The organism is Nocardia sp. NPDC003482, from assembly GCF_053588115.1.
On sequence record NZ_JBSFPI010000025.1, the window covers coordinates 57,672 to 110,649 of the forward strand.

At 71.3% G+C, this 52,978-nt stretch carries 24 protein-coding genes and 1 pseudogene (1 of these 25 running past the window's edge); 17 read left to right on the top strand and 8 right to left on the bottom strand.

What is annotated here, in order from left to right; all coding sequences use genetic code 11:
• From ACWDSJ_RS31385 to ACWDSJ_RS31420, 8 genes are all read left to right on the top strand, one after another.
• A protein-coding gene (locus ACWDSJ_RS31385; RefSeq protein WP_450036195.1) for an acyl-CoA dehydrogenase crosses the window boundary here: on the top strand, positions 1-573 show its end. The gene continues 1,257 nt to the left of window position 1, outside the view; 573 of the gene's 1,830 nt are visible here — the last part of the coding sequence; the start codon falls outside the window, past its left edge; its stop codon occupies positions 571-573.
• A 294-nt stretch (positions 574-867) separates the two neighbouring features.
• The gene (locus ACWDSJ_RS31390; RefSeq protein WP_387361357.1) at positions 868-2,226 is read left to right on the top strand and encodes a TrpB-like pyridoxal phosphate-dependent enzyme; all 1,359 of its coding nucleotides are present in this window, start codon (positions 868-870) and stop codon (positions 2,224-2,226) included.
• Positions 2,223-3,830 carry an aldehyde dehydrogenase family protein gene (locus ACWDSJ_RS31395; RefSeq protein ID WP_450036198.1) on the top strand — a complete coding sequence of 536 codons (1,608 nt, stop codon included), beginning with the start codon at positions 2,223-2,225 and terminating at the stop codon, positions 3,828-3,830. Before ACWDSJ_RS31390 ends, ACWDSJ_RS31395 begins: the two co-directional genes overlap by 4 nt.
• A 4-nt stretch (positions 3,831-3,834) precedes the next feature.
• Positions 3,835-5,277, top strand: coding sequence for an NAD(P)/FAD-dependent oxidoreductase (locus ACWDSJ_RS31400; RefSeq protein ID WP_450036200.1), 1,443 nt, complete (start codon positions 3,835-3,837; stop codon positions 5,275-5,277).
• Between the two features lie 26 nt (positions 5,278-5,303).
• A complete protein-coding gene (locus ACWDSJ_RS31405; protein WP_387361363.1) occupies positions 5,304-6,734 on the top strand; it encodes a flavin monoamine oxidase family protein in 1,431 nt (476 codons plus the stop codon).
• Positions 6,715-8,442 carry an AMP-binding protein gene (locus tag ACWDSJ_RS31410; protein ID WP_450036202.1) on the top strand — a complete coding sequence of 576 codons (1,728 nt, stop codon included), beginning with the start codon at positions 6,715-6,717 and terminating at the stop codon, positions 8,440-8,442. The genes ACWDSJ_RS31405 and ACWDSJ_RS31410 overlap by 20 nt, the downstream gene beginning before the upstream one ends.
• A gap of 15 nt (positions 8,443-8,457) precedes the next feature.
• Positions 8,458-8,928, top strand: a complete 471-nt coding sequence (locus ACWDSJ_RS31415; RefSeq protein WP_450036204.1) for a nitroreductase/quinone reductase family protein — start codon at positions 8,458-8,460, stop codon at positions 8,926-8,928.
• Between the two features lie 15 nt (positions 8,929-8,943).
• Complete coding sequence (locus ACWDSJ_RS31420; RefSeq protein ID WP_450036206.1) at positions 8,944-9,843, top strand: alpha/beta hydrolase family protein; 900 nt, start codon at positions 8,944-8,946, stop codon at positions 9,841-9,843.
• On the opposite strand, the gene ACWDSJ_RS31425 is transcribed toward ACWDSJ_RS31420, so the two are convergent.
• A complete protein-coding gene (locus ACWDSJ_RS31425) occupies positions 9,755-10,687 on the bottom strand; it encodes an alpha/beta hydrolase (RefSeq protein WP_450036207.1) in 933 nt (310 codons plus the stop codon). The two genes, ACWDSJ_RS31420 and ACWDSJ_RS31425, sit on opposite strands and share 89 nt — an antisense overlap.
• Before the next feature lie 141 nt (positions 10,688-10,828).
• Between ACWDSJ_RS31425 and ACWDSJ_RS31430 the strand changes: the two genes are divergently transcribed.
• On the top strand, positions 10,829-11,614 hold the full coding sequence (locus tag ACWDSJ_RS31430) for a nuclear transport factor 2 family protein (protein ID WP_450036208.1): 786 nt from the start codon (positions 10,829-10,831) through the stop codon (positions 11,612-11,614).
• Between the two features lie 116 nt (positions 11,615-11,730).
• Positions 11,731-13,425 carry an Eco57I restriction-modification methylase domain-containing protein gene (locus tag ACWDSJ_RS31435; RefSeq protein ID WP_450036210.1) on the top strand — a complete coding sequence of 565 codons (1,695 nt, stop codon included), beginning with the start codon at positions 11,731-11,733 and terminating at the stop codon, positions 13,423-13,425.
• Here the strand turns inward: ACWDSJ_RS31435 and ACWDSJ_RS31440 are convergent.
• From ACWDSJ_RS31440 to ACWDSJ_RS31455, 4 genes are all read right to left on the bottom strand, one after another.
• A complete protein-coding gene (locus ACWDSJ_RS31440; protein WP_387361376.1) occupies positions 13,415-14,041 on the bottom strand; it encodes a TetR/AcrR family transcriptional regulator in 627 nt (208 codons plus the stop codon). The two genes, ACWDSJ_RS31435 and ACWDSJ_RS31440, sit on opposite strands and share 11 nt — an antisense overlap.
• Before the next feature lie 78 nt (positions 14,042-14,119).
• Positions 14,120-14,299, bottom strand: coding sequence for a hypothetical protein (locus ACWDSJ_RS31445; protein ID WP_387361378.1), 180 nt, complete (start codon positions 14,297-14,299; stop codon positions 14,120-14,122).
• 129 nt (positions 14,300-14,428) lie between these two features.
• Positions 14,429-14,944: a gamma carbonic anhydrase family protein gene (locus ACWDSJ_RS31450; protein WP_450036213.1), complete on the bottom strand. Its 516-nt coding sequence runs from the start codon at positions 14,942-14,944 to the stop codon at positions 14,429-14,431.
• Between the two features lie 10 nt (positions 14,945-14,954).
• Positions 14,955-15,905, bottom strand: coding sequence for a GlxA family transcriptional regulator (locus ACWDSJ_RS31455; RefSeq protein WP_450036214.1), 951 nt, complete (start codon positions 15,903-15,905; stop codon positions 14,955-14,957).
• Between the two features lie 71 nt (positions 15,906-15,976).
• On the opposite strand from ACWDSJ_RS31455, the gene ACWDSJ_RS31460 reads away from it, so the two are divergent.
• The 4 genes from ACWDSJ_RS31460 to ACWDSJ_RS31475 all read left to right on the top strand — a co-directional run bounded on the left by ACWDSJ_RS31460 (position 15,977) and on the right by ACWDSJ_RS31475 (position 47,233).
• The gene (locus ACWDSJ_RS31460) at positions 15,977-16,744 is read left to right on the top strand and encodes an MBL fold metallo-hydrolase (RefSeq protein ID WP_450036216.1); all 768 of its coding nucleotides are present in this window, start codon (positions 15,977-15,979) and stop codon (positions 16,742-16,744) included.
• Positions 16,745-17,144: 400 nt separating this feature from the next.
• The gene (locus ACWDSJ_RS31465) at positions 17,145-18,824 is read left to right on the top strand and encodes a fatty acyl-AMP ligase (protein ID WP_450036217.1); all 1,680 of its coding nucleotides are present in this window, start codon (positions 17,145-17,147) and stop codon (positions 18,822-18,824) included.
• The gene (locus tag ACWDSJ_RS31470; RefSeq protein ID WP_450036219.1) at positions 18,821-20,107 is read left to right on the top strand and encodes a MupA/Atu3671 family FMN-dependent luciferase-like monooxygenase; all 1,287 of its coding nucleotides are present in this window, start codon (positions 18,821-18,823) and stop codon (positions 20,105-20,107) included. Before ACWDSJ_RS31465 ends, ACWDSJ_RS31470 begins: the two co-directional genes overlap by 4 nt.
• A 21-nt stretch (positions 20,108-20,128) precedes the next feature.
• The gene (locus ACWDSJ_RS31475) at positions 20,129-47,233 is read left to right on the top strand and encodes a non-ribosomal peptide synthase/polyketide synthase (protein WP_450036220.1); all 27,105 of its coding nucleotides are present in this window, start codon (positions 20,129-20,131) and stop codon (positions 47,231-47,233) included.
• Positions 47,234-47,286: 53 nt separating this feature from the next.
• On the opposite strand, the gene sigJ is transcribed toward ACWDSJ_RS31475, so the two are convergent.
• Positions 47,287-48,213: an RNA polymerase sigma factor SigJ gene (sigJ, locus tag ACWDSJ_RS31480; RefSeq protein WP_450036221.1), complete on the bottom strand. Its 927-nt coding sequence runs from the start codon at positions 48,211-48,213 to the stop codon at positions 47,287-47,289.
• A gap of 258 nt (positions 48,214-48,471) precedes the next feature.
• Between sigJ and ACWDSJ_RS31485 the strand changes: the two genes are divergently transcribed.
• Positions 48,472-49,413: a cobalamin biosynthesis protein gene (locus tag ACWDSJ_RS31485; protein ID WP_450036223.1), complete on the top strand. Its 942-nt coding sequence runs from the start codon at positions 48,472-48,474 to the stop codon at positions 49,411-49,413.
• Positions 49,414-49,506: 93 nt separating this feature from the next.
• Here the strand turns inward: ACWDSJ_RS31485 and ACWDSJ_RS31490 are convergent, their stop codons facing one another.
• Both ACWDSJ_RS31490 and ACWDSJ_RS31495 read right to left on the bottom strand, forming a co-directional pair.
• Positions 49,507-50,370 carry an SURF1 family cytochrome oxidase biogenesis protein gene (locus tag ACWDSJ_RS31490; protein ID WP_450036231.1) on the bottom strand — a complete coding sequence of 288 codons (864 nt, stop codon included), beginning with the start codon at positions 50,368-50,370 and terminating at the stop codon, positions 49,507-49,509.
• A gap of 5 nt (positions 50,371-50,375) precedes the next feature.
• The gene (locus tag ACWDSJ_RS31495; RefSeq protein ID WP_450036224.1) at positions 50,376-50,855 is read right to left on the bottom strand and encodes a low molecular weight protein-tyrosine-phosphatase; all 480 of its coding nucleotides are present in this window, start codon (positions 50,853-50,855) and stop codon (positions 50,376-50,378) included.
• Positions 50,856-51,004: 149 nt separating this feature from the next.
• Here ACWDSJ_RS31495 and ACWDSJ_RS31500 point away from each other — a divergent pair.
• Together ACWDSJ_RS31500 and cobC are read left to right on the top strand one after the other, a co-directional pair.
• Positions 51,005-51,158 (top strand): annotated as a pseudogene (locus tag ACWDSJ_RS31500) (oxidoreductase); the annotation flags it as partial.
• Positions 51,159-51,620: 462 nt separating this feature from the next.
• Positions 51,621-52,658 (top strand): Rv2231c family pyridoxal phosphate-dependent protein CobC, encoded by a 1,038-nt coding sequence (cobC, locus tag ACWDSJ_RS31505; protein ID WP_450036226.1) that lies wholly within the window; start codon positions 51,621-51,623, stop codon positions 52,656-52,658.
• Positions 52,659-52,978 lie beyond the last annotated feature (320 nt).

Sequence of the window (52,978 nt, forward strand, 5' to 3'; positions counted from 1 at the left end):
TTGCAGACCCTGGGCGGTTCGGGGTTCCTGCAGGATTACCCGATCGAGCAGTACATCCGGGATTCGAAGATCGACTCGTTGTACGAGGGCACGACCGCGATCCAGGCGCAGGACTTCTTCTTCCGCAAGATCGCGCGTGATCGTGGTGTGGCGTTGGGTCATGTGGCGGGGCAGATCCAGACGTTCATCGACTCCGAGGCGGGCAACGGCCGGTTGAAGGGGGAGCGCAAGCTGCTGGCGACCGCGCTCGAGGATGTGCAGGCGATGGCGGCGACGCTGACCGGGCATCTGATGGGCGCGCAGGAGAATCCGGCCGAGTTGTACAAGGTCGGTCTGGGTTCGGTGCGGTTCCTGCTGGCCGTGGGTGATCTGCTGATCGGCTGGCAGCTGCTGCGGCAGGCCGAGGTCGCCCTGGCGGCGCTGGACGGGGGTTCGACTGAGCCGTTCTATCAGGGCAAGGTCGCCACCGCGCAGTTCTTCGCCCGCAATGTACTGCCCCTGCTGAGCGCGACGCGGACGGTGCTGTCCGCGCTCGACAACGACGTCATGACGCTCGACGACGCGGCCCTCTGAGCCGATTTACTTTGTGCCCGAAACCAACTCGTCCTTCCGCCGCCGGCGGATGGTACCTCGCGCCGACGAAGGAGGTGGCGAAAAACGTACACCGTGCGGTCTCGCACGGTCTTGGGTGGAACGTAGGACCTTGATAGGGTGAGTCGGATCGCCGAGATTCCACTTACGCCGCAACACTTTCCGTCGTACCCAGTTGTCGCGCACCACGTCCGCGCGCCCATGCCGGTCGCGCGCCGGAGCGCCTATTGCACTCGTGTGCCATGTTCACAGTTCGCATTTCCCAGAGGGGGACACATGAACTTCTCCGCACCCTCCGACCGCGTCGATCTGCCCATCGATCGCATTCCGGAACGGTGGTACAACGTGATTCCGGATCTGCCGCGGCTGCCGGAGCGCTACATCGACAACTCCACCGGACAGCCCGTGACCAACGAGTACCTCGAGCGGTTGCTGGTGAAAGCCCTTGCGGCGCAGGAAACCTCGATGGAACGGTGGATCACCATTCCGGAGCCGGTGCGCGACGCCTACAAGCTGTGGCGGCCCACCCCGCTGATCCGGGCCCGCGCCCTGGAGCGGGAACTCGACACCCCCGCGCAGATCTGGTTCAAGTACGAGGCGACGTCGCCGACCGGTAGCCACAAGCTGAATTCGGCTCTGGCGCAGGCGTATTACGCCAAGCGCGACGGCCATACCAAGCTGGTCACCGACACCGGCGCGGGTCAGTGGGGCAGCGCGCTGGCGTTGGCCTGCCGTTTGATGGGCCTGGATCTGCTCGTCTACATGGTGCGCGCGAGCTACCACCAGAAGCCCTACCGCCGCCATCTCATCGAGACCTACGGCGCCGAGGTCCGCCCCAGCCCCAGCGACACCACGGAATTCGGCCGCAACCTGCTGGCCGAGTACCCGAACCACCCCGGCAGCGAGGCCACCGCGGTCAGCGAGGCGCTCGAGACGGTCTACTCCGACGAGGGCGCGCGCTTCGCGGTCGGCGCGTTCGCGAACTTCTGCCTGATGCACCACACGGTCATCGGCCTGGAGCTGCGCGAACAACTGGAGATCATCGGCCGCAAGCCCGACTACCTCATCGCGTCGGTCGGCTGCGGATCGAACCTGGGCGGCTTCGCGTTCCCGTTCCTCACCGACAAGATGAACGGCGACGACCTCACCATCCTGGCCGCCGAGCCGGACGCCTGCGCGCCGCTGACCAAGGGCGAGTTCCGGCTGGACTTCGCCGACGCGTCGGGTAAGGGCCCGGGTGTGCACACCTACACCCTCGGCCACGACTTCGTGCCGCCGCCGATCCACGCCGGTGGCCTGCGCTACCACGGCTGCGCGCCGCTGGTCGGCCTCATCCGCAACGCCGGGCTGCTCGACGCGGTCGCCTACCCGCAGACCCAGATCTTCGACGCCGCAACGACTTTCGCCCGCTTGCAGGGTTATGTCCCGGCGCCGGAGAGCGCACACGCCATCCGCGCGGCGATCGATGTCGCGCTGGAGTGCAAGCGCACCGGGCGGGAGGCCACCATCGTGTTCAACTACAGCGGGCACGGCCTGCTCGATCTCGAGGCGTACGGCCGCTACCACGCGGGCCTGCTGCGCGATGTCGAGGAAGAGGACTTCATCGCCCCGCAGCTCGAGGAGCTGAAGGCATGAGGACCTACCCGCTCTACATCGACGGCAAGGACGTCGACGGGGACGGCTGGACCTACGTGGTCAAGGCGTCGGCCCTGCTGCGCGACGTCACCGCCGCCTTCAACCTCAAGCGTGGCCTGGAACTGGGTCAGGTCAAGCCCGAGGACGCCACCGAGGACGTGGTCGGGCGCTGCGCGACCAGCTCCGACGAGCACCACCGCCGGGCGCTCGAGGCCGCCCGGCGGGCCGCGCGCGACCTGCGGGCGTTCCCGCTGGACAAGCGCAAGGCGATCGTCAACGAGTTCAACAAGACGCTGGCCGAGCGGTCCGGCGAGATGACGGAAATCCTGATCGCCGAGGGACATCCGCGCAAACTCGCCCAGTGGGAGATCAGCGGCATGTTGCGCGGCTGCGACGACGCCACCATCGACTGGTACGTCGAGCAGCTGCACCAGACCTTCGAGGTGGACGGCCGCAAGGTCGAGCTGATCCGCAAGCCCGACGGGGTGGTGTGCGTGAACCCGCCGCAGAACGCGGCCGGTTCCAACGGCACCCTCGGCCTGCTGGCGATTCTCACCGGCAACGCCATCGTGGTGAAGGCGCCGCGCTCGACCCCGTTGAGCGTCATGTTCGTCTACCGCGAGCTGCTGGCCCCGATCCTCGAAAAGCACGGCGCCCCACCGGGAACGCTGAACCTGATCAGCGCCGGGACCGAGCCGCTGCTGCGCAGCTGGATGGCCAGCCCCTTGGTCGACGACGTGTTCTTCTTCGGCGACAGCGCCGTGGGCCTGAAGATCGGCGAGGAGTGCCTGCGCAACGGCAAGAAGGCGATCCTCGAACTGTCCGGCAACGACGGGCTGATCGTCTGGGACGACGCGGATCTCGACGCGGCGGCCCGGGCGCTCGAGGAGAGCTTCTTCGGGTCCAGCCAGATCTGCATGGTGCCGAAGTACGCGATCGTGCATCCGGCCGTCGCCGACAAGTTCATCGACATCTTCACCGAGCGGGTCCGCGCGCTGAAGGTCGGCTACCCCGAGGATCCGGACGTGCTGCTGAGTCCGGTGCTCAAGACCGACCGCTTCTTCGACTACCTGTCCGAGGCGCGCGGCCAGGGCGCCGAATTGCTGTGCGGCGGTGAGCGAGTCGACGTCGAGGGCAAACCCTCGGCGATGGGCATGTTCATCCAGCCCACGGTGCTGCGGGTCGACGGCCTCGAGACGGCGCGCGAACTGTCGGCGGTGCGCGAGGAGACGTTCTTCCCGCTGCTGCCGATCGTGGTGCCGGAGTCGGGGCGCGGCGAGGATCTGCTCGACGACGTCATCGAATTCGTCAACGCCAACCACTACGGGCTGCGCAACTCGTTCTGGACCGGCAGCGACGACGTCGCGCGCCGATTCGCGGTCGAGGTGGTCAACGGCGGTCAGCTGAAGATCAACGACTCGCACATCGGGTTCACGTCCTACATCTCCACCCACGGCGGCACGGGCCGCACCGGTGGGGCCTACGGCGAGCTGAACTACGTCGGCCTGCGCACCACCCACATCCAGGGTGTGGCGTGGGGCGACGGCGATCCCCGCCCGTTGGATCCGCGGGTCCTGCAAGCCGACGAGACGATCAGGAGCTGATCCCATGTCGCTTTCCCTGTCGGAGAACGGCGCGACCGCGAACCGCGTGGGCGACGGCGAGCACTTCGATGTGATCATCATCGGATCGCGGTGCGCGGGAGCGCCGTTGGCGACGCTGCTCGCCCGCGCGGGGGTTCGGGTCGTGGTCCTCGAGCAGGCGACGTTTCCGCAGGAGACGCTGTCCTCGCATCTGATGGAGGCGGACGCCCTGTCGTTCCTGAAGCGGCTGGGCCTGCTCAAGCAGATCGAGGCGACGGGGGTGCGGTTCCATCAGCGGGCCGACATCCTCATCAACGACCTGCGCATCCGCGCCCCGTTCACGCTCAGGTTCGACGACCTCGGCGGGACCACGTTCCTGCGGCGGCACCTGCTCGACGCGATCCTCGCCGACGGGGCCGTCGAGGCCGGGGCCGATGTCCGGATGGGCACCAAGGTCGTCGAGGTGCTGCGGGACAACGGCCGGGTGTCCGGCGTGCGCGTGCAGCGCCGGGGCCGGGAGGGCGGCGACAAGACCAGTACCCTGCACGCCCCGTTGGTGGTGGGCGCGGACGGGCGCAACTCGACCCTCGCCGCGGCGGTCGGGTCGCGCAAGTACAACCTCACCCCCAACGGGCGGTCGTACTACTTCACCTTCTTCGAGGACTGGAACCCGGATTACGCCGACTCCTTCCTGTTCCATCGGTGGGGTGACCGGATGGTGTGGGGCGGGCCCGCCGACAGCGACCTGTTCCTGCTCGGCGTCTCGCCCGAGATGCACGAGCGCGACGAGTTCCGCACCGACACCGAGCGAATGTTGCTGGCGCACATGCGCAGTTGTGAGCCCGCGTTCGACGCGCTCGGGAAGGCGAAGATCGCCACCAAGATCTCCGGCATCCGCAGGTTCGAGGGCTACTACCGCGAGCCCATCGGACCGGGCTGGGTGCTGGTCGGCGACGCCGGGCACTTCAAGGATCCCGCGCTGGGCCGCGGCATCGGCGACGCGTTCATCCAGGCCGAGGCGCTCGCCCCGCGGATCGTCGCCGGGCTGGGCGGCGCCGCGGGCGGGGTCGACGTGCAGCTGCGGCACTGGGCGGACTGGCGCGACGAGCGCTTCGCCGGGCACTACTGGCTGACCACCGATCTCGGTGCGGCCGGGGCGATTCCGGCGATGATCACCGAGCGGATCCGGTTGTTGCAGGCCAACGGCGAACTCGACGTGTTCTTCGACCTGTTCTATCACCGGTCGAGTTACTACGACGTGTTCTCCCTGCCGCGCCTGGCCGAGTCGACGCTGCGGCTGCTGGTCTCCGGTCGCGAACCGCGCGGCCCGCTGCTGCGGGAGTCCCTGCCGCTGCTGGCCCGGGAACTGCGCCGCCGGTGGATCAATCGGCACCCGTCGTTCGCCCCGGGCGAGAACGGCGATCCGGCACATCGGGCCGCGAATTCCCGTGCGCTCGAACACAGTTAGTCCCGGACGGTAGGAGAGGAGCCGCCATGCAGCACGATCGAGAAATTTCCGAGGCGGTCGACGTCGTCATCGTCGGCGCGGGCCTGGCCGGGCTGACCGCCGCCCGGGACCTGCGCCGCGCGGGACATTCGGTGCGGATACTCGAGGCCACCGATCACGTGGGCGGCCGCGTGATCGGGGTCCCGATCGGCGACGGCGAGACGATCGAGGCCGGGGGACAGTGGCTGGGCCCCACCCAGGACAACGTCCTGGGCCTGGTCGAGGAGCTGGGCCTGCGCACCTACAAGCAGCGCGTCGCGGGGGACCACCTCTACTACCGGCACGGCGAGCTGTCCCGGTACGACTCGGCGGTCGGCCCGATCCCGCCGATCACCGAGGACGCGCTCGCCGAGATCGGCACGACGATCGCGCGTCTACAGGAACTCGCCGAGGGCGTGGACCCGGCCGCGCCGTGGACCGCGCCGCAGGCCGCGGAGTGGGACAAGATCACCTTCCGCGAGTGGGCCGAGACGGTGACGACCACCGAGGACGCCCGCATGCTCGTCGACTACGTCACCCGCAACACCAATACCGGTGAGACGGGCCAACTTTCGCTGCTGCACATGGTCCGGTACGTGGCGGCCGCGGGCAATGCCGAGACCCCGGGCTCGCTGCTGCGGGTCGTGGTCACCCGCGACGGGGCCTCCCAGTTCCGGATCGTCGGCGGCTCCCAGCTCATTCCGCGGCGCCTCGGCGAGGAGCTGAGCGACGTGCTGACGCTGTCGGCGCCCGTGCGCTCGATCCGCGAGGACGGCGACACCGTGCTGGTCGAGGCGGGCGACGCGGTGATCCGGGCCCGCCGGGTGATCTTCGCGGCGTCGCCGGAGGCGTCGTCGCGCGTCACCTACGATCCGCCGCTGCCGCCCGCGCGGACCGAACTGACCCGGCGGCTGCTGCACGGCGCGCAGATCAAGGTCAACGTGGTGTACGACCGGCCGTTCTGGCGCGACGCCGACCTGTCCGGGTACGTGTGCAGCGACACCGGACCCGCCGCCAACGTCTGGGACAACACGCCCGAATCGGGCACGCCGGGTGTGCTGGTGTGCTTCGTGAAGGGAGACGCGGCCAACGCCCTCGACGACGAGGACGACAGCGTCGTGCGGGAGCGGATTCTCGGCAACCTCACCACGTATTTCGGTGCGGCGGCCGGTGATCCGCGTGAGGTGATCATCCGGCGCTGGCACCTCGAACCGTATGTGTGGGGCTGCCCGGGTTCGCTCGCCGGGCCGGGTCTGCTGACCGAGTACGGTGCGGCGCTGGCCGCGCCCGTCGGTCGAATCCATTGGGCGGGAACCGAAACCGCCACCTATTGGCAGGGCTTCATGGACGGCGCGATCGGCTCCGGACATCGGGTGGCCGCCGAGGTGGCCGAGGTGCTGAGCAACAGAGGTGAGACGTATGCCATCAGCGGTAAATGAACGCGTGGTGACCAGCGACGAGGCTCGGTCGTCCTTCTCGATCGACCAACGACGGACGAGCCCGGCGGCGCTGCTGAGCGGGCAGTTCACCCGCGATCGGGTGCCGTTGCGCAAACCCGTGAACGCGGGTCTGATCGCCGAGCTGGCGGCCGAGCGGTTCGGCCGCACGCCGGTCTATCTCGACAGCCCGTTCCTGTGGGATCCGCAGCAGCGGCTCGAACTCGACTACGTCGAATTCGCCGAACTGGTGCGGAACTTCTCGGCCGTGCTGTACGAGGCCGGGGTGCGGCGCTGGGATCGGGTGGCGATCGTCAAGACGCCGAACTACGACATCCAGGCGCTGGCCGCGGCCGCCGCCCGGATCGGCGCGATTCCCGCCCTCATCTCGGCCAAGCTCGACTCCGACATCATCAATATCCTGCTCGAGCGGGTGCGGCCCAAGGTCGTGATCACCGATACCGAGGTGGCCCGCTACGTCGGATTGACCGAGGCCCGCCTGCGTGAGCTGTCGGCGATCGCCATCGCGCCGATCGACGGCGGCGTCCCGATCGAAAAGCTGTGGGGCGCAAACGTTCCCGATCCCTCCCCGCTGCGCGAGGAGGATCCGATGGTGATCACCCACACCTCGAGCACCACGGGCGTGTCGAAGCTGGCCGAGGCGTCGGCGAAGGGCGTGTCCTGGATCGGGCTGATGGAGTCGATCTTCCCGTTCGCGCACGGCCCGAACGAGCTGTTCGGCAGCGTCATCTCGCATGTGCACATCCGCGCGGTGATCAATTTCCTGGCGACGTTCTCGCGGGGGACGCCGCTGCTGGGCGTGGCCGATCCGAGCAACGAGAACATCGCCGACATCTTCGGCCGGTACCGGCCCACGATCGTCGAGGCCCATCCGAACAAGTTCATGGACTGGGAGGAGATCGCCGACCACCCGAACGATCCGTTCGCCTCGGTTCGGGTGTACTTCAACACCTTCGACGCCATCCATCCCCGGACCATCCAGCGGTTGCTGGAGGCGTCGAAGCGCCGGTTCCCGGTGTGGTTGCAGTGCTACGGCATGACCGAGGTGCAGGCGGTGACCGTGCGTCCCTACACGCGGGCGAGCGCGGCCCGCTCGGCGCGGGACAATTCGCGCAGCGTCGGCTGGGAGCTGCCCGGCGTGCGGGCCCGCATCGCCGACCCGGAGACCGGCAAGCGGCGGCGCGACCAGAGCGAGCCCGGCATGATCCAGGTGAAGACGCCGTCGCGGGCGCTGTCGTTCGTCGGCACCCCGGAGAAGTTCTCCGAACGCCGCCACGGCAAGTGGTTCGACACCGGCGACTGGGGCCGGCGCGGCAAGTGGGGTCAGCTCGAGGTGCTCGACCGGGTGGCCGACCGCATCGAGGGCGTGCAGAGCTGCCTGTGGATCGAAGACCAACTGCTGGACGGGATTCCGGACGCCGAGGAGATCGTGGTCGTGCCCGACGGCGACGGCAAACCGGTGCCGGTGATCTGTATGCGGCCGGGCCGGTCGCTGGATCCCGACGTCTGGCAGAAGGCCAGCCGGGGCATCACCGGGCTGGGCGAGCCGTTCGAGGTCACCCCCGAGGCCCTGCATCGCACCGCGACCGCCAAGGCGCGGCGCTACCTGCTGACCGAACTGGTCAAGCGGGAGGACCACCGGCGGGCCCAGGAACTCCAGCGCGAGATCGTGCTGCGTGACGGCGCGTGACGACGGACGGTGACGGTGAAAGTACTTCCCACCAAGGCCCGGGCCCGGCTCGACCACATCGCGGCGCAACTGCCGGTGGCGCACCTGTTCTCGCGCACGCACGCGCGCGTGTTCCGGTGGAGTCGCGGCCGGATCGCCCCGCGTTGGGGCGGCACGCCGATCCTGGTGCTGGAGACCCGGGGCCGCAAGACCGGTAAGACGCGCCTGGCGCCGGTGATCTATCTGCGGGACGGATCGGATCTGGTGGTGTTCGCCGCGGCGGCGGGTTCGGACAAGGCCCCGGCGTGGTGGCGCAATCTCCAGGCCGAACCCCACGCGACGGTCACGTTGCGCGGGGACGGCCGGGTCCGGGTCCGGGCGCGCCGGGCCGAACCGGCCGAGCGGGAACGGCTCTGGCCGCGGTTCGTCGCCGGACATCCGGCGGCGGAGTTGTTCGCGACCTACACCAGTCGCGATATCCCGATGGTCATCCTCGAACCGGCCTGAACACCGAGGAGTCCCGTGCCGACGCCCGATCCCGCGATCCTGTGGCAGGACCACGCCGACGCCGCGGCGCCGGTGGCGATCGTGTTGCCCGCCATGGGAGTTCGCGCGAAGTACTATCGTCCGTTCGCGGACGCCCTCGTGGCCGAGGGTTTCCACAGTGCCGTGATCGAGCTGCGCGGCCAGGGCAGGACCGACCCCGCCCCGCGCCGCGGCACCGACCACGGCTTCGCCGAACTGGTCACCGAAGACCTGCCCGCGGCCCTCGCGGCGGCCCGCGATCGTTTTCCCGCATCGTCGTTGCTGCTCGTCGGGCACAGCCTCGGCGGTCATCTCGCGGCCCTGTACGCCGCGGCGGCAACCGGTGCTCGCACCCGCTCCACCGAGACGTCGGCCGCTGTCGCCCAAGCGTTTTCGAGTGTGGCCGGGGTGGTCATGATCGCGGCCGATTCGCCGTATCACCGGGTGTACGGGGTGCGCGGGCCGGAGATTCTCGCCACCACGCAGTTCGCCGCCGCGGTCTCGCGTGTGCTCGGGTACTTCCCCGGCGACAAGCTCGGTGGGCTCGGCGCGCAGCCGCGGCGGCTCATGCTGGAATGGGCGCACCTCGCGCGCACCGGCCGCTACGACATCGCCGGAATGCCCTGCGCCGAGGACGAACTCGGACAGGTGCGGCTGCCGGTGCTGGCGATCTCCGTGGCGGGGGATCGGGTGGCGCCGCCCGCGTCGGTGGACCACCTGGTCGGCAAGCTCGGGCGCGCGGAGGTCCAGCGGTGGCATCTGACGCGGGAGGCCGTCGACGGGGCGAACCTGAACCACGTCACCTGGGTCAAGCGGTCCGGCCCGGTGGCCGCGCAGATCGCGTCCTGGTGGGCGACGAAACCAGCCGCCGCCGAAGGAAATTCAGCTGAGCGGTGACGGCGGCGTCGAAGCCGTCCAGGAAACCCGCGTAGTGGCCGCCGGGCAGCCGGACGACCTCGCCGTGCGGGGCGCGCCGCCCGGCACGCGCCGCGGGCTCGTGCGGGGCGACGCCGTCCTCCTCGTGCACCAGAACCAGCAGCGGCACAGCGATTCTCGGGGCGACCCGACCGGGCCGATCGAAGCCGATCCGCACGGCCGACCGCGCCGCGACCTCGGGCCGCCACCGATACTCGCCGCGCGGATCGAGCGCGCGCGGGCCGTTGCGGGAGTCGGCGGTGGTCAGCGCCGCCACACTTCCGGCCGGACCGGTCAACGGGACCAGCAGTGGGGCACGCCCGACGGCCGTGGCCGCCACATCCCGGCCCGCCGCGAGCACGAGTCGGCCCATCGCGCGTAAGGGCGTCTCGCGCAAGGCATTACGAATCCCGGCCCAGCCGTCGGCGTTCGGCGCGAAGGCGATGGCCGCGCCCAGCTCCGGGTGCTCGGCCGCGACCCGCAGGACATGACCGCCCGACGCGGAGAACCCCCAGATCGCGATCCGGCGCGGATCCACCCCGTCGAGCGTGCGGGCGCGGGCGAGCGCCGCGTCCCAGTCCCGCAGCTGCTCCCGGAACCGCACCACCTGCCGGGGGCCGCCGCCGCTCGCGCCCAGCCCGCGATAGTCGAAGGCGAGCACGCCGAACCCCGCCGCCGCGAAGGCCCGCGCGAAGCGATCGGTACCCGGCTCCTTGGGTACGCCCAGTCCCGCCGCCATCACCACGCAGGTCCCGTTGGATCCGAGATAGTGCCAGGCCGCGCAGCGGACCCCGGCGCTGTCGAACGCGACGGACACTCGTTCCACCAAGGCTCCTCCAGAGGTAGGGGACAGCCGACGGGTACGCGAACGCTCGCCGACTCTAATGCCCGAAATGTCGTGTGCCAGGGAGTCCGCGCTGGTGGCGGCGTGTTGAGCGAAACTAGAACGAGTTATAAGTTGGAGCCCATGCCGCATGCGGACTCCGAGGCCGAACTGCTCGCGACCGTCGAACGATCCCCGCGTGCGGTGGCCGCCCACGACCGCGCGGCCTGGGTGGGCCTGTTCACCCCGACGGCCCGCGTGGAGGATCCGGTGGGCTCCCGGCCGCACGTCGGCACGGCCGCGATCGAGCGGTTCCACGACACCTTCATCGGCCCCAACACCATCGTCTTCCGGGTCGAGCACGACATCGTGTGCGGCACGACCGTTTTCCGCGATCTGTCCATCGCGATCACCATGTCGACAGGCGTGACCCTCACGGTGCCCATGCATCTGCGCTACGACCTGTCCCGGGTCGCGGGGGAGTGGCGCATCGCCGGGCTGCGCGCGCACTGGGAACTGCCGACGATGATCGGCCGGCTGCTGACCGCCGGGCGAGCGGGACTCGCCGCCGCGCCGCTCGTCGGAGCCCGCCTGATCCGGCACCAAGGGCTCGGGGGCACAGTCGGATTCGCGCGCGGCTTTCTCCGGGTGGGTGCGGCGGGGAAGCGTGCGGCCGTGGATACGCTCGCGGCGCTCGGGCAAGGAAAGCCCCTGTCCCCGAACAGCGTTCTCGAGTGGCCCGCCGGAAACCCCATCGGCGCAGGCGAATTCGCCGCCCGTGCGCGCGGACTGGAGATCGGCAAGACCCTCGCCGCGGGCCGCTTCGTCACCGCCACCGTCGAGACCCCGGCCGGCCGCGGCATCGCCGAGATCGAGGTCGCTCGCCGGGCCGGGCACATCGCGGCGATTCGCGTGTATTCGACCGGCTGAGCGCCCGCCCGCCCGGCGACATCGATTGCGAATGGACATCAGTCCAGGTAGACACGCCGAATATCTACCCACGGGTCGGCTTGTTTCGAGGGCGGGACGCGGATGCGCCGGGCAGAATGCCGGATGTGGATGGCTGGGGCGGGCGAGCGGCGGAGGAGCGCAAGCGGCACGGACGGCACTACACGCCCGAGCGGCTGGCGGAGTTCCTCGCGGCGCGGCTGCTCGCGCAGGCGGTGCCCGCCGGGCCGGGTGAGCTGAGCATTCTCGACCCCGCGTGCGGGGACGGCGAGCTGTTGCTGGCCGCGCGGCGGGTGGCTCGCGCGCGCTTCCCGGGCGTGCGGGTGCGGCTGATCGGATACGACATGGACGAGACCGCGATCGCGGTGGCCGCCGCCCGGGAGCCGGACGTCGAATGGCACGTCGGCGATTTCCTGCACGCGGCGACCACGCTCGCCGACGCGCGGTTCGACGTGGTGATCGCGAATCCGCCCTACGTGCGCACCCAGCAACTCGGCGCGGAGACCGCGCGACTGCTCAGCCGCCGGTTCAGTCTGCAGGGCCGGATCGATCTGACCCATCCGTTCGTCGCGAGCCTGCCCCGCCTGCTGCGGCCCGGGGGTGTGCTGGGGTTGTTGTGCGCCAACCGATTTCTGACCACCAAGGCGGGCGCGAATCTGCGCGAGCTGCTGTGCGCGGAGCTGTCGCCGGTGGAACTGTACGACCTCGGCGACACCCGGCTGTTCGAGGCCGCGGTGCTGCCCGCGATCACCATCGCGGTCCGGGCGGAGCGGGCGGAGCCGTGCCGCTACGTCTCGGCGTACGAGGTGCCCGACGGCGTGCCCACCGGCGACGCGGACCTGTTCGCGGTGCTGAACGAGCCGCGCGACTGCCTGATCGACCACGACGGCCGCTGCGTCGCCATCGAGGTCGGCACCCTCGAGACGGGCCGCGCGTCCACGCCCCGGCCCGCGGGCGCGGCGGTCGACTACTCGGTGCCGTGGCGGATGTCGCGGCCGGGCACCGACGACTGGCTGCGGCGGGTCGGCAACGGCACCTGGAAGACCTTCGGCGAACTCGCGCGAATCCGGGTGGGCATCAAGACGACCGCCGATCGGGTGTTCATCTCCGACCAGTGGGAGCATCGGGAGCCGCGCCCGGAACCGGAGTTGCTGTTCGATCTGCTCACCCATCACGACATGGCCCCGTGGCGGGTGGCCCGCGCCCGCGACACCCGGGTGCTCTATCCCTACGACGTCACCCAGCCCCGGCGCACCCCGGTCGATCTCGCGCTGTTCCCCGGCGCCGCGGCGTATCTCGGCGAGCACAAGGACACCCTGGCCGCGCGGAACTATCTGGCCGCGAGCGGACGCGAGTGGTTCGAGATCTGGGTGCCGCAGCGGCCGCATCTGTGGCGGCTGCCCAAACTGGTGTTCCCCGACATCAGCGTGCTGCCCCGGTTCGCGCTCGACCGCAGCGGCGCGATCGTCAACGGCGACTGCTACTGGATCTCGGTGCCCGACCTCGGCGCGGATCGGGTCGCGAATCTCATGATGGGCGTGGCGAATTCGACGCTGGGGCTGCGGTTCTACGACGCGGTGTGCGGCAACCGGCTCTACGCGGGACGGCGGCGCTGGATCACCCAGTACGTGGCGCGGCTGCCCGTCCCCGATCCCTCGACCCCGGCCGCGATCGCGCTGGCCGAGTTGGTGCGCACCTTCGTCGACGGCGCGCCGGTGGCGACGGCCGAACTGGACGAGCGGGTGGCCGCGGCCTTCGAAATGGATTCGCTGACAGCGACTTTCACTCCGTGACGCGCGTGGTGTGCACCATCGGCAGCAGCGTGCGGCGGGCGAAGTCGCGGGCGGCGCCCTCGTCGCCCAGCGGGATGAGCCCGTCCGGCGTGAGCGCCAGCGACTGGGCCAGCCGGGCCATGATCTCCGCGACCAGGTCCGGATCGAAGTCCAGTTCGTCGCCGGGATCGCGCAGCGCGCGCAGCTTCTCGGCGAGATAGGCGCGGCCCACCGCGAGGATCGGACCGGCCTCGGTGGTCAGGCGCGGCAGGATGACCTCGGGTTCGGTGCGCAACAGGCGTTGCAGCAGTTCGTTGCGGGCCAGCAGGGTGATGAACGCGACGAACACCTCCACCAACTGATCCGCGCCGTCGTCGATCGAACCCACCCGCTGCTCGATCTCGGCCACGAACAGCTGCGCCTCCCGCACGCCGACCGCCTCGACCAGATCGTTCTTCGACTCGAACCGGCGATACAGGGTGGCCGGGCTGATGCCGGCGCGGCGCGCGATCTCGCCCATGCTGGTGCGCTTGATGCCGAAGTCGAGGAATGCCGACAGGGCGCTCTCGAGCAACTGTTCGCCGTCGGAGCGCGGCTTCTCCAGGATGCGCGCCAGAATGGGTGGGACGGTGGGCATCGGAGACTCCAGTCGATCGGCGGACACCGCGTCGATGCGGAAGGCGGACGGTCATTATCTCACCTCCGCCCGGGGCCCCTACCGCAGGTCGAGCGCCGCCATCTCCCACTCGATCGCGTTGGCCGCGAAATCGCTGCCGCAGCAACGTAACTCGTGCACCCTGCGGTGCAGGGCCTCGATTCCCCCCGGCTGCGCCGCGATATCGGCCACGCTGACCCGTCCCTGGAATCGGTGCATACCGGACTGCTCGTACGCCACCGTACAACCTCCTGCTTGCCCTCGCCGCGGACCGCTGGGCGGACGGGCTCGCCGACAGGTCCGCACCTCGGCCACGCACCGAAATGCTAACAAGAGTGATGAAATTTCATTCGAGAGCTGTGGTCCGACTCACAGCTCTTTCGCGTCGCGGTGCAGGGTGAGGTTGTGCAGATAGACCTGCGCGTTGAGCCGGATGCGTTCCCGCTCGGCGTCGCCCAGTTCGCGGCGCACCTTGCCGGGCACGCCCGCGACCAGTGAGCCGGGCGGGATCTCGGCGTTCTCGGGAATGAGCGCGTTGGCCGCGATCAGGCTGCCCGCGCCGATCACCGCGCCGTTGAGCACGGTCGCGCCCATGCCGACCAGCACGTCGTCGCCGATCGTGCAGCCGTGCAGAATCGCGTTGTGCCCCACCGAGACTCCGCGGCCCACGGTCAGCGGGAAACCGGGGTCGGCGTGCAGCACGCAGCCGTCCTGGATATTGGTCTCCGCGCCGACGGCGATGTCCTCGAGATCGCCGCGCAGCACCGCGCCGTACCAGACGCCGACCCGCTCGGCCAGGCGCACCCGCCCGATCACGGTGGCGTTCGGCGCGATCCACGCGCTCTCGTCGATCGTCGGGACGTGCTCACCCAGTTGAATCCTCATGGTGGTGAACCTAGTTGTTCTTGAACGCGGCGCGGTGGGCGGCCGGGGACAGCCCGAGGGTGCGGTGGAAGTGGTGGCGCAGATTCACCGCGGTGCCCAGCCCCGCGTCGGCGGCGACGCGATCCATGGTGTCGTCGGTGGATTCGAGCAGCAGCCGCGCGCGGTCGACCCGCTGCTGCAACAGCCACTGCTGCGGGCTCGAACCGGTGCGCTCGCGGAAGCGCCGGGTGAAGGTGCGCCGCGACATGAGCGCCGTGCGGGCCCAGCCGTCGAGGTCGATCGGTTCGCTCAAATGCCCACGCGCCCAGACCATCGCGTGTTCGATCGGGTCGTCGTCGGTGTCGTCGGGGACGGCGACCGGGATGTACTGCGCCTGCGAGCCGCCGCGATAGGGCGCCAAGACGAGGGTGCGGGCCAGTTCGGTGGCCATCCGGCTGCCGTGGTCGCTCCGGACCAGGTGCAGGCAGCAGTCCAGGGCCGCGGCCACCCCGGCGGAGGTGACCAGATCCCCGAGATCGGTCCACAACCGGTCGGCGCGCACCCGCACCGCCGGGTAGGCGGCCGACAGGCGCGCGGCGGCCGACCAGTGCGTGGTGATCTCGCGGCCGTCGGCCAGGCCGGTGCTCGCGATCGCGAAGGCGCCCAGGCACAGTCCGACGACGCGGGCGCCGCGGTCGTGCGCGGCCCGCACCGCGTCGCGGACCTCGCGCGTGGGTTCGAGATCGGGTCGCCAACTGGGGACGACGACGGTGTCGGCGGCCGCCAGCGTGTCCAGGCCGTGGCGCACGTACAGCTCGAAATCGCCCGGCGTGCGCACGATTCCGGGTGTCTCGGCGCAGGTGTGCACCCGGTACGGGGCCGAGGCCGCGGTGCTCGTGCCGATCCGGCCGAACACCAGGCCCGGGATGGACAGGTGGAACGGGCTGATGCCGTCGAAGGCGAGCACGGCGACCGAATGCATGGCCTGATTTTAGCGAAGCGCGGCCTTCGGGCCACTGTCGTGCCGGTCGCGCCGCGCCGAGACTGGTCCGCATGACGAACACGATCTCCACCACCGTCGCCCTGCTGCACATCGGCGGACCCACCGTCCGATTCCGTTACGGCGCGCTCACTTTCCTCGTCGATCCGACCTTCGACGAACCCGGCGACTACCCGCTGGGCCCGGTGACGCTGCACAAGCTGACCGGTCCCGCGATCCCCGCCGATCGGGTCGGCCCGGTCGACGTGGCGCTGGTGTCGCACGATCAGCACGCGGACAACCTCGATCACGGCGGCCGGACCTTCCTGGCGGGGGTGCCGCTGGTGCTTTCCACTGTGGAGGCGGCCGAGCGCATGGAAGACGTTAGGGGCCTGCCGAATTGGGACAGCGTCGAGATCGGTGGCGTCACGGTGACGGGAGTCCCGGCCCTGCACGGACCCGAGGGCGCCGAGGCGCTGTCGGGCCCGGTCACCGGTTTCGTGCTGCGGGCGGCGGGCCTGCCGACGGTCTACGTCTCCGGCGACAACGCCTCGGTCGACCTCGTCGCCGAGATCGCGGCCCGGGTCGGCCGCATCGATATCGCCCTGCTGAACGTGGGCGCGGGCAATGTCGGACGGTACGGCGACGTGGACGTCACCCTCAACGCGCGCACGGCGGTCGAGGCGGCCCGCGCGCTCGGCGACGCGGTGATCGTGCCCGTGCACGCCGAGGGCTGGGCGCACTTCACCGAGACCCTGGACCACTTGCGGCGCGCGTTCGGCTACGCGGGCCTGACCGACCGGCTGCACATCCCGCCGCTCGGCGTGGAGATCACGGTGTGACACCCATTCCGGTTGCCGATTGATTGCGATCCGGCGAATCGCCGACGCCGGATCGCGCGGGGCACCGTGCCGGTGGTCCACCATTGGCCTATGAGTATCGACGTGCTACCGGACGATCGTGCCGGGTGCCGTTTCGATCGCCGGGTCAATGCCGGGTCGGCGAATTCCCGCCCGCCCCGGACCTATGGAAACCGAACGTCCGATATGTTGTTACCCCCTGGAAATATAAGGCACCGAAACCTCGCCATTCCCCACGTATGTATGCGATGATGACTCGAGAACGCAGTATGCCCACCGGTGTGTCAGGGGTGCGGTAGTTCGCACGGTTGTACAGCAACGACGCTTACCACAATCGAATTCTCCAGTTCTTGTGTAAGGTAGCTGACCCGAGGGGATGCGGATGAACCGCGGGAACTTGTCGCAGCACCCATCAACTCTTGTGGACATATTATTGCGGCGGGGTCTGGAAGAGCCCGGTCGAACGGCTTATATATTTCTCGACGAGCGTGGCGGTCGCGAGGAAGAGAATTACGGCCTGCTATTGGACCGGGTATTCGGCACGGCGGCGCGATTACAGGAAGTCAGCGCGCCCGGCGATCGAATTCTCCTGTTGTGTCCGCCCGGCCCGGATATGGTGCACGCGCTTTTCGCCTGTCTGCTGTCGCGCCGCATCGCCGTGCCGTTGTATGTGCCCACCTCGCAACGGCATTCGGAGACCGTCGCCGCGATCGCGCGCGACAGCGGGGCGACCGCCGTCCTCGCCCCGCGCGCGGCCGCCGCGGTGGCCCGCGACCGGCTGGGCTGGACGGGCCCGACGGTGCTCGACACCGGCGATGTCGACCCCGGCGCGCGACCGCCGCTGGACGAGCCGCCCGGCCCGGACGACATCGCGTACCTGCAATACACCTCCGGGTCGACCGGCAGCCCCAAGGGCGTCGTGGTCCGCCACCGCAACCTGATGCACAACATCGCCGATCTGTGCGCGGCGTTCGGCCTCACGCCCGACAGCACCGGGGCCTACTGGCTGCCGCCCTCGCACGACATGGGCCTGATCCTGGGCATCCTCACCCCGCTGCACACCGGCTTCCCGGTGACCCTCATGGCCCCGCTGACGTTCCTGCGGGATCCGCTGCGGTGGCTGCGCGCGATCGCCGAGCACCCGAAAACCGTTGCGGGCGGGCCGAATCTGGCCTACGGCATCTGCGCCGAGCGCGTCTCCGACGCCGACGCCGCCGCGCTGGACCTCTCCGGCTGGGAGGTCGCGCTGGTCGGCGCCGAACCGGTGAACCCGACCGTGCTGCGGGCCTTCGCCGACAAGTTCGCGGTGGCCGGATTCCGGCCCGACGCCTTCCTCCCGGCCTACGGACTGGCCGAGGCCACCCTGTACGTGAGCGGCGGACCGCCCGGTTCGGGCGTGCGCACCCGCAGGTTCTCCGGCGCGGCGCTGGAACGCGGCGAGGTCGTCGAACACCCGGACGGGCGCGAACTCGTCGACGTCGGCCCGGTGGGCGCGGGCGCCGCGGTGCTGGTCGATCCCGGCACGCGAAGACGGGTGGAACCCGGGCGGGTCGGGGAGATCTGGCTGCGCGGCCCGAGTGTCACCACGGGCTACTGGCGCAAACCCGAGGAGAGCGAACGGACCTTCGCGGCCCGGATCGAGGGCGAGCCCGACGCGACATATCTGCGCACCGGCGATCTCGGCTTCGCCGTCGACGGCCATCTGTTCATCTGCGGCCGCAGCAAAGAGGTCATGATCATCAACGGCCGCAATCTCTTTCCGCAGGATATCGAGTGGAGTATCGAATCCAATCACCCCGGGCTGCGGCGGGGCGGCTGCGCGGCGTTCTCCGCGGAGGTGGACGGTGAGGAACGGCTGATCGTCGTCCAGGAACTCGACGGCGCCGCCGCCGCGGATCTCGAGGCGTCCATCAAATCCGCCGTCAGCCGGGAACACGCCGTCGCCCTGCACCGGGTGATATTCGTCGACAAGGGTCAGGTGCCCAAGACGACGAGCGGAAAGATCCGCCGCGCACAACTGCGGCGAGCCTATGCGAGTGAATCCGAATCGAGGTTGTCATGAGCCACGCGCCCGGCGCCACGGGAACGACGGAATACTTCGTGGAATGGGTGCGGCAGCGGCTGGGAGTCGAGTCCGTCGACCCCCGCACCCCGCTCACCGCCCTCGGCCTGGATTCGGTGAAGGCCGCCGAATTGTTGACCATTCTCGAGGATCAATTCGATACCGAGATATCGGCCGAGGATATGTACGCCGATATGAGTATCGCGGATTTGGCGAAACAGGTCGGCGCGCATCGGGAACCCACCGCGGACATCGAATTCGGGCTGTTCTTCTTCGCCAGCGACGCCCAGCGCAGCGACGCCAACCGGTACCGCCTGCTACTGGACAGCGCGCGCTTCGCCGACACCCACGGCTTCCGGGCGATCTGGTTGCCGGAGCGGCATTTTCACAAATTCGGCGGCCTGTACCCGAATCCGGCCGTGCTCGGCGCCGCGGTGGCAACCGCCACGCAACAGGTGCGGATCCGCGCGGGCAGTGTGGTCCTCCCGCTGCACAATCCGGTCCGGGTGGCCGAGGACTGGTCGGTGGTCGACAACCTCTCGCACGGCCGGGTCGATCTCGCCTTCGCCACCGGCTGGAATCCCGACGACTTCGTGCTCGCCCCCGGCGAGTACGCCGAGCGGGTCGAGGTCACCCGCGCCGGGATGGAGACCGTGCGGCGGCTGTGGCGGGGTGAGACGATCGAGCTGCCCAACGGCGTCGGCGACGCCCGCCCGGTGCGGATCTTCCCGACCCCCATCCAGCCGGACGTGGCGACCTGGGTGACGTGCAGCGGCAGTGTGGAGCGGTTCGAGATGGCGGGCGGGCTCGGCGCCAATGTGCTCACCGCCCTGCTGTTCCAGGACATCGATGAACTGGCGGAGAAGCTCGCCGCCTACCGCAAGGCGCGCGCGCACGCGGGTCACGATCCCGACGGCGGGACGGTCACCGTCATGCTGCACACCTTCGTCGGCGAGCGCGAGGACATGGTCCGCCAGACCGTGCGCGCGCCGTTCCGCGGCTACCTCGAGGACTCCGTGGACCTGTGGCGGCGCGGGTTGTCCTCGCTCGACACCTTGGACGACCGCTCGCGAAACAAGGTGCTGGACTTCGCCTTCGAGCGCTACTACCGATCGAGCGGGCTGTTCGGCACCCCCGATTCGGCCCGGACCATGGTCGAACAGCTGCGCGAGGCCGGGGCCGACGAGATCGCCTGCCTGATCGATTTCGGGATCGACGAGCCGACCGTGCTCGCCGGGCTGGAATCGCTCGCGACGCTGAAGAACTCGATCCGCGGTCTCTAGCCGTCGGTCTCAGGAGGCGGGATGTCCGACCACAGCCATCCGACCACGTTCCCACTCACCGCGGCGCAGCGCGCGATCCGAATGCTCCAGCGGTTGTCCGGCTCGACCCCGATGACGAACGCCCTCGCCGTGGAGCTGGCGGGTGAGCTGGACGCGGATCTGCTGGCCGAGGCGTTCCGCCGGGCGCTGGACGAATTCGAGATCGCCCGCACCCGCATCCTCGAGGTCGACGGCGAGCCCGTGCAGACGGTGGCGGCGTCCGCGCCCGACCCGGTGCGGCGGCTCGACCTCACCGGCGAGCCGGATCCCGTCGCGGCGGCCCGGGAGTGGATGCGGTCGGAGTACCGCGCGCCGGTCGATCCGCTGCGGGATCCGCTGGTGGCCGGGGCGCTGCTGCGGGTCGGCGAGCGGCGCTGGTTCTGGTATCTGCGGGCCCATCACATCGCCATGGACGGGACCGCCGCGATCAACATCCTGAGTCGCGCGGCCCGGCTGCACGCGGCGGCGCTGGCGAGCGAAAGCCTTGCGCCGCAACGGATTCGGTCGATCGGCGAGATCGTCGACGCGGACGCGCAGTACCGGAGTTCGGAGCGTTTCGACGAGGACCGCGCGTTCTGGTCGAAGTATCTGGCCGAGTTGCCCGAACCGGTCACCCTCGCCGCGCGCGGCGCGCTGGCCGAGGAGCATCCGCTGGCCGTCGGCGGCGTGCTGTCCGCGGAGTGCAACGCGGCCCTGCGGGACGCCGCCGCGGCGGGTTCGGGCGGTCCGGCGGTGCTGGTCGTCGCCGCAGTCGGCGCGTTCCTGGCCCGCACGACCGGCGCCGAGGAGGTCGTGCTGAGCCTGCCGGTCTCCGCGCGTGTGACCGCGTCCATGCGGCGCTCCGGCGGAATGGTGGCCAATATCGTGCCGTTGCGGATCGCGGTGCGCCCGGACGCCACGGTCGGCTCGCTGGTCGAGGCGGTGCGGCGCGAACTGCTGGAGGTGGCCCGGCATCAGCGCTACCGGCACGAGGATATGCTGGCCGACTCGGAAAGCGTTGCGCGACACCGGCATCAAGCGTTCGGACCGATGGTCGACCTGATGATCCTCGACACCGAACTGGTCGTCGGCGGCCACACCGGACGCCTGGAGGTGCTCAGCCCGGGGCTGATCTCGGATCTGTCGGTGAACGTGTACCCGGCCGCGGGCATCGGGAGCACGCGGGTGGACTTCTTCGCCAACCCCGCCGTCTACACCGGCGACGAACTCGCCCGGCACCATCGTCGTTTCCTCGCCTTCCTCGACGATTTCGCGCACCGCGCGGCCGAAAACCCCACGGCCCGCGTCGATTCCGTCGACCTGCTCGGGGACGAGGAACGACGGCTGCTGGCCGCCTGGGGCGACGGCGGCCCCGGCCCGGGGGAACGGACCCTGCCCGAACTGTTCGCGCGGGCCGCCGCCGAACATCCGGATCGGCTCGCGGTGGGCGACGGCGCGCGGGAGTGGACCTACCGGGAGCTGGACGAGCTGACCAACCGGTTCGCGCGGGCGTTGATCGCCGCCGGCGCCGGGCCGGAAACCGTGGTGGCGCTGGCGCTTCCGCGTTCGTCGGCGTGGGTGCGGGCGGTGTGGGCGGTCGCGAAGACCGGCGCCGCGTTCGTCTCGCTCGACCCCGGCCATCCGGTCGAACGCAACCGCGGGATTCTGGCGGACTGCGGCGCGAAAGTGGTTCTGGCCGAATCGTTTCCGGCGGGCTCCGGCCTCCGGGTACTGGATCCCGACCGAATCGATCTGTCGTCGCACGACGCGGCGCCGATCACCGACGCCGAGCGACGCGGTCCGGTGCGGCCGGACAATATCGCCTACATCGTCTACACCTCCGGCTCGACCGGCGTGCCGAAGGGCGTCGCCGTCACCCACGCCGGGATCGCCGGGGTCGCCGCCGCCCAGCTCGACCATTACCGGGTCGACGCCCGCTCGCGCGTATCCGCCGTCGCCGCACGGACTTTCGACGCCGCCGTCCTGGAGCTGCTGCTCGCGGTCCCGGCGGGCGCGGCCCTGCTGATCGCCCCGCGCGACGTCTTCGCCGGGCCGCCGCTCGCGGAGTTCCTGCGCGCGCGGCGGATCACCCACGCGTTCCTGTCGCCGACCGTCGGGCTCTCGGTCGACCCCGAGGGGCTCGACGACCTCCGCGTCCTGCTGACCGGCGCCGAGGCGTGCCCGCCCGCGCTGGTCCGCCGGTGGGCCGGAACCGATGCCGCCGGGCGGCGCGAGCTGTACAACATGTACGGGCCCAGCGAGGCCACCATCTGGGTGACCGACGCCGGGCTGCGGCCCGGGAATCCGGTGGCGCTGGGCGCGCCGCCGCCCGGTGTGCGGCTGCTGGTGCTCGACGGCTGGCTGCGGCCCGTCCCACCCGGCGCGGCGGGCGAACTGTACGTCTCCGGTCCCGGCGTGGCCCGCGGGTACCTGAATCGGGCGGGGCGCACGGCGTCGTCGTTCGTCGCCGACCCGTTCGGCCCGGCCGGGTCGCGCCTGTACCGCACGGGTGATCTCGTGCGCTGGGAACGCGGCGTGCTGATGTTCGTGGGGCGCGCGGACTTTCAGGTCAAGATCCGCGGGCAACGGCTGGAACTCGGCGAGGTCGAGGCGGCGCTGGCCGAGGCGGACGCGGTGCGTCAGGCCGTGGTGACCACCCACGACGGCGCGCACGGGATACGGCTGGCCGCCTACGTCACCGCCGCCCCCGGCCACACCCTCGATCCGGTCGCGGTGCGGCGAGCGGCGGCCGATCGGCTGCCCGGGTACATGGTCCCCGACACCGTGACCGTGCTCGACGAGTGGCCGCTCACCGCGAGCGGGAAGGTCGATCGCCGCGCGCTGCCCGCGCCGCCGTCGCCGGTCTCGGACTACCGCGCCCCCGCCACGGCCGCGGAGGAGGCCGTGGTCGCGGCGTTCACGGAGGCGCTCGGCGTCGAGCGGGTGGGGGTGGACGACGACTTCTTCGCCCACGGCGGGAATTCCATTACCGCGACCCGGGTTTCGTCCCGACTGAGCGCCGCCACGGGCCGCGACATCGGGGTGCGGGACGTGTTCGACGCGCCGACCGCGGCAGAGCTGGCGCGGCTGCTCGATACGCGCGCGACCGGTCCGGTGCCGGAGCGGCCCACGCCCCGGGAGCGGCCCCGGCACGTGCCGCTGTCGTACGCGCAGGCGCGCATGTGGTTCGCCGACCGCTTCGAACCCGGCGCCGCCACCTACAACATCCCGTTGGCGCTGCGGCTCACGGGACCGCTGGACCGGGCAGCGCTGGCCGCCGCGCTCGCCGACGTGGTCGCCCGGCACGAGACGCTGCGCACCCGCTACCCGGATGTGGACGGGGTGCCGTACCAGGAGGTGCTGCCGCCGACGGCCGCCCCCGACCTCGTGCCGCGCGATATCGATCCGGCCGAACTGGACGCCGCGATGGCGGCGGAGGCCCGGCGCGGATTCGATCTGTCGGTGGATCCGCCCTTGCGCGCCACCGTGTTCCGATGCGGCGCGCACGAGCACGTCGCGGTGTTCGTGGTGCATCACATCGCCGCGGACGGCTGGTCCATGGATCCGTTCCTGCGGGATCTGACGGTGGCGTACACGGCGCGCCGCGCCGGACGGGAGCCGGACTGGACCCCGTTGCCTGTGCAGTACGCGGATTTCGCGCTGTGGCAGCGGGAACGACTGGGTGAACCCGACGACCCCGACAGTGTGCTCGCCACGCAATACCGTTACTGGGCAACGGAATTGGCCGACGCGCCGCAGCCGACCCGGCTGCCGCTCGACCGGCCCCGCCCGCCCGTGCCGAGCAGGCGCGGCGACGCCGTGGAGTTCACCGTCGAACCGCCGCTGCGGGCGGCGTTGCACCGGCTGGCCCACGACCATCAGGTGACGGTGTCGATGGTGACGCAGGCGGCGCTGACCGTGCTGCTGTCGCGGCTGGGGGCGGGTACCGATATCAGCATCGGCGGCCCGATCGCCGGGCGCACCGACGAGGCGCTGCACGACCTCGTCGGATTCTTCGTCAACACCTGGGTGCTGCGCGTGGACCTGTCCGGCGGCCCGCGCTTCGCCGAGGTGCTCGACCAGGTCCGGCGAAAGGCGCTGGCGGCGTACGCGAATCAGGACGCCCCGTTCGAGCGGCTGGTGGAGCTGCTCAACCCGGTGCGGTCCACCTCCTACAATCCGCTGTTCCAGGTGTCGCTGGCGGTGCGGGACACCCCGCTGCCCGCCGTCGACCTGCCCGGCCTGCGTGCCGCATACCTGACCGCCCCGACCGGGACGGCCAAGGACGATCTGCACATCGATCTGATCGAGGCGCCCGCCGCGTCGGCGCTCGCGGGCCGCGTCGAATACGCCACCGATCTGTTCGACCGCGCCACCGTCGCCGACTTCGCCGAACGATTCCAGCGGGTCCTGCGCGCGGTGACGGCAGAACCGTCCGCGTCCGTGCTCGATATCGAGCTGCTCGCTCCCCACGAGCGCGAAACGCTGCTCGCACAGGAGGTTTCGCGCACCGACACCGCACCGGACACGACGGTGGTGGGGGAGTTCCGCGCGCGGGCCGCCGCCCGGCCGGACGCGATCGCGCTGCGCTTCGAGGGCGGCCGCCTCACCTACGCGGAGTTGAACGCCCGATCCGACCGCCTCGCGCGTGAACTCGCCCACCGGGGCGTGCGCCGGGGTGAGCTGGTGGCGATCGCGCTGCCGCGCTCCCCGGAGGTGGTCGTGGCCCTGCTGGCCGTGCTGAAGACGGGCGCGGCGTATCTGCCGATCGACACCGAATACCCCACGGCGCGTATCGAATTCATCCTCGCCGACGCGGATCCGCGCATCGTGCTCGGCACGGCGGAGACCGTCGCGGCCCTGCCGCCGGCCGATCGGGCGCGACTGTGCCTGGACTCTGTCGACCTCGGTCACGGCGACCCGTTCGAGCGGGCCGACGTTCCTCATCCGGGCGACGCCGCGTACGTGATCTACACCTCCGGCTCCACCGGCCGCCCGAAAGGCGTTGTGATCGACCATGATTCGCTGCTGAACATGGCGCGGCACGCGTGGCCCGGCGGGGCGGGCGAACGGGTGCTGCTGCATTCGTCGATGGCCTTCGACGCCTCCGCCTACGAGATCTGGCCCGCGCTGGTGGCGGGGACGACGGTGGTGATCGCCGCGCCGGGACGCCTCGAGGTCACGGAGCTGGTCGGGCACGACGTCACCGCCGCCTTCCTGACCACGGCGTTGTTCGAGCTGCTGGCCACCGCCGGACCCGAGGTGCGGGCCGATACGGTGCGCCAGGTCGTCACCGGCGGCGACGTACTCGGCCCGGCGACGGTGGCCCGGTTCCGCGAGCGCTGGCCCGGCGTGGAGATCGTCAACGCCTATGGCCCCACCGAGAACACCGTGGTGTGCGTGGCGACCGGCCCGCTCATCGATACCGTGTCGATCGGCCTGCCGGTGCCGAATGTGCGGGCCTACGTGCTGGACGAGCGGCTGCGACCGGTCCCGGTCGGCGTGGCGGGCGAGTTGTACCTCGCGGGAGCGCAGGTCGCGCGCGGATACCGCGACCGGACCGGGCTGACCGCCGCGCGCTTCGTGGCCTGCCCGTTCACCGCGGGCGAGCGCATGTACCGCACCGGTGATCTGGTGCGCTGGACGCGCGCGGGGACGCTGGAGTTCGCGGGCCGGACCGACGATCAGGTGAAGATCCGCGGCTACCGGATCGAACCCGGCGAGATCGAGGCCGTGCTGCTCACCCATCCGGCGGTCACGCAGGCCCTGGTCGTCCCCCACGCGGACGGCGACCTCGCGGACAAGCGGCTGCTCGCGTACGTAGTGGCGGATTCGCCCGCCCCGGCCCTCGCGCGGGACCTGCGGCGGTTCGCCGCGGATCGCCTGCCGGACTTCATGATTCCCGCGGCGATCACGGTGCTGGCCGAGTTCCCGTTGACCCCCAATGGCAAGGTGGACCGGCGGGCGCTGCCCGAACCGGTTTTCGCGGCGGACGACCGGCGCGCCGCGTCCACCCCCGCCGAGGAACTCGTGGTCGCCGTCTTCGCCGAGGTGCTGGGCCTGGACCGGATCGGCGTCGACGACGACTTCTTCGCCGCGGGCGGGCATTCGCTCTCGGCGACCCGGGTCGCGGCGCGGGTGAGCGCCGCGCTCGGCGTGCCGGTGGGCGTGCGCGACGTGTTCGAGGCGGCCACCCCCGCCCGGCTCGCGCGGTCCTGCGCCGACCGCGCGACCGGGGCGCGGCGGCCCGCGCTCACGGCCCGCCCGCTGCCGCAGCGAATGCCGTTGTCCTACGCCCAATCCCGGATGTGGTTCCTCAACCGGTTCGAGGGCGCGGCGGCGACCTACAATATGCCCGTCGTGCTGCGGACGCGCGGCGATCTCGACCTCGCGGCGCTGGGCGCGGCACTCGGTGACGTGGCGGCCCGGCACGAGACGCTGCGGACCGTGTTCCCGGACGTCGACGGGGAGCCGTATCAGCGCATCCTGCCCGCCGCCGAGGCCGTACCGTCGCTGGCGACGCGCGCGATCGATCCCGCCGACCTCGAGCCGACCGTCACCGAGCTGGTGCGGCACGGTTTCGATCTGGCCACCGAACTGCCGTGGCGAGCGACGGTGCTGCACACCGGTTCTCGCGAACAGGTGCTCGTGCTGGTCGTGCATCACATCGCGGCCGACGGCTGGTCGGCCGCGCCGCTGGTGCGGGATCTGTCCGCCGCCTACGCCGCCCGGCACGAGGGCCGCGCGCCCGAGTTCGCGCCGCTGCCGGTGCGATACGCGGACTACACGCTGTGGCAGCGGGACCACCTCGGCGACGAATCCGATCCGGACAGTCCGATGGCGACCCAATTCCGTTACTGGCGAACGGAATTGGCGGACGCGCCGCGAACGGTCACCCTGCCCGCGGATCGGCCGCGCCCGCCCGTGGCGAGCCACCGCGGCGATATCGTCGAATTCGGCCTCGACGCCGAGCTGTACGCGGCGGTGCGGCGGCTGGCGCGCGAGCGGCAGGTGACGGTATCCATGCTCATGCAGTCCGCGCTGGCGGTGCTGCTGTCCCAGCTCGGCGCGGGCACCGATATCAGCATCGGCGGACCCATCGCCGGACGCACCGACGAGGCGCTGCACGACCTCGTCGGGTTCTTCGTCAACACCTGGGTGCTGCGGGTCGATCTGTCCGGCGATCCCCGCTTCGACGAGGTGCTCGCGCAGGTCCGCGGCAAGGCCCTGGCGGGCTACGAGAATCAGGACGCGCCGTTCGAGCGGCTGGTGGAGGCGCTGCACCCGGAACGGTCGGCGGCGCATCATCCGCTGTTCCAGGTGTCGTTCGCCTTGCAGAACAATCCGCTGCCCGAACTGCGCATGGCCGACCTCGCCGTCGAGTACGTGCCGACCGGTACGGGGACAGCCAAATTCGATCTGCACGTCGACCTAACGGAGAACGCCGCCGCCGCGCCGCTCGCGGGCCGGATCGAATACGCCACCGACCTGTTCGACCGCGACACCGTCGAGGATCTCGCCGCCCGGTACGTGACCCTGCTGCGCACCGTCACCGCCGAACCCGAGGCGCCGATCCACCGGATCGATCTCCTCGCCTCCGGCGAACGCGAACTGCTGCTGCGGGATCGGAACGACACGGCGCTGCCGCTGCCCGCCGAACCGACGCTCACCCGGCTGTTCGCGCGGCGGGTGGCGGCGGCCCCGGACGCGGTGGCCGTGCTGGCCGGGGACACGAGGCTGACCTACGCTGAACTCGCGGAGCGTGCGGATCGGTTGGCGCACAACCTGACCGAGTACGGCGTGGTCCGCGGTTCGGTGGTCGCGGTGGCGCTGCCCCGGTCGGTGGATGTGGTGGTGGCACTGCTGGCGGTGGTGAAGGCGGGGGCGGCGTATCTGCCCATCGATCCCGAATACCCCTCGGCCCGTACCGAATTCATTCTCCGCGACGCCGCACCGCGGCTCGTGCTCACCACCGAGCGGACCGCCGCGACCCTCCCGCTCGACGGGCACGCGCCCCTGTGCGTGGACGCCGTCGCGCCCGGCGGCGGTGCCGTTCCCGATGTCTGCGCGCCCGGCGATGCCGCGTATGTGATCTACACATCGGGGTCGACCGGTCGCCCGAAAGGCGTTGTGGTGGAACACCGGGCCGTGGTGAACATGGCCCTGTCGGGGTGGCCCGGCGGCGCGGGCGAGCGGGTGCTGTTGCAGTCGTCGCTGGCCTTCGACGCGTCCGCCTACGAGATGTGGCCGGTGCTGCTGGCCGGGTCGACGCTGGTCGTCGCGCCCGCGGGCCCGCTCGATCCGGCCGTGCTGGCGCGGACCGTCGCCGACCACGGCGTGACGACCCTGTTCGCGGCCACCGCGTTGTTCGAGGTCCTGGCGACGGCCGGGCTCGAGGCGAACTCCCTGCGCCAGGTGGTCACGGGTGGGGACGCGGTGAGTCCGGCGGCGGTGGCCCGATTCCGGGAGCGGTGGCCCGGCGTCGCAATCGCCAATGCCTATGGGCCCACGGAGAATACGGTCTGCGTCACCACCTACGCCGTCCCCGGCGATTTCGCGGCCGATCGGGTGCCGATCGGGGCGCCGGTGCCGAATGTCCGTGCCTACGTGCTGGATTCGTGGCTGCGGCCGGTGCCGCTCGGCGTGCCGGGCGAATTGTATGTCAGCGGAACCCAATTGGCGCGCGGCTACCTCGGACGGTCCGCGCTGTCGGCGGCCCGCTTCGTGGCCTGCCCCTTCGGTTCCGGCGAGCGCATGTACCGGACCGGCGACCTGGTGCGCTGGACCCGGGCCGGGGTGCTCGAATTCGCGGGCCGCGCCGACGATCAGGTCAAGATCCGCGGCTATCGGATCGAGCCGGGTGAGGTGGAATCCGCCCTGCTGACCCATCCCGCGGTGACGCGGGCCGTGGTTATCGCCCGCGGCGCGGGCGCCGCCGACAAACAGCTGATCGCCTACGTCGTCCTCGCCCGCCCCGACACCACGCCGGAGGAGATCCGCGGATTCGTGGCAGAACGCTTGCCGCGCTTCATGATTCCCGCGGCGATCGTGCCGCTGGACGAACTTCCCCTCACTCCCAACGGCAAGGTGGACCGCCGCGCCCTGCCCGATCCGCAGCCGACGACCGTGAGCCATCGGGCACCGTCGACCGTTCTGGAGGAGATCGTCGCGGGGATCTTCGCCGAGGTTCTCGGCCTCGACCGCGTCGGCGTGGACGACGATTTCTTCGCCGTCGGCGGCCACTCCCTCTCGGCGACCCGGGTGGCCGCCCGGCTGACCGCGACCACGGGCACCGAGGTGGGGGTGCGGGACGTCTTCGATACGCCCACCCCCGCCCAACTGGCCGCCTCGATGTCCGCCCGCGCCGGAACCGGCACGCGCCCGGCCCTGCTCGCGACCCGGGAACGCCCGGACCGCCCGCCGCTGTCGTTCGCCCAGCTCCGTATGTGGTTCATCAACCGCTTCGAACCCGACTCCCCCCTCTACAACGTCCCCTTGGTCGTCCGCCTCACCGGTCCCCTGGACACCGCCGCTCTCACGGCCGCCTTCCTCGACCTCCTCGCCCGTCACGAAACCCTCCGCACCACCTTCCCCGACCTCGACGGCGAGCCCTACCAGCGCGTCCTTCCGGTCGAGGCACTCGCCGCGTCCCTCCCGACGGCCGCCCCGCCCTTCGCCGAGTCGGTCGCGGTGTCCTCGCCCGAATCCCGCGCGCCCGAGGGGGCGGGGCCGACATCCATCCCGGCATACGCCGTCGAGCCCGGGGAGGTGGAGGCGGCGATCGCGAGCCTGGTCGGCCGCGGCTTCGATCTCGCCTCCGAGCCGCCGGTGCGAATCACCGTGCTGCGGACCGGAACTCGGGAACACCTGCTGGTCGTGGTGCTGCATCACATCGCCGCGGACGGGTGGTCGGCCGCACCGCTCATGCGGGATCTGTCGGCGGCCTATGCCGCGCGGCGGGCCGGGCGGGATCCGCGGCTGCCCGCGTTGCCGGTGCAGTACGTCGACTTCACGCTGTGGCAGCGGGAGAGCCTCGGCGCGGAGGCCGATCCGGACAGCCCGATGGCGCGCCAATTCCGGTACTGGCACGAGGAATTGGCGGACGCGCCGCAACCCATCACGCTGCCCCTCGACCGGCCGCGACCACCCGTGGCGAGCCATCGCGGCGACACCGTCGAATTCACCGTCGACGCCGCGACCCACGACGCGCTGCGGCGCGTCGCCCGCGAGCGGCAGGTCACGGTGTCGATGCTCGCGCAGTCGGCGCTGGCGGTGCTGCTGTCCCAGCTGGGGGCGGGCACCGATATCAGCATCGGCGGACCCATCGCCGGGCGCACGCACGACGCGCTCGACGAGCTGATCGGGTTCTTCGTCAATACCTGGGTGCTGCGGGTGGACCTGTCCGGCGGCCCGCGCTTCGATCAGGTGCTCGCGCAGGTGCGCCGAAAGGCGTTGTCCGCCTACGAGAATCAGGACGCGCCGTTCGAGCGGCTGGTGGAGGCGCTGCACCCCGAACGGTCGGCGGCGCATCACCCGTTGTTCCAGGTGTCGTTCGCGGTGCAGGACAACCCGCTGCCCGACCTGCGCCTGGCGGACCTCGAGGTGGAGTTCGTCCCCACCGACACCGCCACCGCCAAGGTCGATCTGCACGTCGATCTCCGGCCGGTCGGCGCGGAGCTGGCGGCCCGGATCGAATACGCCACCGACCTGTTCGACCGCGAGACCGTCGAGGACATCGCGCAGCGGTACCTGACCGTGCTGCGCACCGTCACGGCCGATCCCGCGATCCCGCTCCCGCGCATCGAGGTCGTCACCCCCGACGAGCGAAATCGCCTGCTGCGCACATGGAATTCGACGGCCGCGCCGCTGCCCGCCGAGGCCACACTGCCGGACGTGTTCCGTCGGCGGGTCGCGGCGCACCCCGACGCGGTGGCGGTGGTGTCCGGGAACGAGCGGATCACCTACGCCGAGCTGGCGCGGCGCGCGAGCGGACTGGCCGCCACGCTCGCCGGGCGCGGCGTGCGCCGGGGCGAGTTGGTGGCCGTCGCCCTGCCGCGATCCCCGCAGGTGGTGGTCGCGCTGCTGGCGGTCGCCGAGGCGGGCGCGGCGTATCTGCCCATCGATCCCGAATACCCCAGCGCGCGTATCGAATTCATTCTCACCGATGCCGCGCCGCGGCTCGTCCTGACCACCACGGAGACGGCCGCGCGGCTCCCGCTCGCCGACGATTCCGCTCTGTGTCTGGACGACACGCACCCGGACGAGGCCGGGAATCCCGTCGTGATCGAACCGCCCGGACCCGCCGACGCCGCCTACATCATCTACACGTCGGGTTCGACCGGACGCCCGAAAGGCGTCGTGGTCGAGCACCGTGCCGTGGTGAACATGGCCCGGTACGGCTGGCCCGGCGGCGCGGGGGAGCGGGTGCTGTTGCGGTCCTCGCTGGCCTTCGACGCGTCCGCGTACGAGATGTGGCCCGTCCTGCTCGCGGGCGCCACCCTCGTGGTCGCGCCCCCCGATCTGCTCGATCCGATCGCATTGCTGCGCACCGTGTCCGAGCATCGCGTCACGACGATGTTCGCCGCCACCGTCCTGTTCGAGGTCCTGGCCGCGGTCGGGCCCGAGGCGACGAGCGATTCGCTCCGGCAGGTCGTGACCGGCGGCGACGCCCTCGGCCCCGGCGCGGTCGCGCGCTTCCAGCAACGGTGGCCCGGCGTCGCCATCGCCAACGCGTACGGGCCGACCGAGAACACGGTCTGCGTGACCACCCACATCCTGCCCGCCGACTTCGACGCCGACCGGGTGCCGATCGGCGCGCCCGTGGCGAATGTCCGTGCCTACGTGCTGGATTCGTGGCTGCGCCCGGTCCCGGCCGGTGTCGCGGGCGAATTGTACGTCGCGGGAACGCAACTGGCGCGCGGCTACCTGCGCCGCCCGGCGCTGTCGGCCGCGCGCTTCGTGGCCTGCCCCTTCGGCACCGGGGAACGCATGTACCGGACCGGTGATCTGGTGCGCTGGACCCGCGGCGGCGTGCTGGAATTCGCCGGACGCGCCGACGATCAGGTGCAGATCCGCGGCTACCGGATCGAACCGGGCGAGGTCGAGGCGGCCCTGGCCGCGCATCCCGCGGTCGCCCGCACGGTGGTCGTCGCGCACGGCACGGCGAGCGACCGGCAACTGGTCGCCTACGTCGTCCTCGATCCCGCCGCGTCCGGGATCGGTGCGGGCGAACTCCGGGAGTTCGTGGCGGCCCGGCTGCCCGGTTTCATGGTTCCCGCGGTCATCGTGCCGCTCGAGGAGTTCCCGCTGACCCCGAGCGGCAAGGTGGACCGGCGCGCGCTGCCCGCACCGCGGCCCGTCGCCTCGACCTACCGCGCGCCCGCCACGGCCCTGGAGGAATCCGTCGTCGCGGTGTTCGCCGCCGTGCTCGGTGCCGAGCGGGTCGGCGTCGACGACGACTTCTTCGCGCTGGGCGGACATTCGTTGTCCGCCACCAGGGTTGCCGCCCGCCTGTCCGCCGCCATCGGCGTCCGCGACGTCTTCGAGGCCCCCACTCCCGCTCGCCTCGCCGCCCTGCTCGCCGGGCGTTCCACCGCCACCGACGCCCCCGCCCTGACCGCGCGGGAGCGCCCCGAGCGGGTGCCGTTGTCGTTCGCGCAGCAGCGCATGTGGTTCATCAACCGGTTCGAACCCGAGTCGGCGGCCTACACCATCGCCCTCGCGTTGCGCCTGACCGGACCGCTCGACATCGACGCGCTCACGGGCGCGCTCGGCGATCTGGTGGCCCGGCACGAGAGCCTGCGCACCGTGTTCCCGGACGAGGCGGGCGTGCCGTATCAGCTCGTTCTGCCCGTCGACGAGGCGGTGCCCGCGCTCGAGCTGAGCGAGGTCGCGCCCGAGGCGGTGGCGGCGACCGTGGCGGCATCCGTGCGTCGCGGCTTCGACCTGACGACGCGGCCGCCGCTGCGAATCCGATTGTTGCGCACCGGTTTCGACACGCATGTCCTGCTGCTCGAGCTGCACCACATCGCCGCCGACGGCTGGTCGCTGGCCCCACTGGCGCGGGATCTGTCGCGCGCGTACGCCGCGCGCCGGGCCGGACGCGGCCCCGACTGGGAGCCGCTGCCGGTGCAGTACGCGGATTTCGCGCTGTGGCAACGGGAAACCCTCGGCCTGGACTCCGATCCGGACAGTGTGCTCGCGGCCCAACTCGACTACTGGACACGGCAACTGGCGGGAGCGCCGGACCGGCTGGAGCTGCCCACCGATCGGCCGCGACCCGAGATCGCCTCGCAGCGCGGCGACACCCACGAATTCGCGTTCGACGCCGAACTGATCGAGCGGGTCCGGGAGACGGCTCGGGCGCAGGGCGTGACGGTCTTCATGCTCGTCCACGCGGCGCTGGCGCTGGTGCTGTCGCGCGCGGCGGGCACCGGGGACGTCACGATCGGCACGCCGATCGCGGGTCGCGGCGCGGCCGCCCTGGACGACGTCGTCGGCATGTTCGTCAACACGCTCGTGCTGCGCACCCGCGTCGACGAGTCCGAATCGTGCGCGCGGCTGCTGGACCGGGTGCGGCGTGTGGATCTGGACGCCTTCGCCCACGCCGATGTTCCGTTCGAGCGCGTGGTGGACGCCCTCGATCCGCCGCGCGGCCAGGCCCATCATCCGGTGTTCCAGGTGATGCTCGCGTTCCAGAACATCGATCTGGACCCGGAACCCGTGCGGTTGGCCGACCTCGAGGTCACCCCGTTGCCCGTCGAGCTCGGCATCGAACGGTTCGACCTCACCGTCACCGTCGCCGACCTCGAGCCCGGCGCACCCGGCGCGGTGCCCGTGCACATCGGCTACGCCACCGACCTGTTCGACCGGACCACCATCGAGGCGTTCGGACGGCGGCTCGAGCGCGCGCTGCGGGCACTGGCGGCCGACCCCGCCGCACCCGTGCGCGCGATCGACGTGCTGGAGGACACCGAACGAGAGTTGGTGCGGCGGTGGGGAGACGGCGGGGAGCCGGGTCCGCCGGTCCTGCTGCCCGAGATGTTCGACCGGGCGGCCGCCGACCACGCGGACCGCCCCGCGCTGGCCGACGCGACCGGCGAGTGGACCTACCGGGAGCTCGACGACTGGTCGAACCGGTGCGCGCGGGCGCTCATCGAGGCCGGAGCAGGGCCGGAAACGACTGTCGCCGTGCGTATTCCGCGCTCCGCGAGCTGGGTGCGGGCGGTGTGGGCCGTGGCGAAGACCGGGGCCGCGTTCGTCTCCCTCGATCCGGCGCACCCGGCGGAACGGAATCGGTTCGTCCTCGCCGACAGCGCCGCCACGCTCGTCCTGGTCGACGGCGAGAACCCTTCGGAGACAGAGCTTTCCGAGCGAGTCGAGCTCGTCCTCGATCTCGCGCGGCTCGATCCGTCCCGGTACAGTCCCGCGCCGCTCGCCGACGTGGATCGGCGTGGCCCCGTACGCCGGGACAATACCGCGTATTTGGTGTACACCTCCGGTTCGACCGGCGTGCCCAAGGGCGTCGCCGTCACCCACGCCGGGCTCCGGGCCGTCCCGCTCGGACAGTATCCGTGGTGCCGTCTGGACGCCGACTCCCGCGTCTGCGCCGTCGCCACCCGCACCTTCGACGCGTCCATCCTGGAACTGTTCTCGGCGGTCACCGTCGGCGCCCTGCTGGTCGTGGCACCCGTCGACGCCTACGCCGGGGCGCCGCTGACCGAATTCCTCGCGACCACCGGCACGACCCACGTCTTCCTCACCCCGGCCGTGGCCGCCACCCTCGAACCGCACCGACTCGACACCCTCCGCGTCCTGTTCACCATCGGCGAGGCGGTGCCCCCGGATCTGGTGACCCGCTGGTGGCGCACCGACACCGCCGGACAGCGCCTGGTGCACAACCTCTACGGCCCCAGTGAGACCACGGTCGCGGTGACCGGCGCCCCGCTGTCCCCGGACGCGCCCATCGCCATCGGCGGCCCCCTGTCGGGCGTACGGCTGCGGGTACTGGACGCGTGGCTGCGCCCGGTGCCGCCGGGCGTCGCGGGCGAGGTGTACGTCTCCGGCCCCGGTGTGGCCCGCGGCTACCCGAACCGCATCGCCACCACCGCAACGGCTTTCGTCGCCGATCCGTTCGGGCCGCCCGGATCGCGCATGTACCGGACCGGCGATCTCGTGCGCTGGGTGCCGAGCGACGGGGCCGGGACCCTGATCTTCCTGGGCCGCACCGACTTTCAGGTCAAGATCCGCGGACAGCGGCTCGAGCCGGGGGAGATCGAGGCGGTGCTCGCGGCCACCGAGGAGGTCAATCACGCGGTCGTCGTGGTGGTCGACGGTGGGCGGCTGGCCGCCTATGTCACCCCGGCACCGGGATATTCGCCGGATCCGATCGAGGTGCGGCAGGAGGCGGCGCGGCGGCTGCCCGCGTTCATGGTGCCCGACAGCGTGACCGTGCTCGACGAACTGCCGCTCAACCCGAGCGGGAAGGTCGACCGGCGGGCGCTGCCGGACCCGCGACCCACCGCGTCCGTCTCGCGCGCACCGGCCACCCCCGCCGAGGAGATCGTGGCCGCGGTGTTCGCCGAGGTGCTGGGCCTGGAGCGGGTCGGGGCCGACGACGACTTCTTCGCCCTGGGCGGGGACAGCATTCTGTCCATCCAGGTGGTCGCGCGGGTGAAGGATCGCGGGCTGGTGTGCACGCCGCGACAGGTGTTCGAGGCGCGCACGGTCGCCGGACTCGCGCGCGTGGCCGAATCGGCCACGGCGGCACCGGTTCTGGCGGAACCCCCCGGCGGCGGCGTCGGGGAGATGCCGGTGCCGCCCATCGTGCGATGGATGGTCGAACGCGGCGAGTTCCGGCGCGTGAACCAGACCGTCGTACTCACCGCCCCCGCCGGACTCGACCACGCGAGTCTCGTGGCGACCCTCGCCGCGGTGATCGACCGGCACGACATGTTGCGCGCCCGGCTGTGGCGCGACGAGGAGGACTGGCGGCTCGAGACGCGCGCGCCGGGCACGGTGGACGTGGTCTCGCTCGTCCGGCGGGTCGAGGTCAGGGCGGCGGATCGGGAGCGTCTCGCCGTCGCCGCGACCGAGGCCGCGCTCGATCGGCTCGACCCCGCCGAAGGCATTGTGCTCCAAGTCGTTTGGCTCGACCCGGTCGAACCCGATGTGAGCGGGCACGTGATCGTCGTCGCGCATCACCTCGTGGTGGACGGCGTCTCGTGGCGCATCCTGCTGCCCGATCTCGTCGCCGCCTGGCGGGGCCGCGCGCTGCCGCCGGTGGGCACGTCCATGCGACGCTGGGCGCACGGGCTGGTGGCCGAGGCCGAATCCCCGGGCCGCACAGCGGAATTGGCGCTGTGGCAACGGATGGTCGAGGGACCGGACCCGCTGCTGGGTTCGCGTCCGGTGCCGTCCGCCGATCCGGACGCTATGCGGCTGCGGCGAATTCGGCTCACCTCCGAGATCACGGAGGCGCTGCTCACCCACGCGCCCGCCGCCGTGCACGGCGACGTTCAGGACGTGCTGGTGGCCGCGCTGGCATTGGCCGTGACGCGCTGGCGGTCGCGGCGCGGGGTGAGCGAGCCGTCCACACTGCTGCGCCTGGAGGGCCACGGGCGCGAGGAACAGGTGCTGCCGGGCGCGGATCTGACCGCGACCGTGGGCTGGTTCACCACCATGTACCCGGTGCGCATCGATCTCGCCGGGATCGATCTCGCCGACGCCCACGCGGGTGGTACGGCGATCGTACGGGCGGTCAAGAGTGTCAAGGAGCAGTTGCGAGCGATCCCCGACCACGGGATCGGCTACGGGTTGCTGCGATACCTCAATACCGAGACGGCGCGGTCGCTTTCGGGTCCCGTCCCGGGGCAGATCGCCTTCAACTACCTCGGTCGCTTGGCGACCGGTGAACGGGGAGCGGGCGATTTCACGCTCACCGACGAACTGGGCGAGGTCACGGCCTTCGCCGCGGGTGCGGCTCCGACGACGGCGGCTCTGGACGTCACCGCCGTCGTCACCGACGGGATCCTGTCCGCCACTTTCGGTTTCACCGAGACGATCCTCGACAGCGCATCGGTCGACGAACTCGCCCGGCTGTGGGCGGACGCGGTGACGGCCGTCGTCACCCGGCTGACCGAACCGCGCAGCGGCGGACACACCCCGTCCGACTTCCCGCTGGTGCGCGCCACCCAGGCCGATATCGACGGCTGGGAGGCGGCCCACCCGCGCCTCACCGATGTCTGGCCGCTGTCGCCGTTGCAGTCCGGACTGCTGTTCCATGCCCGTCTGGCCGATGCGGCGACCGATGTGTACACGGTGCAATTGGCGCTCACCCTCACCGGCGTCGTGGACGCCGCACGGCTGCGCCGCGCCGCGAACGCGCTGCTCGACCGGTACTCGAATCTGCGGGTCGCGTTCGAGACCGACGCCGCCGCAGAGCTCGTCCAGATCGTCGCCGAGCGCGTCGAAATGCCGTGGCGCACCGTCGATCTGCGTGGCACACCGGACGCCGACCGCGCGCTGACCGCCGAGATCGATCGCGACAAGGCCGAGCCGTTCGCCGTCGACACCGCGCCGCTGCTGCGCTGCACGCTGATCACCGTCGCCGACGACCGAGCCGTCCTGCTGCTGACCAACCACCACGCGCTGCTCGACGGCTGGTCGCTGCCCTCGGTGCTGACGACCTTGTTCGCCGCCTACACCGGCGAACCCGCCCCCGAGCCCACCGCCGAATACCGCTCCTACCTCGCCTGGCTGGCCGCCCAGGACGCCGAGGCGTCGCTGCGCGCCTGGCGACACGCCCTGGCCGACGCCGCGCCCACCCTGCTCGCCCCGCAGGACGGGCCACCCGCGACCGACACCGAAACCGCCCGGCTCCCCATCGAATTCGACGCCGACCGCACCGCCCGGCTCACCGCCGCCGCGACGGCCGCCGGGGTCACCACGAACACCCTGTTCCAGGTGGCGTGGGCGACCGTCCTCGGCTACCTGACCGGCCGCGCGGATGTCGTCCTCGGCGCGACCGTCTCCGGCCGTCCACCGGAGCTGCCCGGCATCGAATCCGCCGTCGGCCTGTTCATCAACACCATTCCGGTACGGGTCCGCTACGGCGCGGCCGAACCGCTCGCCCGAGTGTTGAGCCGCGTCCAGGCCGAACAGGCCGAACTGCTCGGCCACCATCACACCGGCCTGCCCGATATCCACGCCGCCCTCGGTGTCGCGAGCCTGTTCGACACCGTGGTCGTCTTCGAGTCCTACCCCATCGACTCCGCCGGGCTCACCGCCCGGGCCGCCGACCTCGACGGCATGCGCGTCGAGGAACTCCGGTCCAGCGACTCCACGCACTATCCGCTCGCCCTGGTGATCGTCAAGGGACAACCGCTGCGCATCCAAATGCAGTACCGCCCCGACGTTTTCACCGAGGAATGGGTCCGGGCGTGCGCCGGCCGACTCCTGCGGGTGCTCGACGCCATGACCGCCGATCCGTCGCTCCGCATGGCCGATATCGACCTGCTCACCGCCGCCGAGCGGGCCCGCCTCGCCCCCGTGCGCGGTCGCCCCGCGCACGCGCCGCGACCGCTGCCCGACCTGCTGGCCGCCGGGGTGGCCCGCGATCCCGACGCCCTCGCCGTCATCACCGACACCGACACCCTGACCTACCGCGAACTCGACGAATACGCCAATCGCCTGGCGCACTCCCTCATCGCGCGTCGCATCGGCCCCGGCGACACGGTCGCGCTGGCCATGCACCGCGGCGTCGACTTCCTCGCGAGCATCTGGGCGGTCACCAAATCCGGCGCGGCGTTCGTCCCGATCGATCCGCGCTATCCCGTACAGCGGGCCGCCCGCATGATCGCGGATTGCGCCGCGCGCCTGGTGATCTCGATCGACGCCACCGCGGCCTGGGCCGCCGAATCGGTGGACGGCGTGACCGGCTCGGAACGGGTCGAGCTGGTGACGCTCGGCGGACGAGAGTCGTTGTGGCTGAGCGACTATCCGACGACGGACATCACCGACGCAGGGCGGACGCGGCCGTTGCGGGCGACGGACGTCGCCTACGTGATCTACACCTCCGGCTCCACCGGAATCCCCAAGGGCGTGGTGGTGCCGCACGAGGGTTTGGCGAACTTCGCGGCCGAGGAACGGGACCGGTACGGGGTGGACGCCGACGCCCGGGTCCTGGCGGTGTCGGCGCCCGGCTTCGACGCGGTCATGCTCGAGATACTGATGGCGCATCCGCACGGGGCCGCGCTGGTGGTCTCGCCGCCGGACGTCTTCGGCGGCGCGGAACTGGCGAAACTGATTCGGCGACAGGGTGTTTCGCACGCCTTCCTCACCCCGAGCGTACTGGCCACGATGTCGCCGACCGGACTCGAATCGTTCCGGGTGCTGGCCGTCGGCGGCGAGGCGTTGTCGGCCGAACTGGTGGCGGCCTGGGCGCCGGATCGGCGGCTGCACAACGCGTACGGGCCCACCGAGACGGTCATCGTGATCACCATCGGCGAACCGCTCGAACCCGGCGTGCCCGTCACCATCGGCGGCCCGATCCGCGGCGCGGAGGCCGTCGTGCTCGACACCTGGTTGCGGCCGGTGCCCGTGGGCGTGAGTGGGGAGCTGTATCTCGGCGGCATCCAGCAGGCGCGCGGCTATCTGAACCGGCCGGGACAGACCGCGGCCGCGTTCGTGGCGAACCCGTTCGGCCGCAATGGATCTCGGCTGTACCGCACCGGTGATCTGGTGCGCTGGACGGACCGGGGGACGCTGGAGTTCCTCGGGCGCGCCGACTTCCAGGTGAAGGTGCGCGGGCAGCGTGTCGAACTGGGCGAGATCGAGGCCGTGCTCGCCGAACAGGATGGGGTGCGACGCGCGGTCGTATTGCAGCACAAGCGCACCGGCGGCCTCGTCGCCTATCTCGTCGGCGACGGCATCGACCCGGGCCGCGTCCTGGACGCCGCGCGCCGGAGGCTGCCCGCCCACATGGTGCCCGGCGCGTGCTCGGTACTGCCCGATCTGCCCCTCACGCCCAGCGGAAAGCTCGACCGCGCGGCCCTGCCCGAACCCGTCGTGCCCGCGCGGGCGCACCGCGCCCCGGCCACGACCACCGAACGCGCGGTGGCCGAGGTCTTCGCCGACGTCCTCGGTCTCGAACGGGTCGGCGCGGACGAGGACTTCTTCGCCCTGGGCGGCCACTCCCTGACGGCCATGCGCGCGGTGTCGCGGCTCGCCGCGACGACGGGGGTGCGGATCGGCGTGCGCGATGTGTTCGAGGAACCGACCGCCGAACGGCTGGCACGCGTGCTCGACGCCGGGACCGGCGACACCGCGGGCCCGGAACTGGCGCCCCGGAAACGGCCGGAGCGGGTGCCGCTGTCGTTCGCGCAGTGGCGGATGTGGTTCGTCAACCGGTTGGACGGCGCGTCGGCGACCTACAACATCCCCCTCGTGCTGCGGCTGCGCGGCGAACTGGACCACGCGGCGCTGACCGCCGCCCTCGGCGATGTGGTGGCGCGGCACGAGACGCTGCGCACGGTGTTCCCCGACGAGGGCGGCAAACCCTATCAGCGGATCCTGCCGCCCGGATCGATCGAACCGATCGTGCGCGCGGTCGCGCCGGGCGGCGTCGACGACGAGGTGGACGCGGCGGTGCGGCGCGGGTTCGACCTGTCGACCGAACCGCCGATGCGAATCACCCTGCTGGACAACGGTTCCGGTGAACACGTCCTGGTCGTCGTCATCCACCACATCGCCGCCGACGGCTGGTCGATGGCGCCGCTGGCGCGCGATCTCGCGCGGGCCTACACCGCGCGACGGTCGGGCCGGGACCCGGAATGGGAGCCGCTGCCCGTGCAGTACGCGGACTACACGCTGTGGCAACGTGAGGTGCTGGGCGAGGAACGCGATCCGGACAGCACCCTCGCCCGCCAGCTCGGCTACTGGACCGGTCGGCTGGCCGGATTGCCCGATCGGCTGGACCTGCCGACCGATCGTCCGCGCCCCGCGGTGGCTTCGCACCGCGGCGACACGTACTTCTTCACCCTGGACACCGAACTGGTCGCGCGGATGCGGGCGGTGGCGAACGCGCGGGGCGTCACGCCGTTCATGGTGATGCACGCGGCGCTGGCGCTCGTGCTGGCCCGCCTCGCCGGCCGCGCGGACATCGCGGTGGGTACCCCGGTCGCCGGGCGCGGGACGTCGACCCTGGACGAGCTCGTCGGCATGTTCGTCAACACGCTCGTCCTGCGCACCCGCGTCGAGGACACCGATTCGTTCGCGCGGCTGCTGGATCGGGTGCGCCGGGCGGATCTGGACGCCTTCGCCCACGCCGATGTGCCGTTCGAGCGCGTGGTGGAGGTGCTCGATCCGCCGCGCAGCCGGGCGCACCATCCGCTGTTCCAGGTGATGCTGTCGTTCCAGAATCTGGATCTGGACTTCGCCGACGCACGTCTGCCCGGGCTCGAGGTGGACGTGGTGACGGTGGAGACGGGGGTCGAACGGTTCGATCTGACCGTCACGGTGGCCGACATCCCGGCGACGGACGGGCCCGTGCCGGTCAGCATCGGGTACGCGGTGGATCTGTTCGATCGGTCGACGATCGCGAGGTTCGCGGAGCGGTTGCGGCGGGTGTTGGACGCGGTGACCGTGGATCCCGAGCGGGCCGTCGGGGAGGTCGATCCGCTGGCGGCGGAGGAGCGGCGGGCGTGGTGGGAATGGAGTGACGGGGGTGCTGGGGCGGAGCCGATCCCATTGGGGGACAGGCTCACTCGCGCCGCCGCGGAGTTCGGGGATCGGGTGGCTGTCGTCGATGGCTCGGGCGGGGTCACGTACCGGGAGCTGGACGATTGGACCGATCGGGGCGCGCGGCTGTTGATCGATCGCGGGGTGCGTCCGGGAACGCCTGTGGGAGTGGTTGTCTCGCGGTCCGGTGACTGGGTTCGGTGGGTGTGGGCGGTGGCGAAGGCCGGGGCGGTGGTCGTGCCACTCGACGCGGCCGACGCCGTCCCCGACCATGTCGCCATCGTGATCGGCCAACCGGCCGTGGGTGATTCGGCGATCCCGGTCATCGATCCGAACGGTGTCGATGTGTTCGCGTTCGACGCCGCGCCGATCGGATCCGACTCGGTGCGGCCGGACGATCCGGCGTGGATCGACGCGTCCACCGGAACGACCCTCACCCACGCCGCCCTCGCCGCCGCGACCGCACCCCGCTACGGGATCGGTGCGGGAGCACGGGTAGCGGCCGATCCCGCCGTGGCGGCGGAGATCGCGGCGGCGGCTCTGCCATTGACCGTCGCCGCGGGCGCGACGTGGCTCGTCCCATCCGCAGACGAACCATTGACCGAATTCCTACGCGCCGAACAAATCACCCACGCCTTCCTGCCCCCGACCGCCGACCCCATCGAAATCCCCGGCCTCCGAGCGATTGTCACCGGCTGCTCGCCCACGGCCATGGAACGGTGGCCCGCCGGTTCGACATACACCGCCTCGCGCACCCTCGCAATCTGGTCGACCGGCGCCGAAACCCGCCCCGGCGGCCCGGTTCCCCTCGGCCGTCCCGTCCCGGGCGTGCGGCTACTGGTCCTGGACCGATGGCTGCGCCCGGCACTGGTGGGGGAGTTGTATGTCGCGGGGGCCGCGGTGCCGCGAAACCATGTGGGCGACAACGGGGGAGCGTCCGGGTCCGCGGAGTCGTTCGTCGCTGTGTCCGCGGTGCCGGGGGAGATGGCGGCCGCAGGGTCGGCCGCGCGGCGTCGGCGCGCGGACGACGCGGCGGTGTTCGTCGCCGATCCGTTCGGCCCGCCGGGCGCGGTGATGTTCCGGACCGGGGAGCGGGTGCGGTGGGAGCACGGCGGCCTGATGTCGTTGGGGCGCAATGACTCCCAGACCGTGGAAGGCGACGACGAGGACGGCTCGGCCGCTCCGCGCTGGGAGGTGGCGGCCTATCGGCCCCCGTCGACGCCGATCGAGGAGATCGTCACCGCCGTCTTTCGCGACGTGCTCGGTCTGGACAAGGTTGGGGTGGACGACGACTTCTTCGAACTCGGCGGTCACTCCCTGTCCGCGACCCAGGCGGCGGCGCGCGTGGAGGCGGCCGTCGGCTACGACGTCGGGGTCCGGGACGTCTTCGATACCCCCACACCCGCTGGACTCGCCCGGGTCCTCGCCACTCGCGCGTCCCGAACCGGTTCGGCCCCAGCGCTTTCCGCCCGCCCCCGGCCCGCCCGGATCCCCCTGTCCTTCGCCCAGTGGCGAATGTGGTTCGTCAACCGCCTCGACCCCTCCGCCACCGCCTACAACATCCCCCTGGTCCTGCGCCTGATCGGCGATCTGGACGTGCCCGCTCTCGAGGCCGCCCTCGGCGATGTGGTGGCCCGCCACGAAAGCCTCCGCACCCTGTTCCCCGACGACGAGGGCGTCCCGTTCCAGCGCATCCTGCCCGCCGATCACCACCCGGCGGTGCGGCCCATCGTGATCGAGGGGGCCGAGGTCGAGGGTGCCGTGGGGGCGTGGGCGCGGCGCGGATTCGATCTCGCGGTGGAGCCGCCGTTGCGAATCGGGTTGTGGCGCAGCGGATCCGAGGAGCACATTCTCGCGCTCGTGGTGCACCACATCGCGGCGGACGGTTGGTCGATGGCGCCGCTGGCGCGGGACCTCTCGCTGGCGTACGCGGCGCGGCGGGCGGGGCGTGCGCCGGGGTGGGAGCCGTTGGCGGTGCAATACGCCGACTACGCGCTGTGGCAGCGCGAGGTGCTCGGGGAGGAGGCGGATCCGGAGAGTGCGCTGGCGCGGCAGCTGGCCTACTGGACCGAGAGATTGGCCGAATCGCCGGATCGGCTGGAGTTGCCGACCGATCGGCCGCGACCGGTGGTCGCCTCGCATCGGGGGGCCGCGTACTGGTTCACCCTGGACGCCGAGACCGCCGCCGGGCTGCGGGCCCTGGCGCGGGAGCGCGGGGTGACGGTGTTCATGGTGTTGCACGCCGCCCTGGCGGTCGTGCTGTCCCGGCTGGCGGGCACGGCCGATATCGCGGTCGGCACGCCGGTGGCGGGCCGGGGCGCGGCCGCGCTCGACGATCTCGTCGGCATGTTCGTCAACACCCTCGTGCTGCGGGCGCGGATCGACGAGTCCGCGTCGTTCGCCGAGCTGCTCGACGGCGTCCGGCGGGTGGATCTGGACGCGTTCGCGCACGCGGACATTCCGTTCGAGCGGGTCGTGGAGGAGCTCGATCCGCCGCGCAGCCGGTCGCATCATCCGCTGTTCCAGGTGATGCTGGCCTTCCAGAATCTCGGACTCGAACACGCCTCGGCGCGGCTGCCGGGGTTGCGGGCCGAGGGCGTGGAGCTCGACACCGGGATCGAACGATTCGACCTCACCGTCACCGCGTCCGGCACACCCGACGACGATGGCGGGATGCCGATCGGGATCAGCTACGCGCTCGACCTGTTCGACCGGTCCACGGTGCAAGGGTTCGCCGGGCGGTTGGCGCGGGTGCTTCGCGATGTGGTGTCGGAACCCGTTGTGCCGCTTCGCGATCTGGATCCGGTGTCGGCCGAGGAGCGGCGGCGGTTGCGGGAACTCGGCGACGGGGCCGCGGCGCCGCGGCCGTTCACGCTGGGGGAGTTGTGCGTTCGGGTCGCGGGTGACAACGCGGATCGTCCCGCGATCGTCGAGGGCTCGCGGGAGTGGCGGTATCGGGATCTGGACGAGTGGTCGAACCGGTGCGCTCGCGCGCTCATCGAGGCGGGCGCCGGGCCGGAAACCGTTGTCGCGCTCGCCCTTCCGCGCTCGGCGGCGTGGATTCGCGCGGTGTGGGCGGTGGCCAAGGCCGGTGCGGCGTTCGTCTCGCTCGATCCGGCGCATCCCGCCGAACGGAACCGGTTCATCCTCGCCGACAGCGGGGCGAGCATCGCGCTCGGGAACCTCTCGGGTGAGTTCGGGGTGCGGGTGATCGATCCGGACCTGTCCCGGTACAGTGCCGCGCCGGTCACCGACGGAGACCGGAGAGGCGTTGTGCGAGTGGGCAATACGGCCTACATCGTGTACACCTCCGGGTCCACCGGAACGCCCAAGGGCGTGGCCGTCACCCACGCCGGGCTCGCGGTCGCCGCCGCCCCGAGGTTCGGGGTCGACGCGCGATCGCGGGTATCCGTCGTCGCCGCACGGGTTTTCGACGCCGCCGTGCTGGAATTCCTGCTCGCGGTGCCCGCGGGGGCGGCGCTCGTCGTCGCGCCGGAGAACGCCGTAGCGGGTGAGACGTTGACGGAATTCCTTCGGGGCCAGCGGATCACGCACGCATTCCTGTCCCCGGCGGTGGCCGCCTCGGTCGATCCGTCGGGGCTCGACGCGATGCGGGCACTGCTGACCGGCGCCGACGTCTGCCCGCCCGCACTGGTCGCCCAATGGTCCGGCACCGACAGCGCCGGAATCCGCCGGGTGCACAACCTCTACGGCCCCAGCGAGGCGACGATCTGGGTGAGCGGCACGGAGGTCCGCCCCGGCGAGCCGGTTACGATCGGCGGCCCGATCCCCGGCGTGCGGGCCATGGTCCTGGACGGCTGGCTGCGTCCCGTGCCCGAGGGCGTGGTGGGCGCGCTGTACGTGGCGGGTCCGGGTTCGGCACGGGGATATCTGAACCGGATCGGGCTCACCGCGGCGACATTCGTAGCGGACCCGTACGGACCCGCGGGTTCGCGCATGTACCGGACCGGCGATCTGGTCCGGTGGGAACGCGGCGCGCTGACGTTCGTCGGCCGCGGCGACTTCCAGGTGAAGGTGCGCGGCCAGCGCGTCGAACTCGGGGAAATCGAAGCGGCGCTGCGTGATTCGGATGCCGTGCGGCGGGCGGTCGTCGTCGTGGACGACACCGGGGCGCTGGCCGCCTACGTCGCGCCCACCCCCGGCCGCGACCTCGACGCGGGCATAGCGCGGCGCGCGGTGGCCGACCGGCTGCCGTCCTACATGGTGCCCGCCAGCGTCACCGTGCTGCCCGAACTGCCGCTGACCGCGAGCGGCAAGGTGGATCGGCGCGCGCTGCCCGCCCCCGCCGCGGCGGCCGCGCGCTACCGGGCCCCGGAAACACCCCTCGAGGAGATCGTCACGGACGTGTTCGCCGAGGTCTTGGACGTCGACCGGGTGGGTGTGGACGACGACTTCTTCACGCTCGGCGGCAATTCCATGGTCGCGATGAAACTCGTCGCGCGGCTGCGCACGCGCACCGGGACCGACGTGCCCTACCAGCTGTTGTTCTCCGACTCCACGCCCGCGTCCGTCGCCCGCTACCTCGACGGGCCGCACACGGGGATGCGGGTCTCGCTCGGCGTGCTGTCACCGCTGCGTTCGGCGGGTGACAAGCCGCCGCTGTTCTGCGCGCACCCCGGCGGCGGCCTGGCCTGGGTGTACGGCGGTCTGGCCGGACACCTCGATCCGGATCGGCCGATCTACGGTCTCCAGGACCCCTACATCGTCGAGGGGTCGGCGCGCTGCGCGTCGGTGGAGGAGTACGCCCGGCGCTACGTGGACGAGATCGTGCGCGCCTTCCCCGGCATCCGCTACCACCTGCTGGGGTGGTCGCTGGGCGGGAAGATAGCCCACGCCATGGCGAGTCGCCTTCGCGCACTGGGGCATTCGGTCGGATCGCTCGTGCTCGTCGACGCCGCCGTCGAGGCCGAACTCGATCAGCCGCTCACGGCCGACCCCGACGACCCGCAGGGCGTGCGGGCGCTCAACGACTTCCTCGGCGGCTGGCGCGAATTCCTGGGCCTGAGCGAGGACCGGCCGATCGCCTCGCCCGACGAACTGTTCGCGCTGCTGTCCGAACGGCTCGCGAGCGAGGGCGTCTTCACCCCCGAACAGGTCGAGCGGGTGATCGAGAACTTCACGACGCCGGTCTCGCACGAACCCGAGCACTTCGACGGGGACGCCGTGCTGTTCCTCGCCGCCCGCGAAACCCGCCGCGGTGACATGGCCGCGACATGGCGGCGTCACATCGGCGGCACGATCCGGTCCGTCCCGATCGACGAACGGCACATGGGGATGCTCAACCCGCACGGCGTCGCGCAGATCGGGCCGATCCTGAACGAATTGTTGCGGGACAGCGATCGGGCCTGACGGCCCTCGCCGCCCCGGAATTGCGCCGAATACCTTGGGGCACAGGGTAGTCCTCACTCCATGAACCACTCCGGCTCGGCGGGCGGCAGGTCGCGCAGCTTGTCCGGGTTGCGGACCACGGTGATCCCGGTGATGCGGTCGCGCTCGACGGTGAACGCGAACACGCCGAGATGGTGCCCGTCGAACACCATGAGCCCGGGTCGGCCATTGACCAGGACCGAACGTCCCCACGCTCCCGTACCCGCGCGGTACCAACCCAGGAACATCTTGGCCACCAGCTCCGAACCGCTGACCGGCTGCCGGATCGCGGGCACCTTGCCGCCGCCGTCCGCGGTCAGCGTGACCTTCTCGTCGAGCACTCCGAGCAGCGCGCTCAGATCCCCCGAGCGCCACGCCACCGCGAAGGCCGACACCGCCTTCGCGTGCTCGTCCGGGCTCGCCGGAAACCGCGGCGTCCCCTCCTCGACCCGCTTGCGCGCGCGAGATGCCAACTGCCGCACCGCGGCCGGAGTGCGGCCGACCACCTCGGCCACCTCCGGGCCGGTCATCCCGAACACGTCCTGCAAGACGAACGCGGTCCGTTCCGCGGGCGACAACGACTCCAGCACCACCAGCAGCGCGGTCGTCACCCGCTCGTCCTGGGTCACCCGATCCGCCGGATCGTCGGACGCCGTCACCTCCGGCTCCGGCAGCCACTCCCCGACGTACTGCTCCCGCCGCGCCCGCGCCGACCCCAGCTGATCCAATGCCAGCCGCCCCGTCACCGTCGACAGCCAGGCCCGCAGATTCTCGATCTCCGCCCCCGCCGGCCGGGTCTCGTGCCACCGCTGCAACCGCAGCCACGCGTCCTGCACCACATCGTCGGCGTCGGTCAAACTCCCCAACGTGCTGTACGCCAGCCGCCGCAAGTACCCCCGATGTTCCTCGAACCGCCGCGCCAACTCCGCCCGGTCACCGTCCCCGAACCCCTGCTCGCTCACATCCACCGTCCTCTCGACCGGAGCCTAACCGTCCGTCACCAGGGAGACGGCGGGGCGGGCGTTGGTGTGACACGCCATCGGAGAGTTTGGCCCGCCAGTGCCCCCGGGGCGGGCGTTCGTGTGACATGTCGTTGGCGAGTTCGGGCCGCCGGTGTCCCCCCGGGCCAGGCATTCGTGTCACATGCCGCCTGCGAGTTCGGGCCGCCAGTGCCCCCGGGCCGGGCATTCGTGTGACATGTCGTCGGCTACCCTCGGCCGGTGCGCGAGGGCTTGTCGACGGTGGTCGGGTTGGGTGCGGGTTTCGTGCTGGACCGGGTACTGGGCGATCCGCGGCGGTGGCATCCGGTCGCGGGGTTCGGGTCCGCGGCCGCGCGGTTGGAGTCGGTGGCGTATCGGGACAGCCGGGCGGCGGGGATCCGGTACGAGGCCGCGTTGGTGGGCGGCATGGTTCTCGCGGGTATCGCATTGCAGCGCACCGGTTTTCGGTTCGCGCTCACGGCCGTGTCGACGTGGACCGTGTTAGGTGGACGGTCCCTGGTCCGGGTCGGTGGGGAGATGGCGGACCGGCTGGAGGCCGATGACATCGAGGGTGCGCGGGCGCTGCTGCCTTCGCTGTGCGGGCGAGACCCCTCGGCGCTGGACGCGGACGGATTGGCCCGCGCCGCACTGGAATCCATCGCGGAGAACACCTCCGACGCGGCCATCGCGCCGCTGCTGTGGGGCGCGGTCGCGGGGGTGCCGGGGTTGCTGGGGTATCGGGCGGTGAACACGCTCGACGCGATGGTCGGGTATCGCAACGAACGCTACGAATCGTTCGGCTGGGCGGCCGCCCGGGTCGACGACGTCGCGAACCTGATTCCGGCGCGGGTGAGCGGGCTGCTCACCGCGATGCTGGCTCCCGTGGTGGGCGGTCGCCCGGCCGCCGCACTGGCGGCGTGGCGTCGCGATGCCGGGCGACACCCGAGTCCGAATGCCGGTGTGGCCGAGGCGAGTATGGCCGGTGCGCTGGGTGTGCGGCTCGGGGGCGTCACGCGGTATCGGCACGGGACGGAGTCGCGGCCCATGCTGGGAGACGGGCCCACGCCCCGGGTGCCGGATCTGCGGCGGGCCGTGCGGTTGTCGGCGGCCGTGCAGGCCGGGGGTGTCGCGGTGGCGATGGTCGTCGCGGCATTCGCGGGGGTCCGATTCCGGTCCTCGTGATGGAGGTCTCCTACGGACTCTGCCGCCCCTGCCGTCGCGATCGCCTCGGCTGGTCCTGACCGGATCCCGTCCGACGATGGTGCCGCTGCGCGATCAGCGGCGCGAGTTGCCGTAGCGGTCGGCCAGCCGGTCCGCGTTGGTGCTGGGCGGTGCGGGAACCGTTGCGGGAGAAGTCGTTTCGGGCGCCGGGGCCGGAGGTTGGCGGTCGCGGCGGCGTTCGCGGAGTTCGGCGTAGACGAAGTAGGCCAGGCCGAGGGGGGCCATGATGCCGAAGGCGATCCATTGCAGGCCGTAGGACAGGTACGGGCCCGCATCCAGTTGGGGGAGGGGTCGGGAGGTGAAGGCGCCGGGCTGGTGGTCGGTGAGCTGGAGGTAGCCGCCGGGGCCGCCGGTCGGAATCGTGGTGAGCGGGGCGCCGAGGACCGTGGCGAGTTGGCCGGTGTCGATCGAATACACCTGGCGGTAGTCGTCCTGGGTCATCGGGTCCTTGCCCGGGGTGACGCCCTCGGACTTGCGGACGCGCGCCTCGATCCGTTGCGGGCCGGTGGGCGGTTCGGGGATCGTGGGCAGGCGGATTCCGTCCGCGGCGGGCAACAGGCCGCGGTCGACGAGCAGGACGCGGCCGTCGTCGAGCCGGAAGGTCGCCAGCACCCCGAAGGCCGGATTGTCGTCCAGCCGCTGCAACCGCTCGACCACCGTCGAGCCGGGAACGTAAGTGCCCGTTGCGATTACGCGCCGCCACTCGGTGTCGGTCGCGGACGGATCGGTGAGCAGCGTGGTCACGTCGACCGGCGCGGCGTCGACCGACCGGGCGATGAGGTCGTTGCGATGCGAGGTCGAGGAGTTCTTACCCAACTGCCACGGCGCGAGCACCGTGAAACAGAAATACGCGAACCCCACGACCACGACCGCGAGAATCACCCAGCTGGGCCGCAGCAGGAAGGTCAGCCGACGCAGCACACTCATCGCGGCAACCGCTCACGCACCCAGTCGAGCAGCGCGGGCATCGCCGCCTCGATCTGCTCCCGAACCAGTTCGAATTCCGCATCGCCCCCGTAGTACGGATCCGGTACGTCCACGGAGTCGGCGTCCGGATCGAAACTCCGCAACAACCGCCGCCGCCCAGCGGGCACCCGCAACCGCGTCATCTCCCGATCATGCGAGGTAGCCAACGACACCACCAGATCGGCACCCAGATGATCGGACCCCACCATCGCCGCGATATGCCCCACCGGATACCCGTGCCGCCGCAACACGGCAGTCGTCCGCGGATCCGCATCCGCCCCGACATGCCAAGCCGTAGTCCCGGCACTACTCACCCGCACCCGATCACCCAACCCGGCCCGCTCCAGATACCCGACGAAGATCTTCTCGGCCATCGGCGACCGACAGATATTGCCGGTGCAAATGAAGGTCACGTGCAGCTCACCCACGACAGCCATTCTGGCGGGTTGGGGTGGGGTGGGCTATGTCGGGTGCGCGATAGGGAGGTGGAGCACGGATCCCGTTACCTTCGGCCCTGCTCGAGGGAGGCTCGATGAGTTTCGAGGTGCCGTGTTCCTCGCGATGGCCCTCGCACGCCGGACGAACCGCCGAGGAGGTCCTCACCCGTGGCGGCGCCGACCTGATCTCGCTGGCCCGCCCGCTGCTGGCCGACCCCGAGTGGGCGCGCAAGGCCGAGCAGACCCGCGAGGACGAGATCAACACCTGCATGCCTGGACCACGCGTTCGTGTACAAGAGGGTTCGGCGGCGTTCAGGTGTCGCTGCCCCGAGGTAATTCGAGTGCCGGGTGGGTTTGGGGGTGCGCTGCTGTATCGCGTGAGTGGGATTGGTGCTGCTGGCCTGCGCGGATGGTGGGTCAAATACCCGGGCGGTTCGCGTGTTCAGGATATTGCCGTCTCGCGTGGATGGGTGATCGTGTGTTCTGGCGGTTCAGCCGGTTTCGGGTGCGCTGCCTCGGGCGGACGGTGACTCGCATGCTGGGTGGCTGAGTGGGTTTCGGGCACTGCTGCCCGCGGAGGGTGATCCGAGTGCGGCTTGATCGGTGGGTTCGAGCGCTGCTGCCCTGTGCAGGATGGTTCTAGTGCCGGGTGGCTCGGTTGGGTTCTAGGTGCGGCTGCCCTCCGGAAGGCGGTACGGGTGCCGGGCGGTTCGGGCGGATTGGGGGATGCAAAGGTTGGGTGGGTTCGCGGGAGGTTGGAGGTCGATGGTGGGTGACGGGTTCGATCGGGAGTTGTTGCGGCATCACGGGGATGTGGATGTGGTGCCGGGGATGTTGGATTTCGCGGTCAACGTTCAGGGCGGGGGGCCGCCGGAGTGGTTGCGGCGGCGGTTGGCGGGGCGGCTGGGGGAGTTGGGGAGCTATCCGTCGGCGGCCGACGAGCGGGTCGCGCGGGCGGCCGTGGCGGCCAGGCACGGGCGGACTACGGATGAGGTACTGCTGTTGGGGGGTGCCGCCGAGGGCTTCGCGATGCTGCCGCGCTTGAGCCCCCGACTGGCCGCGGTCGTTCACCCGTCCTTCACCGAACCCGAACTGGCCCTGCGCGACGCCGGGGTCGACGTGGCCCGCGTCGTCCTCGACCCGCCCTACACCCTCGACCCCGCCCTGGTTCCCGACGCGGCCGACCTGGTGGTCCTGGGCAACCCGACGAATCCGACCTCGGTCCTCCACCCCGCCGAAACCCTGCTGGCCCTGCGCCGCACCGGCCGCGTCCTCGTCATCGACGAAGCCTTCGCCGACGCCGTCCCCGGTGAACCTGAATCCCTCGCCGCCCACCCCCTCGACGACGTCCTCATCCTCCGCAGCCTCACCAAGACCTGGGCCCTCGCTGGCCTCCGCTGCGGCTACCTCCTGGGCCCACCCGCCCTGCTCACCCGCCTGACCCGAGGCCGCCCCCACTGGCCCCTGGGCACCCTCCAACTGGAAGCCATCACCGCCACCGCCGAACCTGCCGCCATCGCCGAATCTCGAGCCCGAGCCCACGCCATCGCCGAGTCCAGAGCCCAAATGATCACCCGCCTAGCCGCGATCGGCATCACCGCCCACACCCCCGCCCACGCCCCCTTCCTCCTCATCGAGGCCCCCGACGGCGAACTCCTCCGAAAACGCCTCTCCCACAAGGGAATAGCCCTCCGCCGCTGCGACACCTTCCCCGGCCTCACCCCCAACCACCTCCGCCTAGCCGTCCGAGGCCCCACCGAGGTAACCCGCCTGATCGAAGCCATCACCGAATCCGGCCTGTAACCACCCGACCGGCCACCGAGATCCCAGACCTACGAGCCCAGCCGCAGCCCGGCCCCGCTGGAACTCATTGCCGGTGGGACACCGATCCCAGGCCCGCGAACTTAGTCGCACCCCGGCCGCCGCTGTCGTGCACCCCAGGCGCCACCGATCCCCAGGTGTACGAACCCAGCCGCACCCCTTATTCGAATCCGCACCCCTTGCAGGGCTACACAACGGGTGCGGATTCGAATAAAGACATCCCAGGGGCTTGGAGGTCAAGCAGCAGTGGCTTGTTCGGTGTATGTGGGCCATGCGGCCGCTTCGTCGTAGAGGGTGCGTGT

Bases quoted from the DNA above. Each gene is read 5' to 3' on its own strand.
- ACWDSJ_RS31390 (WP_387361357.1), top strand. From the start codon at position 868: ATGAACTTCTCCGCACCCTCCGACCGCGTCGATCTGCCCATCGATCGC.
- ACWDSJ_RS31395 (WP_450036198.1), top strand. From the start codon at position 2,223: ATGAGGACCTACCCGCTCTACATCGACGGCAAGGACGTCGACGGGGAC.
- ACWDSJ_RS31400 (WP_450036200.1), top strand. From the start codon at position 3,835: ATGTCGCTTTCCCTGTCGGAGAACGGCGCGACCGCGAACCGCGTGGGC.
- ACWDSJ_RS31405 (WP_387361363.1), top strand. From the start codon at position 5,304: ATGCAGCACGATCGAGAAATTTCCGAGGCGGTCGACGTCGTCATCGTC.
- ACWDSJ_RS31410 (WP_450036202.1), top strand. From the start codon at position 6,715: ATGCCATCAGCGGTAAATGAACGCGTGGTGACCAGCGACGAGGCTCGG.
- ACWDSJ_RS31430 (WP_450036208.1), top strand. From the start codon at position 10,829: ATGCCGCATGCGGACTCCGAGGCCGAACTGCTCGCGACCGTCGAACGA.
- ACWDSJ_RS31435 (WP_450036210.1), top strand. From the start codon at position 11,731: ATGCCGGATGTGGATGGCTGGGGCGGGCGAGCGGCGGAGGAGCGCAAG.
- ACWDSJ_RS31440 (WP_387361376.1), bottom strand. From the start codon at position 14,041: ATGCCCACCGTCCCACCCATTCTGGCGCGCATCCTGGAGAAGCCGCGC.
- ACWDSJ_RS31450 (WP_450036213.1), bottom strand. From the start codon at position 14,944: ATGAGGATTCAACTGGGTGAGCACGTCCCGACGATCGACGAGAGCGCG.
- ACWDSJ_RS31455 (WP_450036214.1), bottom strand. From the start codon at position 15,905: ATGCATTCGGTCGCCGTGCTCGCCTTCGACGGCATCAGCCCGTTCCAC.
- ACWDSJ_RS31460 (WP_450036216.1), top strand. From the start codon at position 15,977: ATGACGAACACGATCTCCACCACCGTCGCCCTGCTGCACATCGGCGGA.
- ACWDSJ_RS31465 (WP_450036217.1), top strand. From the start codon at position 17,145: ATGAACCGCGGGAACTTGTCGCAGCACCCATCAACTCTTGTGGACATA.
- ACWDSJ_RS31470 (WP_450036219.1), top strand. From the start codon at position 18,821: ATGAGCCACGCGCCCGGCGCCACGGGAACGACGGAATACTTCGTGGAA.
- ACWDSJ_RS31475 (WP_450036220.1), top strand. From the start codon at position 20,129: ATGTCCGACCACAGCCATCCGACCACGTTCCCACTCACCGCGGCGCAG.
- ACWDSJ_RS31495 (WP_450036224.1), bottom strand. From the start codon at position 50,855: ATGGCTGTCGTGGGTGAGCTGCACGTGACCTTCATTTGCACCGGCAAT.
- cobC (WP_450036226.1), top strand. From the start codon at position 51,621: ATGGTGGGTGACGGGTTCGATCGGGAGTTGTTGCGGCATCACGGGGAT.